We start from the raw sequence: 56,445 nt of genomic DNA, 5'->3' as shown, positions 1-56,445 counted from the left end.
GATGCATGAGGTGCCAGCAGGCCCCGGCGATGTCCTCCACGTGGATGCGACAGAACACCTGGCCGGGCTTGTCAATCAAGCGTGCACGACCTTGCTCTAGGCCGTTGAGCACCGATCGGCCCGGGCCATAAATGCCTGGCAGACGCAGAATCTGGATCGGCAGACCTGAGCGCAACCAAGTTTTTTCGCAGTTGAGGCGGCGCATGCTGCGGTTCAGCGCCGGCGCTGGGTCGTCCTGCTCCGACACCCAACGGCCCTGACGATCGCCGTAAACCCCTGTGGTGGAGAGATAGCCCGCCCAACGCAGCGGCAGGTTTCTGAGCGTTGGCAGCAGCTTCGACAAGACCGGATCGTTGCCTTCGCGATCCGGGGGGATGGTGGACAGCAGATGGGTTACGCCCTCCAGGACAGCGGGGTCGAGCTGCTCTTGACCGTTGCTGTCGAAGAGTAGATCTGCCTCGGCAGAGTCGAGGGAGCGGCGGGTGCAGAGCACCGGTGTTCCAAGTGCTCGAGCCAGGTTGGCCAGACAACGTCCGCTGTATCCGCCGCCCAGCACCAGCAGCTTCGCCTCAGCCGCCAGCGGCTGCGACCGCTTGACAAGATCGGCAAGCATCAGTACACCTGTATTAGATCAAATGTACTGTCGTGACGTCGTCGTCTCTCCATCGCTCCCGCTCCGGGGCCATTGTGCTCCGGGCCATCCTGACGGCTGCCCTGCTCGCAAGTGCTGTGGTGCTGGCGCCTGAAGACCCTGGTGTTCAGGCCTCCATTTGTCAGCGGCACCACTCCTCCGATGTCTGCCGAGTTTGGTGAGCCTCAGGCAGCCTGAGCCGCGATCGAGATGTCGTTCGGCTCGTTGATGGGCTGATCCGGTTGGGCCCACTGCAGCAGGCGAACGGCGAGTCGCAGGTCGCCATCCATCCAGGCCCGAATCGCCATGGCGCGGCGTGGGTCATAAAAGCGCTGTCGCCGGTACCAGTCGAAAACGTCGGCGTCAGATTTGCGGCCGTTGCAAGACAGACACGCCGGCACACAGTTTTCAGTAACGCTTGACCCCCCTTTGGACTGGGGGTGAATGTGATCAATTGATTCAGAAGGTTTGCCGCAGTAAATGCAACTTTGACCGGTAAAAGTGTGAAGAGACTGTCGCCATCTTCGGACGCGTAATTTGGGGCAGAGTTCGTCGAGAAAAACCGCGTCCCTGCTATGCATCCGAATGCATCGGTTGTGATAATTCTGCCTTGAACGAAAGGGCAGTCAATGTGTCGAGCGCTGCATTTTCGACAATTTTTTGTTCTGAGATGTGAATCTTGATCCCGGCGCTTGCGCGCTGATCTGAGTTCACTAAAGTGATTGTTTGTGGGGGGCTGCTGGTGCCGTCAAATCCCACATTGACTTGCTACCTGGATCTCTCTACAGCAGGACTGATCCGCGTGGTAAGCCCGTTTGATGCGGTGACCCAGTCCCAGTTGCGTCGGATCAAGCCCAGGGGGCGTTGGATCGGCCCCGGCTATGGCTGGGATTTCCCATTGGCCGCCGCTGGTGCACTTCAGCAGGCCCTCGGGCGCCGTTTCCCTGTCAGCTCTGCTTTGCAGCAGTGGCTTGATTGGTGCCAGCACCCCCTGCCCCCGCTGCCCCCGCACCGGACCCTTGTGGCCGCAGCAGATCTTGACGAAGCTCTGCAGGATGGTCGACGGCCTCTGCGTCATCAACGCTCTGGTGTCCGTTGGCTCCTGGCCCGTCGCGGCGCCGTTCTGGCCGATGAGATGGGGCTAGGAAAGACCCTTACGGCTCTGTTGGCGGCCCGTGCCCTGATGCGCTGCGCTGAGGTGCGGTTGCTTGTGGTGGCTCCCGTTGGTCTGCATCCCCACTGGCGCCGGGAATCAGAGGCCCTTGGGGTTGAGCTTGAGTTGGTGAGCTGGGCTCGCCTGCCCGACACCCTCCCGCCAGCGGGAACGCTTCTGGTGGTGGATGAAGCGCATTACGCACAGTCACTTCAGGCGCAGCGTACGGCTGCTTTGCTGCGTCTAGCCCGTCATCCCCGCCTGCGGGCGATCTGGATGCTCACGGGAACCCCAATGAAGAACGGTCGTCCGTCCCAGCTGTATCCCCTGCTTGCGGCCATGGACCATCCAATTGCGCGGGATCAACGCCAGTTCGAGGAGAGGTATTGCCAGGGGCACTGGCGGGAGGGTCGAACCGGTAAACGCTGGCAGGCTTCCGGAGCCAGTCAGCTGGAGGAGCTGCGTCGCCTGAGTCGACCGTTGATCCTGCATCGCCGCAAGCAGCAGGTGGTCGACCTTCCTCCCAAGCAGCGAAGTCTTCACCCTGTGCTGCTGTCGGAGGCTGAGCTCACAGGCTTCGATCATCGTGTTGAGCTGGTGCTGGATGACTACCGACGTCGGGCCCGTCTCGGAGAGGTGCGACGGGATGCTGAGCATCTGGCTCTCCTCACCTCCATGCGTCAGATCGCTGCGGAATTCAAATTGCCGGAGGCCCAGCAGCTGGTTGAGTCACTGCGCCGGCAAGGGGAGGCGGTGGTGCTGTTCAGTGGCTTTGTGGCCCCATTGCAGTTGTTGCAGCAAACCATCGGCGGCGAGTTGTTAACCGGTCGCCAGCGCCCTGCTGAACGTCAGGAGAGTGTGGATCGGTTTCAGCAGGGTCAGAACGATTGTCTGCTTGCCACCTTTGGTACCGGTGCTCTCGGCTTCACCCTGCACCGGGCCCGTCATGTGGTGTTGTTGGAACGCCCCTGGACGCCAGGCGACCTCGACCAAGCCGAAGACCGCTGTCATCGTTTGGGGATGGGGGATGGCTTGACTTGCCATTGGCTGCAGCTCGGCGCAGCGGATCAGCTGGTGGATGGTTTGTTGGCGAGCAAGGCGGAACGGATCGAGGTGTTGCTGGGGCCTCGGCGCTTGTCCCTGCAACGTCAATCACTCTCCGCCATGGTGCGGGATTGTTTGCAGGTGCTCTGACGCACCTGCAGTTCGTGCTGCAGCATTGGGTCGACCGGCTGGCTCGACCGCTTCAGCAGCGACTGTGCCAACGAGACGTCTTCGCAGGCTTTGGCTTGATTGCCAAGCAGGGTCAAGACAAGGGCGCGGTCCCGATGCAGATCGGCCTGATCTGGTGTCTGCTCGATGGCCTCATCACAGCGTTCAACCATCAGCTTCAGGTCATCCATGCGGAAGTTGCCGAGGCAACTGGAGACGAGTGGCGTCGGTGTGTTAGCAGGCGTCGCGGGTTGCTTGCTTTGGCAGCCAGCCATCAACACGGCAGCCAGGAGAGTCAGACCCAGAAGCCATGAAGGATCAGTAGCTGTAGCGCGTGGTGTCTTCGGTGCTCTCGATGGTGCTTTCGGTGATGGATGAGGAGTTTCCAAGGGTGGCAGCGGTGGCTGGTTGGGTGTTCCCGCCGAACAGATCACCAAGGAACTGGCCACAGTCGGGGAAATTGCCGGGGTCCTGGACGACGCCTTCCGTAATCATCACTGAGGCATGTTCCGGGGATGTTTTGAACAGGCCACTGCGCTGGCGTTTGATTACGGCGTAAGCGGCTTTCCAGCTCACCTCGTGGTCGTTGCCGCTGGACCGCAGGAAGCAATAAATCTTGGCGCCCTTCTCTTCAGTGGGTTCAGCCGCTTGTAGGGCGGGGGTAACGCCGCTGAGAGCGCTTACCAGGGCCGCGGCAGACACAACCAGCGATGACCTGATGGGACCCATGACGTCAGTTGTGGAGTGGCCCCAAGGTATCGATCAGCCCCCGGCTGTCGAGGGGACGATCAGTCGAACTACCAACGGCAGCACCAGCAGCACGGTGATCAACCGAACGGCATGGAGGGCGGCCACCGCGGCACCAACGCCGAATTCAGCACCGACAAGGCTCATGCCACTGATGCCACCCGGGGCAGCGCCCAGCAAGGCCACGATCGGATCAATGCCGAGCAAGCGGCTGGTCCACAGGCCGACGACCAGTCCTGTCAGCACCAGCGCCAGGGTGATCAGAACTGCTGGTTTCCAGAGGAGTTGCAGTTGTTCCAAGGACGTTCGCGTCAGGCCGGTTCCGATCACGGTGCCGATGCCGATCTCAAGAACGGTGCGTGTTCCCGCTGGCCATGTGGCTGGTTCCAGCTGGCCGCTCATGCTGACAATGCCAGCACCCAGCAGGGCACCTGCCAGAGGTGCAGCGGGAATGCCGCTGAACAGAGCCAGCAGTCCGATGGCGGTTCCAGCCAACAGGTAGAGCGCCAGCGTTGCCAAGGAAGGCATCGGTCTCGATCGCGTCATGTCAGCTTGATCTTGAGACAGCGGCGCTCCTGTGTTGTCATCAGCGCATCCACCAGCTTTTCGGTGATGACGTCCTCCGTGTCCTTTCGGATCACCCGCACTGCGGAAGATCTCGCTCAAACCATCACGGCTCTATCGCAGCGCTTGGTGAAACTGGAACAGCGTCAGGAAGCTCTTGAGCTCCAACTGCGCCAGCAGCAGAAGGATCTGAATGCTGTCCCTGACGAAGAGATCTCCACTCTCGAAGGCGTTGAAGCTCTGTTGCGAGAAACGCGGGAGCTGTTGGAGAGCACAGCTCCGATGCCAGAGGCTGAAATGTCTGAAGAGTCCTCCCAGAACCACGCTTGGGGTCAGGAGGACGAAACAGAAGAGAGTCGCGATGTCGCATAGGGGTGGCGCGCGGTGCCAAAATAAAAAGAAAGGCAACTATGGCGACCACCATCCCTGCCTCTAGTGCTTGTGCTTCACGCACATTGCATGGCATGACCATTTTGACCCGTTCAGGTTTCCTTGAAGGTGGGCATCAGCTCGAGAAGTTGGAGTTCGCGCTCGCCCTCGCTGAAGCCAAAGGCGATCAACCCCGCTGCTCTCAGTTAAGGGATCGGATTGCGGATCTGGGGGGCAACGCTGAAGAACCTGGTACTTGAGCTAAACCCAAGGAATTGAACAGTTGTTGTTCGGCAACTCCGCAGACGTGTGTTATGTGGTCTAAATATCAATCAGAGCTACTCTTATGTTGATAAGTGAGCTCGAACGTTGACCCTGACGTTTACGAAAACAAAAAAATCTGAGACGTCTGCTCAACAACGTCAGGATCACGAATCAGCTGCGTATGCCTTGTTCGCCAGGGCTCGCCAATATGCTGAGGATGGCCGAATCAATGAGGCAGGTTCGTTGATCTTGCAGGCCTTGAATCATGAACGACGCGCTGGATCTGCCGGCCCCCAAGTTCTTCAGCTCATCAAGCCTCGCACTTGATAAGCGATTGAAATTTTCTCAAGCGGGTGACCGGATTCGAACCGGCGACGTTCAGCTTGGGAAGCTGACATTCTACCACTGAATTACACCCGCAAAGAGGCGAGATCGCTCTCACCACTTGTGTTTTAGCCAAGAGCAGCGGAGGCTGCAGCGACCCCTGCTCCCATGCTTCCTTTGTGCAGGTCAAGGGACTGAAGGGTGGATTCAATCGCAGCGACGGCGGTCAGAACATCCCGGTCGCAGACATAGCCGAGATGGCCGATGCGGAACACCTGACCTTTCAGGTGGTCTTGTCCTCCAGCGAGAAGAATGTCGAATTTCTCCTTGACGGCTTTGCGCAACTGTTCTGCATCGATGCCTTCGGGGGCCACTGCGGTGATCGCCGGGCTGCCGTAACCCTCGGCAGCAAATAGGGGCAGGCCCATTGCCTTCATGCCCGCCTGGGCGGCGGTGCGATGGCGGGCGTGGCGGGCAAAGATCGCCTCCAGGCCTTCCTTCTGCATCATCTCCAGAGCAGCTTCCAGGCCGAAGTAGAGGTTCACTGCCGGTGTAAAGGGGTTGCTGTCTTTCGCAGCTGTTTTCCGGTAGGGGCCCAAATCCAGATAGAACTTGGGCAGATCTGAGCGCTCGTAGGCCTCCCAGGCCTGTGCGCTCATGGCCACAAAACTCAGGCCTGGGGGAAGCATGTAGCCCTTCTGAGCACCTGAAGCGACGACATCCAGTCCCCACTCGTCCATCGGCACGTTGGTGGCACCGAGGCTGGTGACGCAGTCGGCCAGGGTCAGCGCTGTGCCGTGGGCCTTCACGTGACGGGCAATGCTTTCCAGGTCATTGATCACCCCTGTCGAGGTTTCCGAGTGGGTGAGGATCACGGCCTTGATCGCTTTGGCGCTGTCGGCTTCCAACGCTGAGCGGAAGGCCTCCGGATCGAGGGGCTGGCCCCACTCCGCCTTGATCACCTCAACATCGAGTCCGTAGGCGCTGGCCACCTTGACCCAGCGTTCGCCGAACTTGCCGTTGTCACCGCAGAGCACCTTGTCGCCGCGGCTGAGGGTGTTGATGATTCCCGCTTCCATGGCGGCGGTACCGCTGCCGGTGATCACCAGCACGTCGCTCGTCGTCTGGTGCAGCCACTTCAATTGTTCGGTGGTGCGCCGCACGATGGCCTGGAATTCCCCGCTGCGGTGGCCAATGGGGTGACGACCCATGGCCTTTAACACTGTTTCCGGCACCGGGGTGGGGCCCGGAATCATCAGGGTGAGCTTGTCCTGCATGGCGCGGGGGATGCCAATCGGCGACTCTAGAAAACAGCTTGTCCGGTTCCATCGCCCCCTCCAGACCTGGATTGACCCTGCCGGTGTGGGTGGCGGCGGCGGCCAAGGCGGCCCTGCAGGTATTGCTTGGTGGGCCGTTTAACGCTGAGCAGCAGTTGAATCAGGGGTCGGATCGACCCTCTTTGCAGGTGCCTGTTAGCTCGGCAGCCCCCTTGGCGGATGGCCAAGCCCTGGGCATCAGCCGTTGTGATCCAGGGTCAGGCCTCGATCTGACGCGGGATCTTGAGGTCTGGGTTCGGGTGGCCTGGATCGTCGCATCACAGCCGGTGCTCGAGCTGCAGGCCGGAGAAGGGGTGGGCCGTTTTGGGCCTGAGGGCGACGTTTGCCTCTCAGGTTTTGCCCGTGAGCTTTTGGAGCGGAACCTGCTGCCTCTATTGCCGCCCGGTCGGGGCTTGCTGGTGCAGCCGATTCTTCCGCAGGGCCGCACCCTTGCCGAACGCACTAGCAATGCCGCCTTCGGGGTTGTGGATGGTCTGGCCTTGATCGGCACCCAGGCGGAGGTGCAGCGCAGCGCTGCACCGGATCAATTGCAACAGGTGTTGGCGGACCTGAGGGCGCTCGCCGCGGATCACGCGTTTCAGGGACGCCTCGTTCTGGTGATTGGTGAGAACGGCTTGGCTCTGGCCCGCCAGCAGGGTCTCGGGCCCGTGCTGAAGGTGGGGAACTGGTTGGGGCCGGTGTTAGTGGCCGCGGCGGAGGCTGGTGTTCATGATCTGCTGCTGCTGGGTTACCACGGCAAATTGATCAAGCTGGCCGGCGGAATCTTTCACACCCATCACCACCTGGCCGATGGCCGTCTGGAGGTGTTGGTGGCCCTGGGCCTGGATGCCGGCTTGTCGGCAGCCCAGTTGTTGCAACTGCGCGGCGCCGCCTCTATTGAGGAGGCCTTTCAGGCAATGGATGCCGATCAAGCCAGGGCCATCGGCCAGCATCTGGCCGCGATGGTGGAGCAGCGCAGTCAGTCTTATGTGGCCCGCTACGGCGCGTGGCCGATACGGATTGGTGCCGCCCTGTTCGACCGCAGCCGCACCCTGCGCTGGTGGGGACGGGAGGGGGAGAAGCGCTTCTTTACATTGAGTGATTGACGCTCGTCAGCGAGCAATACCTCCAAGGATTGATGTCCCAGCCCTCGTCCGACACTCAGCGTCAGCCGGCCATCGTCATTCTTGATTTCGGGTCCCAGTATTCGGAGCTGATTGCCCGACGCGTGCGCGAGACCGAGGTGTTTTCGGTGGTGCTCGGCTACAGCACTTCGGCGGAGGAGCTGCGACGCATGGCTCCGAAGGGAATCATCCTCAGCGGTGGCCCGAGTTCCGTATATGCCGAACATGCGCCCTTGTGCGATCCCGGCATTTGGGATCTGGGCATTCCCGTGCTGGGGGTTTGCTACGGGATGCAGCTGATGGTGCAACAGCTCGGTGGAGTTGTTGAGGCCGCCACGGGTAAGGCCGAATACGGCAAGGCGCCCCTCGAAGTGGATGACCCGACGGATCTGCTCACCAATGTCGACAACGGTTCGACGATGTGGATGAGCCATGGCGACTCGGTGAAAGCGCTGCCGGAGGGGTTTGTGCGCTTGGCTCACACCGCCAACACGCCGGAGGCGGCGGTGGCGCACCTTCAGCGCAAGCTTTATGGAGTGCAATTCCATCCCGAGGTGGTGCATTCCAGCTGCGGCATGGCTTTGATCCGCAATTTCGTCTATCACGTTTGCGGCTGTGATCCCGATTGGACCACCGCGGCGTTCATCGAGGAGGCTGTAGGCCTGGTTCGGGAGCAGGTGGGCGATAAGCGTGTCCTGTTGGCTCTATCCGGAGGAGTTGATTCCTCCACCCTCGCCTTCCTGCTCAAGAAGGCGATCGGTGATCAGCTCACCTGCATGTTCATCGACCAGGGCTTCATGCGGAAAGGTGAGCCCGAGTTCCTCATGGACTTCTTCGATCGGAAGTTCAACATCCATGTGGAGTACATCAATGCTCGCCAGCGGTTCATCGGCAAGCTGAACGGCATCACCGATCCGGAAGAGAAGCGCAAGATCATCGGCACCGAGTTCATACGGGTGTTCGAAGAGGAGAGCAAGCGGCTCGGACCCTTCGATTACCTGGCCCAGGGCACGCTCTACCCCGATGTGATCGAAAGTGCTGGCACCAATGTTGACCCCAAGACGGGCGAACGCGTTGCCGTGAAGATCAAGAGCCACCACAACGTGGGTGGTCTTCCCAAAGATCTTCAGTTCAAGCTTGTGGAGCCCCTGCGCAAGCTGTTCAAAGATGAAGTGCGCAAGGTGGGTCGCAGCCTCGGCCTGCCCGAGGAGATCGTGCGCCGCCATCCCTTCCCGGGGCCTGGTCTGGCCATCCGCATCTTGGGTGAAGTCACCGATGAGAAGCTGGATTGCCTGCGCGATGCCGACTTGATTGTTCGCCAGGAAATCAAGGAGGCAGGGCTGTATCACGACATCTGGCAGGCCTTTGCTGTGCTGCTGCCGGTGCGTTCCGTCGGTGTGATGGGGGACAAACGCACCTATGCCTGGCCGATCGTGCTGCGATGTGTGTCCAGTGAGGACGGCATGACCGCCGATTGGTCCCGCCTTCCATACGACCTGATGGAGACCATCTCCAATCGGATCGTGAATGAGGTGAAGGGGGTGAATCGGGTGGTGCTCGACATCACCAGCAAGCCCCCCGGCACGATCGAGTGGGAGTGATTCACGGCTGGCGACGGCCCTACATCACCGATACCTTGGGCCACCGGCCTTTGGGATATGACGGCGACACAACAGCAGGACGTTCAGCTGCAGCGTCGGTTGCAGCAGGACAGCATCCAGCTGGGTGGTCGCACGATCTATCTGAACCCCTTCCTCTATTGGCGGCGGTTCGACAGCAACACCGATCGCTGGCTCCGGGAGCCCGGCCAGCTGACGGAGGATCAGATCACCGCCAATCGCAGCCGGTTTTACCCCGAACTTGACTGGGGTCAGTTGGATGATCACGCCACCGCAGTCCACGATGGCGCTGTGGAGATGTTCCTCAAGAGCCTTGAGCTGATCAGCACCTTTCATCCCGAGCTGGGATCTGGGCAAATGCTCGAGGTGGAACGCAAGATGACGATCACCAAGAAGCGGGCCTTCGAACGTTGGGTTGACAAGGCGATCCGGCGGCGTCAGCGCGATGAAACCCGTGAGAATCGGCGTTTTGAGCGCAGCCGCTTCTGGAGTGCCTGGCGTGAGTGGATTTTGCTGGACACCACACAGAAAGCCTTGGTGCCTATGGCGATGTTGATAGTGCTCAGTGGGGTGATGGGCTGGTCCCTGGCGGCGGACCGTTCAGCTTGTCCAACATTGGCGCTTCCTTCGGGACAGACTGGGGTTCGTTGATCTGGCCCCATGGCCGCTGATTCCAACTCCGACAACCCGCTCGACCAGTTGCGTCTGTCGCTGATGCAGGACGTGCTTCCTGTTGGGCTGGCCGTACTTGAGAGGGCCCGGCAGGGTGGTCCCGGCAAAGTGGTGGAGGTGTTTACGGCGGGGTCGGAGGACCCCATCGCAGATTTGCGTCAGGAGGGCGAGCCCGTGGCGCGCGATGTGCGAGAACAGCTGGATACCGTGAGCCCCGGACTGGGTAATCCGGTGATGCCGGTTTCGGTCTCTGTTGACGAACCAGCAACGGTTGAACAGGACGGGCCTGACGACTTGCTGCCAACTCTGCGGCGGATTGAAGAGCGCCTTGAGGAATTGCGCCGTCGCTTGCCAGCGCAGCAGCAGGAATGACCCGTTCCGCACAGCAGCGTCAGACGGGTCTGCGTCAGCAACCTCTTGTGCTGCTGGTGTTGGTGCTGATGTTTTGCAGTGCCATGGTCAGCCGCCTGGTTTGGATGCAGCTTGTGGAGGGGTCGCGCTTTCGCGAATTAGCGGACGAAAACCGCATCCGTCTGGTGCCCCGCTCGCCGATCCGCGGTCGGTTGCTCGATCGCAAAGGCCGGGTGCTGGCCACCAGCAAACTCACCTACTCCCTTTATCTCGAGCCGCGTCTGGTCAGCGATGACGACTGGCCTGATCTGCGGGATCGCCTGGCACGACACCTCAATTTGAAGCCTGATCTGCTCGATCAGCGCCAGCAGAAGGGCCTGGATCGGGATGGTTACCGCACCACGTTGGCCCTGGATCTCAAGCCTGAACAGGTGCTGCGCTTTCGTGAACAGGCTCTCGGGTTGCGGGGAGCCCAGGTGGATGTCGACATCCTCCGCTCCTATCCCAACGGAACCCTGGCGGCCCACGCCCTCGGTTACACCCAGCCCATCACGGAAAACGAATTCGAAATTCTGGCGGAGAAGGGCTACAAGATCCGCGACCGGATTGGTCGCACGGGTGTGGAAGCCGCCTATGAGAGCTATCTGCGCGGCAAATGGGGTGGCCAGATGCTCGAGGTGAATGCCATGGGCGAAGTGCAGCGCAACCTGGGCGATCGACCTTCCCAAGCAGGAAAAGATCTGGTGCTCACGCTCGATCTGGATCTGCAGCGGGTGGCGGAGCAGGTACTGGCCGACAAGCCCGGTGGCTCTGTGGTGGCGTTGGAGGCGGCCACGGGTGCCGTGTTGGCTTTGGCCAGCCGTCCCAGCTTTGATCCGAACTTTTTCTCCAAGCTGATAACCACCCAGAAGGAGTACGACGCCCTCTTCTCCAATCCGAAGAAACCGTTGCTGTCCCGGGCCATGAATCCCTATGACCCCGGCAGCACCTGGAAGCCGGTGACGGCGATGGCCGGCATGGAGTCCGGCAAATTCCCGCCCAACACCAAGCTGCACACCAAGGCCTGCATCACCTATGGCGGCCACTGCTTCCCGGATCACAACGGAGCTGGTTTCGGTCACATCGGCTATGCCGATGCCCTGCGCTTTTCCAGCAATACCTTTTTCTACCAAGTGGGGGTGGGAGTCGGCTCCAAAGCGTTGAAACAGGCCGCTGATCAGCTGGGCTTTCAGCAGAAAACCGGCATTGAGATCGGCTGGCAAGAGAGCATTGGGCTGGTGGGGGATGAAGATTGGGCCGCCCGTGGTCGCGGCTGGACCGAACCTGGTACCAGCCCCTGGATCCCAGAGGACATGGCCAGTGCCTCCATCGGTCAGTCCGTGGTGCAGATCACCCCCCTGCAGCTGGCCCGCGCCTATGCGGTGTTCGCCAATGGCGGCTGGTTGGTGACGCCGCATCTCGCCGCCGGTGACATCGACTGGATGAGCCCCGAGCACCGCACTAAGGTGGCGATGAAGCTATCAACGTTGCAGACGATCCGGGAGGGCCTGCGCAAAGTGGTGGAGGCCGGAACCGGTGCTGGCCTGAATGGGCCTGGCATTCCTCCGGCCGCTGGCAAAACGGGAACGGCAGAGGACAGCACGGGAGGTCCGGATCACGCCTGGTTCGGTTGTTATGCCCCCTATCCGGACGGCAAGATTGTGGTGGTGGCCTTTGCCCAAAACACCCCTGGAGGTGGATCGGTGCATGCTCTGCCTATGGCCAAGAAGGTGCTGGCGGAGTGGAAGAGGACCCGGCAGCGCTAGGCGGCCGTGAGTTGAGGCGTTGACAGCACCGTGCGGTAGTAAGCCCGCAGTTGTTCGGTGGCACCTGCCCAGCCCCAGCGCTCGGCTTCGGTACGGGCTGCAGTGCGCAGACCCTGTCGTTCCAGGTCGTTCCCCAGCAGACGGCGGGTGGCTTCGATCAGGCTTGCAGCGCCGCCATCCGCGCCGTCGGGTTCATAAAGACAGCCGTTAACGCCGTCGCTGATGATGTCGGGAATGCCACCACGGTTGGCGCCGACCACGGGACAACCGGCCGCCATGGCTTCCAGGAGCACCAGCCCCAGCGTTTCTGTGCTGGAGGGGAAGAGGAAGGCATCGCCGCTGGCATAGGCTCCTGCCAGGTCTTCCCCGGCGAGATAACCGACGAAGGTGGTGGCAGTTCCTTCGAAGTGCTTCTCCAGTTGTTGGCGGTGGGGACCATCCCCCACCAGGGCCAGCCGTGCATCGGGGAGGGCCTCCAGAACGGGGCGGATCCGTTCGATCTGCTTCTCTGCGGAAAGGCGACCGACGTAGAGCAGCAGGGCACCGCGGTCGTCATGCCCCCCGAGAAGTCGCTGGCGTAGTTCCGGGCTGCGCAGTTCGGGACGGAACAATTCAGTGTCGACGCCTCTCTGCCACAGATCGGTGTGCTGAATGCCCTTGTCGCTGAGCTCCTTCACCATGGCGGTGGAGGTGCACAGATTCAGCAGGGCCTGGTTGTGGGCGGCTTTGAGCATTTCCCACAGGAGCGGCTCCAGCATGCCCAAGCCGTAATGCTCGAGGTATTTGGGCAGATGGGTGTGATAACTGGCGATCAGAGGAATGCCCTTGTTCTTCGCGAGCCAGATGCCGCCGAGACCCAGCACCGCCGGGTTTACAACGTGGATCAGATCGGGCTGAAACGAATCGATCGCCTCCGACACCGCTGGGCGTGGCAAGGCCAGTTTGAGCTCCGGATAGAGCGGCAGCGGCATTGCCGGCACGCCAATTAGGCGTGCACCCATGTACTCATCCGGACAGCCTTCCGGACAGAAGACCACCACCTCATCGCCGGCGTCCACCAGATGCGTCACCGTCTTGGTCAGACGGGTGACGATGCCATCGACCTTCGGCAGGAAGGTTTCGGTGAAGAAGGCGACTTTCAAGGATGAAGCTCGATCAGGAGGCGGTGCCGATGGCCTGGGCCTGGGTTTTGGTCCAGGCGGAGGTGCAGAGGATGCGGTTGCGGTCGCAACGGTCGGCATAGCGGGTGGCAATCTCCACCACCTCCTTCAGCAGGCCGTCATCAAGGGTCGTGGGGTTGAGGCCCAGTTCGATGAAGCAGCGATTGTCCACGATCAAATCGTTCTCAACGGCCTCGTTACGGGGGTTGGGCAGGTTGTTGACCTGAGCACCGGTAATGGCGGCCACCTTCTTGGCCAGTTCGCCCACCTGATGGCTTTCGGTCATTTGGTTGAAGATCTTCACCCGCTCTCCTTGTTCAGGAGGGTTCTCCAGCGCTAGCTGAACGCAGCGCACGGAATCGCGGATGTGGATGAAGGCGCGCGTCTGGCCTCCGGTGCCGTGAACGGTGAGCGGATAGCCGATGGCGGCTTGCATCAGGAAGCGGTTCAGCACTGTGCCGTAATCGCCGTCGTAATCGAATCGATTGGTGAGCCGCGGGTCACGGTCGGTGGCATCGGTGTTGGTTCCCCAGACGATGCCCTGGTGCAGGTCGGTGATGCGGACCTTGTCGTTCTTGTTGTAGTAAAGGAAGAGCAGCTGATCGAGCGTCTTGGTCATGTGATAGACGCTGCCGGGGCTTGCCGGGTGGAGGATTTCCTCCTCAAAGCGGCTGCCGTCGGGCTGGGGCACTTCCACCTTCAGGTAGCCCTCTGGGATGGTGGCGCCGCGGTGGGAGCCATAGCCGTAGACGCCCATGGTGCCGAGATGCACCACGTGGATGTCCTGACTGCTTTCAACGATCGCGGCTAGCAGGTTGTGGGTGCCGTTGACGTTGTTGTCGACGGTGTAGCGCTTGGTGGCGCTGCTCTTCATCGAATAGGGCGCGGCCCGCTGTTCCGCGAAGTGGACCACCGAATCCGGGCGTTCCTCCAGCAGCAGATCCAGCAACCTTTGGTACTCATGGGCGATGTCCATGTGGACAAACCGCATCGGCTTGCCGCCGGTCTCCTCCCAGGCTTTGAGGCGCTCGCCGATGCTCACGATCGGAGTCAGCGACTCAACTTCAAGGTCGATATCGATCTTGCGACGGCTGAGGTCATCCACGATCAGAACATCGTGGCCCTGATCCGCAAGGTTCACCGCACAGGGCCAGCCGCAGAAGCCGTCACCGCCGAGAACGAGAACTTTCACCCCAAACTCCTGCTGGAACGAGCGTGATGCTCACTCTTGGCAAGCTACTACAGGGATTTTCAGTGTGAACTGTTTCAGCTGATGGCGATGGTCACCGCCACCATGGAAGCCACCAGCAATCCACCGGTGACCAGCATCATCATTGAGCTGCGGTTGCGGCTTTGGCTGGAGGCGACGTCCATTACCTCCATACGTGGCTCTTTGGCGAAGGCGTTGAGACGACCGCCGTCTTCGGTGGTGACGGACATGGGTCCAATGCGACTGGTCGGACCTTATGAGTCCAAATGCTTATTGCCTGCCTTTGTGAAGCAGGCTTGACCACACTTCATTTCTCTTCACTTCATCGGGGGTGACTGCACCAGACCTGTGGTCGGTGAGCTGGCAGAGGCCTGATCCCTCCGAGGCAAGCGCCCGGAGAGGTGGGCGGTCCGCCCAGCCATCACCGCCTGGCCCATGGCCTCGGCCATGGCTGCGGGGTCGCCGGCCAGGGCGATAGCGCTGTTGACCAGGACGGCATCGGCGCCCATTTCGAGGGCCTGTGCCGCCTCGCTCGGAACACCAATGCCGGCATCCACCACCACTGGCACCTCAGCGTTTTCGATAATCAAACCGATGTTGGCGGCATTGTTGAGTCCCTGGCCTGAGCCGATTGGAGAGCCCAAAGGCATCACCGTGGCGCACCCGACTTCTTCCAGCCGTTTGGCCAGTAGGGGATCTGCATTGATGTAGGGCAGAACCGTGAACCCTTCCCTCACCAATTGTTCTGCAGCGTTCAAGGTGCCTATCGGATCGGGCAGAAGATGTCGGGAGTCCGGAATCACCTCCAGCTTCACGAAGGTGTTGTCCTCCTGCCCCGCCAGCTTGGCGAGTTCCCGTCCAAGCCTGGCGACGCGCACCGCTTCTTCGGCATCGGTGCAGCCCGCCGTGTTGGGCAGCATCCAGATCCGCTGCCAATCAATCGCTTCCATAAGGCCCTCATGGCCTGCTGCAACGGTCTGCACCCGGCGCACAGCCACGGTGACCATGTCGCAGCCGGATCGCTCGATGCTCTGCTGCATCGATTCCATTGATGGATATTTGCCTGTTCCCGTGAACAGGCGGCTGTTGAACTGACGCCCATCAATGATCAGGGGGTCGGAGTAGGGGAAGGGGAAGGGCGAATCCATGACGCGTCTGAGCAAAAGGGCCTACCGTTCCTTCATCATCCATCGTCTTCCATGCCGTTCCTGCTTGCCATGGATCTTCCGGCTGGCAGCCAGGTGCCGTTTCGGACCAATCCCCAGTTGCCCCTGGATCCGATTCAGCTGGCGGTTCCTCTGGAACTCGATGAAATCGAAGTGGAGAGTTTCGACCCGGTCGCACGCGCTCTTGAACTGGCTGCATCTCTGCCTCGTCAATGGTGCGGCACGTTTGACCCCTTTGATGGCAATCCCACCGTTGATGTCACGTTGGACATCACTCAAATGACAGCCATGGGCCAGATGGTGGATCTCCGGGGAACGATGACCCTTGGCTCCGTCACCACACCGGTTCAAGGCAATCTCCATGCCAAGTCGGATCAGCTTGATCTCATCCCATTGGCGGATCCTCTGATTGCGGGCCTTGAGCCTGGCGGTGTCTTCCTCGGCCTGCAAATGTTCAGTCCCACCAGCTGGCAGGCGCCTCGTCTCATCAACGTGGCCAACCCCAGCAGTGGAGTGGGCGGACGTTTGGCCATGACCAGCGGCTGTCAGGAGGAGCCTCCTGTTCAGCCGCTCTGGTGACCACATCTTTTATGGCACCAACTGGTTTTAAGGAACTCAGTTGTTCCGACGTTTGAGTTTCTTCAACCCTTTCTTTGCGGTGGCGTTGTCGGGTTCCAGCTGAAGTGTCTGCTCGTAGAGGGAGATCGCTTCAGCATCCTTAAGTAGCTTTTCCTGGGCAAAAGCCAGGTTGTTCAGGGCGACGGGATAGTCCGCTTTCGCCTTCAGAGCCAGCTTGTAATGCTTGGTGGCACTGGAGTAATCCTTTTGTGCGGCCAGAGCAAAGCCGAGCGCATTTTCAATCAGCGCACGGGCATCATCAGGCTCACTACTCAGGCGTTTCAGTGCCTGCTTCAAGGTGGCAGCTGCCTGCGGATACAGCCGCTTACGCAGTTGAACTGATCCAAGCTCATAGAGGTCAGACGCCTGTCGCGAAGAGGCTGTGTCGGATTTCTCGAGTTCAATCAGCCGTGCTTCGTCACGGCGCACACGAAAAAATTGACGGCCCACCACCACCGCAACGATGGCAAGCAGGCCGACCAGGCCCAGCAGGTAGGTCTGGGGCAGCAGGTTCACGGTTTGAAAATTCAGCTCTTGGCTGCAGTCACGACATTGGTGAAGCTGCCGGGGTCAACGACCGCCAGTTGAGCCAGCATCTTGCGATTCAGCCGCACATCTGCCTTTTTGAGGCCGCCCATCAGACGGCTGTAGCTCACACCATTCAGGCGGGCAGCAGCGTTGATGCGTGCAATCCAAAGGCGACGGAAATCCCGCTTGCGACGACGACGATCGCGGTACGCATTGCAGAGGGCTTTCATCACCCGCTGGTTTGCTGTACGGAACAGGGTTCCGTTGCCACCACGGAAGCCACGGGCCAGCCGCAGGATCTTGTTGCGGCGTTTACGGGCGACGTTGCCTCTCTTGACGCGGGCCATGAGGTTGGAAGGGTTGGATCAGGTCTTGTTGAACGGTCTCGTCTGAGCAGCTGTGCTCAGGCGTAGGGCATCATCAGGGTCACGCGCTCCTCATCGGTGCGGTCCACCACGGCCTTGGTGGCCAGATGACGCTTCTGCTTGGGGGTTTTGTGGTCCAGCAGGTGGTTCCGGAAAGCGCGACGACGCAGAAATTTGCCAGTGCCGGTTGCCTTGAACCGCTTTGCGGCAGCTTTGCGGGTCTTCAGCTTGGGCATTGGTCTGCTCGTTCGGACACAAACGTCAACAATACGTCCCGACGTGCCCCCTGCTGAATGATTCGGCTCCTGACGCTCACATTGCTGCTTTGCATGGGTCTGGGCTGCCGCGCCCGCGAGCCGGTTGATGCTCTGCAAAATGCTTCGACTAAGCCCGCTGTGGTGGAACCGGTTCAACGGGTGACTCACCGTTCCGTCGATGAACCACCGCCGGTTGATGGTCTTGAGCCTGAGCTCTGGGTGGCTTTGGAGGATCACCTCGGTGCCACGGAAACCGCCGCTCCCTTAAATCTCCGTGCCTTTGCTGGATCACTCAGCCTTCGCGACGCCACTGGGGAGTTAGGCAGTGGTTCGGGTTTCGTGATCACCTGGCAAAGAGTTCCTTTGGCCCGTCCGCTGAAGTTGGCTCGCCGGATCGCAGGTCCCTACGCCAGCTTTGAATCGGCCGATCGTGTCGCCTCCCGTTGGGGTGCTCTTGGGGTTGCGGCCGAGGTGGCCCATCCCAAGGAATGGGAGGTTTGGGCGCCGGAGGGTTCGCCTTTGCCGGAGGGTTTGGCCGTGCGTGATTGGCAAGGCACCCTCACTAACACCGTCGAACCGGTGTTGCAGACGCCGGAGGGTGGACGCCCCCTGCAAGGGTCTGTCTTGATTGAGGCCTCGGATGGGCTGCTCTGGGCGGGTGGACGCTTTGAGGGGCCCTTCCGCTTGCAACGCGATGCTTATGGCAGTTGGACCCTTGTGGAGCAGATGCCGGTGGAGCGCTACCTCGAGGGGGTGGTGCCCCATGAGATCGGTCCCGGTTCGCCGATGGCGGCGTTGCAGGCTCAGACCGTTCTGGCACGCACTTGGGCTTTGGCCAATAGCCATCGCTTCAGCATCGATGGCTATCACCTTTGCAGCGACACGCAGTGTCAGGTCTATAGCGATCCCCGCCATGCGGGAGCTGCTGTGCGCGAGGCGATTGCAGCCACGCAGGGCAAATTGCTCAGCCTGAACAACCAGCCAATCAGCGCGGTCTATCACGCCACCAATGGCGGGGTGATGGCCGCCGGGCCAGAAGCCTGGGCCATGCAGCCGACCATTTATTTGCGTCCGGAACCGGATGGGGACGAGGGCTGGAGCAGCCGTCATTCCTTGCCCCTGCAGAAGCGCCAGGCGGTGCAAGCGTTGCTGGCGGATCGCGACGGGGCCTATGGCCAGCGGCACCCCCGCTTCCGCTGGACGCGAACACTCTCCGCTCCGGCCTTGCGCCAAGCACTTGGAGCAGCCGCAGACCCGCTGATTTCTCCTTTGCGGTTGAAGGTGCTTGAGCGGGGCGCTAGCGGCCGGGTACTGGCTCTGCAGATTTCAGGGAACGGCGCCGCCGCTCCGGTTACTCTCAAATTGGATGCAATCCGGCGCACCTTACGCACACTTCCAAGCACTCTGTTCGTGTTGGAGCCTCAGGGGATTGAAAGCTGGCTGGTGCAGGGTGGTGGCTTCGGCCATGGAGCTGGTTTGTCACAGGCTGGGGCTATCGATCTGGCCTTGCGTGGCTGGCCCGTGGAGCGGATCCTGAGCCATTACTACCCAGGGACTGTCTACGGCCCACACTCAACACCAATGCACTCCCCTTAAAGTCCTCCCCACCTGGGCAGCTGGATGAGCTCGAACGCCACATCGGGTGATCACCGTCGGGTGAAGTCGGCAGCTTTCCTGTTCGCCTGCGGATGTGCTGGCGCTGCTCCCCACTGGCTGGACTCAGCCCGTTCGCTCTGGCCAGCCATCAGCCTTGCCTTGATGCTGGGGGGATATGGGCTGCGTTCCGTCATGCGCGGGCAGCTGGTGCGTGGGTCAGCGGATTCCGTGCCGGCGATGGATCCGGCGAAGCTTCCCAGCCTTGATGTGGTGGTGGCCGCCCGCGACGAAGAGGCGGTGGTGCCGCGTCTGGTGGAACGTCTCACTTCGCTGCGTTATCCATCCGGACAGCTCACTACCTGGGTGATCGACGACGGCAGTCTTGATCGGACCTCTGAGTTGCTGGACGATCTGGCCACCCAGCACCCTGAACTGAATGTCATCCATCGCCAGCGCAATGCTGGTGGTGGCAAGTCGGGTGCGCTCAACACCGCCTTGGATCGACTTAAGGGTGAGTGGCTGTTAGTGCTTGATGCAGATGCCCAGTTGCAGGACGACTTGCTCGAGCGTCTTGTTCCCTACGCCCTGGAGGGTGGCTGGTCGGCGGTGCAGCTGCGCAAGGCTGTGATGGATGCCGATCGCAATTGGTTGACCCGATCCCAAGCGATGGAGATGGCTCTGGATGCGGTGATCCAGTCGGGCCGACTGGCCAATGGAGGGGTGGCGGAGCTGCGGGGGAACGGACAGCTGATCAATCGCTCGGTGCTCGAGTCCAGTGGCGGTTTCAACGAAGACACCGTCACCGATGACCTAGATCTCAGCTTCCGCCTGCTGACCAATGGGGCCTTGGTGGGATTGTTGTGGGACCCTCCGGTTCAAGAAGAGGCGGTTCCTGGTTTCCAGGCCCTGTGGAAACAACGGCAGCGCTGGGCGGAAGGCGGATTGCAGCGCTTCTTTGATTACTGGTCGGTGCTGACGTCGGCCCAGCTCAGTCTTCGCCAACGTTGGGATCTGACGGTCTTTTTTCTGCTCCAGTACGCCCTGCCGGTTGTGTCCTTCGCTGATCTGAGCACGGCTCTGATCACCCGAAGCGTGCCGGTCTACTGGCCCTTGTCTGTGGTGGCCTTCAGCGTTTCGGGTCTGGCCTATTGGCGCGGCTGTCGCGGTGGCAGCGAGGGGCCGGATATCCCTTCAGCGAGCCTGGCCAATCTCCTTGTGGCGATTGCCTATCTAGGTCACTGGTTTGTGGTGATTCCCTGGGTGACGCTGCGAATGTCAATGCTCCCTAAACGTTTGGTCTGGGCCAAAACCAGTCATGGTAATGAGCATCCGGCTCAGGCCTGAGGTCGTTGCCTGTTGGATGGCATACCGGGGAGGGGTTACGTCTCAAAGTTCACTTAGTTGACGTCATCAACGTCGAGCACCTGACCGTTAAAGAAGTCCGCCAGGTTGCGGGCTTGACGATCCAGGCCTGAGGAAGGACTGGGTTGAACCCTTGATTCTGCTGTTGCAGGTGCCGGGTTGGCCTCCAACTGTTTGGCTTGGGTCTGCGGGAGTTCTGGCGCTGGCACTGGAGCTGGCGTTGGCGTTGCTGAGGGCGCCGGAGTTGGGGGCTGGACTGCAGCTGAGGCTGTTGCGACCGGGGCTGTTGCGATGGCCGGTGCGATCGGTGGGGGTGTGGTCGGTGGAGTAATTAATGGCGTTGTGACCTGGGTTGTTGCCAGCGGAGGTGGCATGGCGCTGTTGCTGGCCTCCAGCACCAGCTGCCTGGAGCCTCCAAGCGCTTTGGCCACGGCCTGTTCCAGCAGGGATGCCCGGCTCTGCACCATCCCCATCCAGTTGCCTGCCACCTGCACGACGGCGCGGTTGGCATCCAGGCGCACCAGTTGGGCCTGCTGCGACAGCAGCATCCGGGTGGAGGGCAGTTCGAGACTGCCCAGGATCTGTTGCCATAGCTCGGGCAGGTTGGTGCTGGTTGCTGGGGCAGGGGTGGAGACTGTCGGCAGTTCCGGTGATGGCGCAGGTATCGGGCTGGGGGTGGGCGCCTCGATTGCAGGGGCTGCTGCAGGGGCTGTGGCGGAAGGAGTGGGAGCAGGAGGGGCAAGTTGCGTTGTCGGTGGGCTTGCTGCTGCCGGTTGCGTTCTCGTTGGTTGTCTTGAGACTGGGGCTGCCTCTGTGGGTTGAGCCGCCACCGCTTCCGCCAGCAACCCCAAGAGCAGAACTTCCAGCCACAAGCGCGGCTGCACGCTTTGGCGCAGTTGTTGCTCGGTGCCGCGCAGCTGGGCCTGCCATTGCAGCAAGCGGGCCCTGCCGATGGCTTTCGCGAGGGCGGGCAGCTGATCGCGGAACTGGGGTGAAACGCTGGTGAGCTCCATTCGGTCTGGAGCGGCGGCCATCAACACCAGATCCCGCAGCATCCCGGCTAGACCCTGCAGTACGGCCCCGGGATCCCGACCTAGGTCCAGCAGGTTACGGGTGGCCTCCAGCAGTTGCACCGGTTCGGCGCTGCTCATCGCCCCCACCAGCTCCAGCAGCTCTTGTTCGGGCACGGCCCCCAGTAGATCCCACACCGCAGCGGCTTCGATCGGTGGTGGCAACAGACTCAGCTGATCCAGCAGGCTTTCAGCGTCCCGCAGGCCTCCCTGGGATCGCTGGGCTACCACATGAATGGCTTCAGGTTTGATGTTGATCGCTTCCTGTTCAGCGATCCAACTCAGATGAGTGTTGAGGGCATCGAGCGGAATGCGCCGGAAATCAAAGCGTTGGCAACGGCTGAGGATTGTCGGCAGCACCCGTTGCGGGTCGGTGGTGGCTAGGACGAACACCACCTGTGGTGGTGGTTCTTCGAGGGTTTTCAGAAGGGCGTTGAACGCTGCGGTGGAGAGCATGTGGCACTCGTCCACCACGTACACCTTCCAGCGGGCCTGCACCGGTGCGAAGCGCGAGCGTTCGATCAGTTCGCGAATGTTGTCGACGCCGGTGTTGGAAGCGGCGTCGATCTCGATCACATCCAGGGCTGTGCCGGCAGCAATCGTTGTGCAAAGCTCGCAAGTTCCGCAGGGTTCCGGTGTCGGCCCCTCGCTGTTCAGGCAATTGAGCGAGCGGGCCAGGATGCGGGCGCTGGAGGTTTTGCCGGTGCCACGGGGTCCACTGAACAGGTACGCCGGAGCAATCCGATTGCTGGTGAGGGCGTGGCCGAGGGTGGCGACAATCGCCTCCTGCCCCACCAGCTGATCAAAGCGCTGGGGCCTGTATTTGTGATGCAGCGGCTTGTAGGCCGAACTCATGCGCCGCGAGCGTTGAAAGGAGATTACTCAGAGGATTCCGAGCTTGGAAGGGCGGGAGGCTGTTCCAGCAGGGCATCAATCCGATGTTTCAGGTCTTCGACGGCGGCCAGTTCATCGGCCAGGCTCTGGCCCGTTAGCAACAGCCGGCGATCGGGTCCTTTTCCGGCCTGTTCCAGGAGGCCTTCCAATTTGCGCAGCAGCGAGAGGCGCAAGCGTTCCAGCTTCTCCACCCCACGCTTGGCCATCGAGCGGGCATCGTCATCGAGCAGGCCCCGTTGCACAAGGAGTTCCAGTCCCTTCATCAGGGCTGATGGCATCAACCCGCTCCAGTTGCGCGCTCGCTCCAGCACGGAGTCCACTTGGCCGCTGCGATGACGTCCGGTTTTGCACCAGGTGGCGAAGTGCTCGCAGTTGTTGAACAGCAGGTTGTAGTCCTGTTCACCCAGGCGTCCCATAGCCCGCCGCAGGGTCACACCCACTGGAGAAGCTTCGGCGTAGTTGATCACCTGTAGCGGTTGCCCCTGGCTGAATTCTTCCAAGGGGCTGCGCAGGATTTCACGTCCTTCCAGATAATGGGCAACGCTGCCGTCGCCGAGGTCGATGCCGTGGTGGTTGAACAGGCCGTGCTGACGCGGCACCTCCAGGTGTTCAGCGGCAGCCAAGGCTTCAGGCGGTCTTCTGTTGGTCCGTGCCAGGCAGGGGGAGCACCTTCCCGCCCGTGTGTTCCTCCACCATCGCTCGGGTAACGGTGAACTCCTTCACCGATGTCTGCGAGGGGAGGTCGTACATCAGATCCAGCATCAGTTCCTCAACGATGCCGCGCAGGGCGCGGGCACCGGTCTTGCGTCGGTGTGCCTCCTGGGCGATCGCTTCTATGGCGTCATCGGCGAACTGCAGTTGCACGTTGTCCATGCTCAGCAGGGTGCGGAACTGCTTCACTAGGGCATCGCGAGGCTCGGTGAGGATCGATTGCAGGGCGCTTTCGTCCAGGGGTTCCAGCACGGCACTCACTGGCATCCGGCCGATGAATTCGGGGATCAGGCCATAGCGCACCAAATCATCCGGCTCCAGGTGCCGTAGCACCTGGGCGGCCTGAAGGTCGCGGTTGGCGCGGCTGCGTCCACGGCCGTCGCTGGGCATGAAGCCGATTGCATTGCGCCCCATACGTTTCTGCACCACGTCTTCCAGGCCGACGAAGGCACCACCGCAGATGAACAGGATCTGGCTGGTGTCGATCTGGATGCAGTCCTGATAGGGGTGCTTACGGCCTCCCTGGGGTGGCACGTTGGCAACCGTGCCCTCGAGCATTTTCAGCAGTGCCTGCTGCACACCTTCGCCGGATACATCCCTTGTAATCGAAGGGTTTTCGCTCTTGCGGGCGATTTTGTCGATCTCATCGATGTAGATGATGCCCCGCTGGGCCTGGTCCACATCCATGTCGGCTTTCTGCAGCAACCGCAGCAGAATGTTTTCCACGTCCTCACCCACATAACCCGCCTCGGTGAGGGTGGTGGCATCGGCCACGGCGAAGGGCACATCCAGCATCTCCGCCAGGGTCTGTGCCAACAGCGTCTTGCCGCAGCCGGTGGGTCCAATCAGCAGGATGTTGCTCTTGTGCAGGCGGGTGGCGGTTTCTTCGGTCTCACCGTTGCCATCTCCCTGCCAGGCCAGACGTTTGTAGTGGTTGTAGACCGCCACCGACATCACCTTCTTTGCGGAGTCCTGGCCGACCACTTGCTGATCCAGGAAGCTTTTGATGTCCTGGGGCCGGGGAATGGAGGCCAGGGTCGGGGCCGGTTTGCTGCTCTTGCGAGCAGCCGGTGTCGCCTTGCGGCTCGGTTCATGGCTGTGGCGTGGGTTGCCCTGGCCATCCACCAGCTCCTCATCCAGGATCTCGTTGCAGAGATCGATGCATTCGTCGCAGATGTAAACGCCGGGTCCGGCTATCAACTTGCGCACTTGATCCTGGGATTTCCCACAGAACGAGCACTTCAGATGGGCGTCGAACTTGGCCATCGAACGCTGGGCACCACACAGGAGAAAAACTCAGGAATCAACCGATGGGGTCTCCCTGAACACACAGGATCGAGAACGGAAGGGCGTCTGTCAGCCTTCCGTAATGATTCCTCCGTCCTCGGAACTGTCCACCACTCGATCGATCAGGCCATATTCAACCGCTTCTGCCGGAGAAAGGAAGTAGTCGCGGTCGGTGTCTTCCGAGATCTTGTCGAGCGGCTGGCCGGTGTGGTCCGCCATCAGCCCGTTCAGGGTTTCCTTGAGATAAAGGATCTCCTTCGCCTGAATCTCGATGTCCACTGCCTGGCCCTGGGCACCACCGAGGGGTTGGTGGATCATGATCCGGGCATTGGGCAAGGCGAGACGCTTGCCCTTGGTGCCCCCGGAGAGCAGAAAGGCACCCATGCTGGCGGCGAGGCCATAGCAGATGGTCACCACGTCAGGGGCGACCTGCTGCATCGTGTCGTAGATCGCTAGGCCAGCGGTGACGGACCCTCCCGGTGAGTTGATGTAAATCTGAATGTCCTTTTCAGGATCCTCGGCTTCGAGGAACAGCATCTGCGCCACAAGGGCATCGGCAACGGCGTCATCCACACCTGTACCCAGGAAGATGATTCGCTCTCGTAGCAGGCGGGAGTAGATGTCGAAGGCACGGTCTCCGCGACCGGACTGTTCAACAACCGTGGGCAGTGGCCCCGGTGCCGAGACCGGCATGGCGGCCCGCCAGCGGTTCTGGATGGGGTGGTGACTACGGGCGTCGATCACGCGATCGGTATGCGGTGAAGTTCGGTCAATCTATGGGCGTTGCTCAGTCCTTGGCGTCCGCCTTGGACTTGCTCTCGGCGGAGGTCTCCTTGGTGGCGGGCTTTTTCTTGGCTTCAGCCTTGCTGTCGTCAGCTGCCGGAGCCTTTTCGGTGAGGGTGCTGTTCTCCTCGAGCCAGCCCATCAGATGATCCTGCATGAGGTCATCCATCACGGCTTGACGCAGGCGCTCGGGATCGATCTTGGCGTCGGCGGAGAGCTCTTTCTTCACCTCCTTGATCTTGGCGTCCACGTCCTTGTCGTCGAGCTTGATGTCCTCCGCTTCGGCCAGGGCGGTGAGGGCAAAACTGCGGCGCAGACGCTCTTCCGCCTCGGGACGTGAGTTCTGCATCAGGTTGCGCACCAGATCGGGGGTGAAGAGTGACTTCACATCCATGCCCTGCTGGGCGAACTGGGCTGCGGTCTGTTCCAGCAGGTTGCGGCTTTCCTGTTGGATCAGGGCTTCTGGCAATTCCACCTCGAGCTGCTCCACCAGTGCGGCGACGAGGGCATCGCGGCGGTTGCTGGTCTGATGGCGCTCCGCGTCGTCTTTGAGCCGCTGCTCCAAGTCCTTGCGCAGGTCCGCCAGTGTTTCCTGCTCGCTGGCCTGCTTGGCGAAGGCGTCGTCCAGCTCGGGCAGTTCGCGGGTTTTGAGGTCTTTCAGTTCGATCTCAAAGGCGGCCTTGCGTCCGCGGGCGTCCTCCTTTGGGTAGTCGTCGGGGAACTGGCAATCCACGGCTTTGGTCTCGCCGACCTTCATGCCGATGACCCCTTCGATGAAGCCAGGGATCATCCGGCCGTTCTCCAGGTCGACATCCATGGAATCGGCACTGCCTCCCTCGATTTCGCTGCCGTCATCGCTGTAGGTGCCTTTGAAGCCCAGCACCGCGATGTCGCCGTTCTTGGCAGCGCGACCTTCCACGGGAACTACCGTGGCCATCTGCTTGCGGGAGTCCTCGAGCATCGCATCGACCCGGGAGGCGTCATAGGAGACGGTTTCGAATTCCGCCTTCAGCCCCTTGGTGCTCTTCAGTTTCGGCGTCGGAGCGACATCGGCTTCCAGGGTGAAAGTGAGCTCTTTACCAGGCTCAAAGCTCTCCAGCAGGCCGTCGAAACCACTGCTCAGCTCGGGCTGGCTGATCGGTTCCAGTGATTCCTGCTTGATGGCGTCGCGCCAGGCGTTGTCGATCAGCTTTTCCAGCGCCGTGGCCTTGATCCGCACGCCACCCAGCTGCTGTACCAGCACTGTGCGCGGCACTTTCCCCTTGCGGAAGCCCGGCAGGTTGATGTTGCGGCTGAGGCTGGTGATCGCGTCTTCATAACTTGTCTTGCAGCGCTCCCCAGGAACGGTGACCGTCACCGACAGGCGGCTGCTGGGGCGGGCTTCGGTGGTCACCTTCAGGGCTGCAGCGCTCATGGGGGAAGGGAAAGGGCAGCCCAGCACTTTATGCAATGGGTGAATCGAGGCTGGATCGGTAAGCTGAGCTCGTCGCATCGCGGCATCACGATCTCTGCGCAGTGATGTCGGTTTCAAGAAACGACAGCTTTTCGTTTAGATCGTCCACTCCACCGCTTGTCTTCGACCCTTCCCAACCGTCCTCTCAACGTTGCCGTTCTGGGTGCCAGCGGTGCTGTTGGCCAGGAACTGCTGCTGCTGCTTGAGGAGCGCCATTTCCCCGTTGGTGAGTTGAAGCTGTTGGCGTCGGCCCGTTCGGCCGGTCAGACCCAAGCCTGGAACGGCCGCACCCTCACGGTGGAAGAGGTCTCGGCCCAATCTTTTGAAGGGGTCGATCTGGTGCTGGCGTCGGCAGGTGGTTCTGTTTCGAAGCAATGGCTCGAGGCAATCACCGCTGCAGGTGCGGTGATGGTGGATAACTCCAGTGCCTTCCGGATGGAGGATGGTGTGCCGCTGGTGGTGCCAGAGGTCAATCCCGATGCAGCCTTCGCCCACAACGGAGTGATTGCGAATCCGAATTGCACCACGATCCTGCTCACCCTGGCTTTGGCTCCTCTGGCAGCGAAGCGGGCGATACGTCGGGTGGTTGTGAGCACGTACCAATCCGCCAGTGGTGCTGGTGCCCGGGCCATGGAAGAGCTGAAAAGTCTTTCGCAGACGGTGCTGGACGGCGGAACTCCCAAGGGAGAGGTGCTGCCTTACTCCCTGGCTTTCAACCTCTTTCTCCACAACTCTCCCTTGCAGAACAACAGCTATTGCGAAGAGGAGATGAAGATGGTGAACGAGACCCGCAAAATCATGGGTCTTCCGGATCTGCGCTTCACCGCCACTTGCGTGCGGGTGCCCGTGTTACGGGCTCATTCCGAAGCGGTAAACATCGAGTTCGAGACCCCCTTCCCAGTCGCTGAAGCGCGCGAGCTGCTTTCGGCTGCACCCGGTGTTGAGTTGATTGACGACCCGGCTGCGAACCGTTTCCCGATGCCGACGGATGTGACCGGTCGTGACCCGGTGGCGATCGGACGGATCCGTCAGGACATCAGTGATCCCAATGCCATGGAGCTCTGGCTGTGTGGTGATCAGATTCGCAAGGGAGCGGCGCTTAACGCTGTTCAGATCGCTGAATTGTTGATTCAAAAGTGATGACAGAGGCCGCCACCCTTTCGCCAACGCCCTTCGGCCGTGTCGTCACCGCGATGGTGACTCCTTTTGATGCCAGCGGTGCTGTGGATCTCACCCTCGCCGCACAGCTTGCCCGGCATCTGGTGGATCAGGGCTCTGATGGGCTGCTGGTGTGCGGCACCACCGGCGAATCGCCAACCCTCAGCTGGGACGAGCAGCTGCAACTGCTTCACGCAGTTCGAGAGGCGGTGGGCAGCGACGCCAAGGTGCTGGCGGGTACCGGCAGCAATTCCACAGCCGAAGCGGTGGAGGCCACCAAGAAGGCTGCAGCCGCCGGCGCGGATGGTGCTCTTGTGGTCGTGCCCTATTACAACAAGCCTCCTCAGGAGGGACTGGAGGCCCATTTTCGGGCCATCGCTGAGGCCACTCCTGATCTGCCCCTGATGCTCTACAACATTCCTGGGCGCACCGGCTGCAGCATCGCTCCGGCCACGGTGGTGCGGCTAATGGACTGCCCCAATGTGGTGAGTTTCAAGGCTGCAAGTGGCACTACCGAAGAGGTCACGGCGCTGCGGCTGGCCTGCGGTCAGCAGTTGGCGATTTACAGCGGTGACGACGGCCTCACCTTGCCAATGCTTTCGGTGGGAGCCGTTGGCGTGGTGAGTGTGGGCAGCCATGTCGCGGGCCCTGAGATCCGCGCCATGATCGAGGCCTATCTGAACGGCGATCGTGCATTAGCACTCGCCTTGCATGACGCGTTGATCCCCCTGTTCAAGGCCCTGTTCGCCACCACCAATCCGATTCCCGTCAAGGCTGCCCTGGAACTCAATGGCTGGTCTGTCGGTGCGCCCCGTCCACCTTTGTGCCCCTTATCTGATGACATGAAACGTTCGCTTTCCAACGCCATGGCCGCCCTCCGTCAGACCTAGCCCGGTCCGGCTTATCGGCTTACGCAACCCGTTCTTTACACATCGTTTTCATGGCCAACAACGCGCGATCCAGCAAGGGTCAGGAGCCCTGTCTTCGGGTGATTCCCCTGGGTGGTCTGCACGAGATCGGCAAGAACACCTGTGTGTTCGAGTACGGCGATGACCTGATGTTGGTGGATGCCGGTCTGGCCTTCCCCAGCGACGGCATGCACGGAGTGAATGTGGTGCTGCCCGACACCAGCTTCCTGCGCGAGAACCAGAAGCGGATCCGCGGCATGATCGTCACCCATGGTCATGAAGACCACATCGGTGGCATCGCCCACCACCTCAAGCACTTCAATATTCCGGTGATCTACGGGCCGCGGCTGGCCCTTTCGATGCTCACCGGCAAGATGGATGAGGCCGGGGTCCGCGACCGCACCACCCTGCAGACCGTCGGTCCGCGTGATGTGGTGAAGGTGGGTCAGCACTTCTCTGTGGAGTTCATCCGCAACACCCACTCGATGGCTGACAGCTTTTCGCTGGCCATCTCTACACCGGTGGGAACCGTCATTTTTACCGGAGATTTCAAGTTCGACCACACCCCGGTCGATGGCGAAAACTTCGACATGGCCCGTCTCGCCCACCACGGTGACAAGGGCGTCTTGTGCTTGTTCAGCGATTCCACGAACTCTGAGGTTCCTGGCTTCTGTCCGCCTGAGAGATCTGTGTTCCCTAACCTAGATCGCCACATCGCCAATGCCGAAGGGCGGGTCATCGTGACCACCTTCGCAAGTTCGATTCATCGGGTATCGATGATTCTGGAGCTGGCCCTGAAGAACGGCCGCAAGGTGGGGTTGCTTGGCCGCTCCATGCTCAACGTGATCGCCAAGGCCCGGGAACTGGGCTACATGCGCGCGCCGGATGAACTGTTTGTGCCGATCAAGCAGATCAACGATGTGTCAGATCGCGAAACGCTGCTGCTGATGACCGGCAGCCAGGGAGAGCCGCTGGCCGCCCTAAGCCGTATCTCCCGCGGTGAGCATCCCCAGGTGAAGGTCAAGACCACCGACACGATCATTTTCTCGGCCAGCCCAATCCCTGGAAACACGATTTCCGTGGTCAACACCATCGACAAGCTGATGATGCTTGGCGCCAAGGTGGTCTATGGCAAGGGCGAAGGCATTCACGTCTCCGGCCATGGCTTCCAGGAAGATCAGAAATTGATGCTCGCCCTCACCCGGCCCAAGTTTTTCGTGCCGGTGCATGGCGAACACCGGATGCTGGTCCAGCACTCCCGCACCGGCCATTCGATGGGTGTTCCGGTCGACAACACCCTGATCATCGACAACGGTGATGTGGTGGAGCTCACCCCGGATTCGCTCCGCAAAGGCAGTGCGGTGAAGGCGGGCATTGAGTTGCTGGATCAATCCCGCAACGGCATCGTCGATGCCCGGGTGCTCAAGGAACGCCAGCAATTGGCGGAAGACGGCGTAGTGACGATCCTGGCCGCCATCAGTACCGATGGCGCCATGGTGGCTCCTCCGCGGGTGAATCTTCGCGGTGTGGTCACCACAGCCGATGCTCGCAAGATGTCGTTGTGGGTGGAGCGTGAAATCAAGTGGGTGCTCGAAAACCGCTGGAAGCAGCTCTGCCGAAATACCGGTGATAAGGCACCGGAGGTGGACTGGATGGGTGTGCAGCGTGAAGTGGAGGTCGGCCTTGGCCGCCGGATGCGTCGTGAACTGCAGGTGGAGCCGCTGATCCTCTGTCTGGTGCAGCCGGCTCCTGGCGGTACACCGGTTTATAAGGGCCGTGCTGATGCAGAGCCAGATGACCGTCCGGCTCCCCGCGGTCGCGGTGGTCGTGGCGGTGGCTCTCCCTATGGCCGTCGCAACGGTGGCGGCGGTGGAACCCCCGCTCCGGTGCGGAACGCTCAGGGAAATGGCCGTTCTGGCTCGGCAACCCCTGCCCCCGTTCGTGCAGCCGCAGCAACGGCAGTGGTGGAGAAAGTGGCTCCCCAGCCGGTTGCTGAGAAAGTTGCTGCCCCGGCTTCTCAGGAGCCGGAGATGCCTGCAGGCCGTACCCGTCGTCGTCGTTCAGCGGCCAGCTGAGCGGCCCATAACTCCTTTGATCCTGTTGATCAGCCCCATCGGCACAATCGAGTCGGTGGGGCTTTTGATTGCAGGTTGAAGTTGTCTGCGGAGCCATGAATTCTCCAGGAGATCCTTGGCTGCAGGCTCCTGGGGTGTGGGCTCGACAGCGTCTTGGGTGGTTTTTCTTCTCTGAGTACGGTTTTCTTGTTCGCCATCTCCACGCCTGAATGGGCTTCAGAGCTGAGCGTTGGCTCTGGGCTTGGAAAAGGGGCCGAATAGGGAGATGTATCGGAAGTTGGCATGGCCCGGGGTTCAACGGCACTGGACAACCACGGCATTGCGGTGCCTAAATCAGCCAGTGCTGGCTTTGCTTGAGCGGAATCCGTGCTCAGGAAGGGATCTTTCAGCAGGTCCGGGATGGCGCCTTGGTTGCGGGCGTCATACCTGCTTCGCTGGAGATGTCTTCTGATTTCTGATTGGCAGCGCTCTAGCCCCTGTCCCGCCAGGGCAGCGATGGTGGCGTCCACGTCACCCTCCAGCACCCTTTCTTAGGAGATGGCGGCTTGCTTCGGTTGCTGGAGACCATGCAGCTGGATGTGACCCAGAAGCGACGACACCACCCCCAGCCAGGCCATGATCAGGCTTGGGTCGCGCTCGTTTGATGCGCTTTGCAGTTGATCCCAAAACGCCGAGGCGAGGGCATGGGCCTTGTCACACCTGCTCGAAATCGGCATCCACGCTTCGAAGGGCCAGTCCTCCCGTTGTAGACCTAGTCGGGGTCGTGCGGTGAAGCGGTGCCTTGGGCGGTGTGACGCTCTTCACCTCCCAGTGCGAACCCAGCGTGCACCACCTGGAGTGCCTGAACGCCAGCATCTTCGGCCACCACACAGCTGGTTCTGATTTCGCTGGTGGCGATCAGGCCGATGTTGATGCCTGCATCCGCCAGCGCGCGGAACATGCGCCCCGCCGTCCCTGGCGTTGCTGGCATCCCCGCGCCCACAGCACTCACACGGGCAATGGCCTCACCATCCTCTAGAGCTGCACCGGGCCACTGGGCCAGCAGGGGAGCCAGGGCCACATCGGCGAGAGCGCGGTCGTCCTTGCGCAGGATGAAGGTGATGTCGCGCGATCCGTCGCTGTGCTGACGTTCCGATTGAACGATCGCATCGAGGCTGATGCTGTTGTCCGCCAGGGCTGAACACAGCGCCGCTGCGGTGCCGGGTCGATCGGGCACGTGGCGAACACTTAGTTGCACCTGGTCGCGGTCGAGGGCGACGCCGCGCACTTCCGGTTCCCCGCTCCCGTTGTCGGTGGGATTGATGCGGATTTGCGAGTCCTCCAGGTCGAAGGCCTCCTGCACGGCTTGCACCGCCTTGCTGCCGACGCCGGAGTCAATCACGCAGCTCACCTTCACCTCACTCGTGGCGATCAGGCGGAGGTTGATGCCCTGCTGACACAGGCAGTTGAACAGGCCGGCGGCAATCCCAGGGCGCCCCATGATTCCGGCACCGCTGATGCTGAGCTTCGTCAGCCCTGCTTCGGACGCCAGATCGCCGCCCAGTTGATCCAGAACCTTCTGGCTCACAGCGCGGGCCAGCTCGAGATCCGCTTCCGTCACCGTGAAGGTGATGTCGTTGCTGCTGCCCTCGTGGGTGGCCTGAATGATCAGGTCCACATTGATTCCCGCCTCGGAGAGGGTTTCAAACAGGCGTGCGGCAATCCCAGGCTGATCGGGAATGTGCGAGAGGGCGAGCACGGCCTGTCCGTCCACTTCCTCCATCCCATCCACAGGACTGCCGAGCTCCAGGCCGCTGCTACTGATCGGACGGGCTGAACGGCTGGTGATCCGGGTGCCGGGGGCATCGCTCCAACTGGAGCGCACCACAAGGTTCACGCCGTAGTTGCGGGCGATCTCAACGGCCCTGGGATGCAGCACGGAGGCCCCAAGGCTGGCGAGTTCCAGCATTTCGTCGCAGCTGATCGTTTCCATCAGCTGGGCATCGCACACCTTGCGCGGATCGGTGCTGAGGACACCCGGAACGTCGGTGTAGATCTCGCAGGCATCGGCACCCAGTGCTGCCCCCAGGGCGACAGCGGAGGTGTCGGAGCCCCCACGCCCGAGGGTGGTGATTTCGTTGAGGCCATCGCTGCTGGTGCTGGTGCCCTGGAAACCGGCAACCACCACCACCTGGCCAGCCGCGAGGCGGTTGCGGATTCGGTCGGTGCGGATCCCGAGGATCCTGGCCCGGCCATGGGTGGATTCCGTGGCGATGCCCACCTGTGGACCGGTCATCGACGTCGCACTGACCCCCTGGGCGTTCAAGGCCATCGCCAGCAAGGCGATCGACACCTGTTCGCCACTGGCCAGCAGCATGTCCATCTCCCGCTGGGTGGGGGCAGAGGTGATGGCGTTGGCCAGACCCGTCAATTCATCGGTGGTGTGGCCCATGGCGGAGACCACAACGACTAAGTCGTGCCCCTCCTCCCGGCAACGTCCGATCCGATCAGCCACCGCCTTGATGCGTTCCACGCTGCCGACGGAGGTGCCCCCGAATTTCTGCACCAGGAGGGCCATGGACCGGGCTTCAGCAACGCTGGATTTTCTCACCTGGTGGGCAGCGTTCAGCCCAGCAGGCCGTCGCGGAAGGCATCGCCAGGCTGAGCGCCACGTTTCAGCCGGGCTTCCACCTCCAGTAGACGGCCCAGGAGTGAGAGAAAGCGCTTGGGCGGGCGACCCTGCAGCTGCTTGCGCATCACGTAGATGCGTTTGGGGTTGCCGATCCCAGCGGCCTTGGCGATCACCGCCACATCCCTTTCCCCCTGCTGTTCCAGCAGGCTCACCCAGAGCCAGCCGCGGATCTGACCGGTGAGGGTGGCCACGATGCGCAGGGATGGTTCCCCTGCTTCGATAAGGGCATCCCAGCGGGCGATCGCTTCGCCGGGGTTGCCCTCAAGCAGCGCGTCGCCCACGGCCAGGGCGTTGGTGGAGCGTCCCCCCACCAGCTCCTGCACCCGTGCAGCGGAAATGCTTATGTCCCGCAGGGAGAGCTTGCGCAGTTCCGATTCGAGCCGGGCGCTGTCGGTGCCGATGGCCTCCACCAGGGCATCGATGGCATCCGGCTCAACCTTCAGGCCCAGGGCCTCGGCCGTGCGTTGCACCAGCTGGCGCTGGCCATTGCTATCCCAGGCCGCTGGCAGCGGAAAGCTCTGCTCCTGATCGAGCCCGTTTTTGATCCGCTTGTGCAGGGCTTTGGTGGTGCGCAGGCGACCATCGGGTTTGGCCGGGTTCACCAGCACCAGGTTGCTGCTGTCGGGGATGAGCTCAAGGGCAGCCTCAAACCGGTCGGCCAACTCACTGGGACAGCCATTGCAGAAGGGACTGCGCTGCAGCAGCACCAGCCGTTCGCCCGTGGCGAAGGGAGGGGTACGGGCCTCCTCGAGGGCCTGCAGGGCCTGACTAATGTCAGCTCCATCTAGGCGGCTGAGGTTGAGGCTGCTCCAGCTGGGGTCGACCACCTGGCCGATCAGAGCCTCGATGGCCCGGTCCCGCGCGGCGGCGTCATCACCCCAGAGCAGATGGATCGGCATGGGTTGATGATGGCGTGGATGGCCCAGGACCACCCGATCTTCACCGAAAGCATCCGGCGGATCCAGGCGGCTCTGGGCGACACCGGCTTGCCTCCGCTGCAACAGCAGGTGCTGGAACGGCTGGTGCACAGCAGTGGTGATCTCTCCCTGGGGCCCCTGCTGCAGTTCAGCGAGGGGGCCTGTGAGCAGGGGGTTGAGGCGCTGCGGCGGGGCGCGCCGATCCTGACGGATACCGCGATGGCAGCGGCAGCGGTGGCCCCGATGGCCCAACGCACCCTCGGCAGCGCGGTGCACACGGTGCTGGAGTGGGCTCCAGAGCTGGCACCGCAGGGTTCGACGCGCACGGCTGCTGGCATGGAGCAGGCCTGGACGACGCTCGCGGTGGCATCACCCGCTCCAGTGGTGCTGATCGGCAGTGCACCGACAGCTCTGGAGGTGCTGTTGCAGCGGGTGGCCGCCGGGGCCCCGGCCCCCAGCCTGGTGATCGGCATGCCGGTGGGTTTTGTAGGGGTGGCGGAAAGCAAGAGGCATCTGGCGGCCAGCGGTCTGGCTCAGATCCGCTTGGAGGGCAGTCGTGGGGGCGCGGGTCTGGTGGCGGCGGCGGTCAATGCCCTGCTTCGCGCTGCTGCAGCATCAGCTCCGCCCCCTTCCAGCTGAGCTGCCAGCCCCCCGGACAATCGGCTGAACCTCCGGGTGCGCCCTGTTGCAGGCGACGGCTGAGTTGCTCCAGTTGAGGGGCCGGAAGTGGTGGCACCCCCTGCTGCTGCAGCCATTGCGCTAGCAGCAGGCGGCGAGTGGCTGGGTTCAACGCTCCCAGGCCGCGGCGGTCCAGTCCGGCTGGGGTTTGCAGGAGCTCCAGGGCCATCCTGCTGAGTTCTGTCTGACTGTCCCGCACGTGGGACACCCGTTCGGCCAGATCGCTCATCCGCAGACTGCAGCCCGGATGCAGGTCCTCGAGCACGGGCAGAACCTCCTGACGGATCCGGTTGCGGGCGAAATCAGCGGATTGGTTGCTCGGGTCGTCCCAGATCGGCAGGGCCAGGTCTTGGCAGATCTGCAGGGTGTCGTGGCGTTGCAGGTGCAGCAGTGGTCTGCGCAGGTGGGGTCCTTCTGGGCTCAGGAGGCGGATGCTCGGCAGCGCCGCCAGGCCAGCCAGGTCGCTGCCGCGGGCCAGCTGCAGCAGCACCGTTTCAGCCCGGTCGCTGGCGGTGTGGCCCGTCACCACATCGGCGCCTGCTTCGCGGGCTCGCTGCGCCAGCCGTTCATAACGCCACTGCCGGGCCGTGGCTTCGCTGGGCACTTGCCCCGGCACCGCCTGATCCACCTGCAGGGGCAGCTGGCGCTGTTGGCACCAGGCCCTTAGTTCGGCGGCGATCCGGCTGGAGCCGTCGTGCCAGCCGTGATCGCCATGCCACAGACTCAGGCTCCAGCCATGCAAGGGCGCCAGATCCTGCAGCAGAGCCAGTAGGGCTATGGAGTCCTGTCCGCCGGAGACTGCCAGCAGCAGGGCGCTCTCCTGCGGAAGCAGCTGCGGCTGCTGAAGCAGGCGCCGGTGCAGGCGGTCATGCCAGGACGTCCAGCCCAAGGAAGAGGGTGCGTTTCCCCCACGGTGTGAGAATTGGGGCATTGCTGTCCAGTCCCCCATGACCCGTCTTCAGCAGCTGCCCGCTTCTCTGCAGCGCAGCCTCGAGCAGTGCTCTGCGCTCAAGGTGATCGCTGGCCTGATGAATTTTGATGCCGCCAGCGTGGAGCGGGTTGCCCGTGCAGCAGGCCGTGGCGGTGCTGATCTGATCGATGTGGCCTGCGACCCCGCCCTGGTGCGCCTGGCGATCGAGGCCTCCGGTGGCGTGCCGGTGTGTGTGTCGTCGGTGGAGCCCGAGCAGTTCCCCGCGGCCGTGGCGGCCGGTGCGTTGATGGTGGAGATCGGCAATTACGACGCCTTTTATCCCCAGGGTCGGATTTTTGATGCCGCTGAGGTGCTGGAGCTCACCCTCCGCACCCGCCAACTGCTGCCCAACGTGGTGTTGAGCGTCACGGTGCCCCACGTGTTGCCGATGGATGAGCAGGAACAGCTGGCCATCGATCTGGTGGCGGCCGGTGCCGATCTGATCCAGACCGAGGGCGGCACCAGTGCCAAGCCCTTCAGCGCTGGTCACCTCGGCCTGATCGAGAAGGCTGCTCCCACTCTCGCGGCGGCCCACAGCATCAGCCGTGCTGTCGACGTGCCCGTGCTTTGCGCCTCGGGTCTCTCGGCGGTGACGCTGCCGATGGCGATTGCCGCCGGTGCGGCTGGTGTGGGCGTCGGTTCAGCGGTGAACCGCCTCCAGGATGAGCTGGCGATGCTGGCTGTGGTGCGGGGTCTGCGCGACGCCTTGGGCAGCGCTGTCGCGACCCGCGTCTGAGCCTGAATCACCGCTGAGCGGAGCGCTCTTCCCCTTCATGGTGTGAAGAGTGCTCAGCTCGCTCTCGGGAGCAGCGGCTCTCGTGTGAAAATCGAACCCTGACTTCCAGTTCCATGCAGTTCATCAACACGCTGACCGTTCTGGCCCTGGTGGTGGCGTCTTTTGCCTTGATCGTTGCGGTGCCGGTGCTGTATGCCTCCAGTGAGGACAGCGGCCGTTCCAACCGACTGATCCTTTTGGGCAGTGCTGTTTGGGTCGCCCTGGTGCTGCTGAACTGGGGTGTGAGCTTCTTCGTCGTCTGATTTCGTCTATCAGCCGCAACCGGCGGGTGCCACGATGGCTGAGATTCAGTCGGCACCTTCCCAATGGCCACGTTCGAAGGACGTTTCTCTGACGCAGCTGGTCTGCGCGTCGGCATCGTCGTGGCTCGTTTCAACGATCTCGTCACCGCCAAGCTGCTGAGCGGCTGTCTCGACTGCCTCAAGCGCCATGGCGTGGATGTGTCGGAGACCAGTTCACAGCTCGATGTCGCCTGGGTGCCGGGTTCATTTGAACTGCCGATCGTGGCCCAGCAGATGGCCCGCTCCGGTCAGTACCAGGTGCTGGTCACCCTGGGTGCCGTGATCCGTGGCGATACCCCCCATTTCGATGTGGTGGTCGCAGAAGCCAGCAAGGGCATTGCAGCAGTGGCCCGCGACACCTCCGTGCCCGTGATCTTCGGGGTGTTGACCACCGACACGATGCAACAGGCGCTGGAGCGGGCTGGCATCAAGAGCAACCTGGGCTGGAGCTACGGCCTGGAAGCCCTGGAGATGGGCAGCCTGATGCGCGCGTTGCCTTCGGCTTGATGCTTCAGGCCGCCAGCTGATCCAGCACCTGACGGGCCCGTTGTACCACCGGCTTGGGAACGCCGGCTAACCGCGCCGCTTCGATGCCGTAACTGCGGCTGGCACCGCCGGATTGCACCTGGTGGAGGAAGACCAGGTCGTCACCGGTTTCCTCCACCAGCACCTGGAAGTTGGCCACGTTGTCGCGTTCGGAGGCCAGGTTGTTGAGCTCGTGATAGTGGGTGGCGAACACCGTGCGGCTGCCCAGATCCCCGGCCAGGTGCTCGCTCACGGCCCAGGCAATCGAGAGGCCATCGAAGGTGGCGGTGCCGCGCCCGATCTCATCGAGCAGCACCAGGGAACGATCGCTGGCGTGGTGCAGGATGTTGGCGGTTTCGGCCATCTCCACCATGAAGGTGGACTGGCCGGCGGCCAGATCATCCACGGCACCCACCCGGGTGAAGATCCGATCGGCGATGCCCACGCTGGCGGATCGGGCCGGCACCCAGCTGCCGATCTGAGCCATCAATTGGATCAGGCCGATCTGGCGCAGATAGCAGCTCTTGCCACTGGCGTTGGGGCCCGTGAGAACCACCAGGTCGGTGCCGTTACCGAGTTGCACATCATTGGGGGTGAAGGCGGTTTCCACCAGCCGTTGCTCCACCACCGGATGGCGGCTGGCCTCCAGCTGCAGCCCACGGCTGTCGGTGATGTTGGGGGCGCAGTAGCCACCGCTGGCGGCCACGTCGGCCAGGCCCGTGAGGGCATCAAGGGCGGCAACGGCGCGGGCCGCCTGGCGGATCGGGGCGGCCATGGCGCCCACCTTCTCCCGCAAGTGGCAGAACAGCTCGTATTCCCGCTGGCAGGCGCGGGCCCGCAGCTGGAAGATGCGGCCCTCCCGCTCCTTGAGGTCGGGGGTGATGAAGCGTTCCTCGTTGGCCAGGGTCTGGCGTCGGATCCAGTGGTCCGGCACCGAGCTGGCCTTGGCTTTGCTCACCGCCAGGAAGTAGCCGAAGGTGCGGTGGTGCTGCAGTTTCAGGGTGCTGATGGCACTGCGTTGGCGCTCCTGCTGCTCTTGATGGCTGAGCCAGGCGTCCTGATCGTCCAGCTGGTTGCGCAATCCATCCAGCAGCGGGTCGACCCCGTCATGGATCAGATCGCCTTCCGAGAGCGATAGGGGCGGTGCCTCCACCAAGTTGTGGCGAATGGTCTGGGCCAGTTCGGCCAGGGCCGGATCGGGGGTCAGCAGCTGCTGCAACCAGTCGGGGCCCTCGCTGATGGCAGCCTCCAGCCGTGCCGTGAGTTGGGGCAACCGCTCAAGACCATCGGCGATGGCGACCAGATCGCGAGCACCGGCATGGCCCGCGCCGGCCCGGCCGGCCAGCCGTTCCAGGTCGCCCATCGGTCGCAGCAGCTGGCGGATCGTCAGCCGTAGGCTGCGTTCACCCACCAGGCTGCTGACCAGATCCTGGCGCTGCTGAATGGCCTGGAGGTCCATCAAGGGTGCTTCCAGCCAGCGGCGCAGGCAACGGCCGCCCATGGCGGTAAGGGTGCGATCGATGGCCCAGAGCAACGACCCCTGCAGCTGGTTGTCGCGTTGGGTGGCGGTGAGTTCGAGGTTGCGGCGGGTCTGGGCATCCAGCACTAGGGCATCGCCGCGGTGCACGATCGCCGGCACCTCCAGGGGAATGCGGCTGTCGTCCTCCAGGGGCTGGGTCTCCTGCAGGTAGCGCAGCAGGCCGCCGAGGGCCTGCAGGGCCAGGGGATGTTCCGGCAGGCCAAGGCCATCGAGGCTGCTGAGGCGGTAGTGCTGCTGCAGGGTGCGCTCCGCCTCGGCGGGGCTGAAGGGGGTGCTGGCCATCGGCGTCAGCCGCAGCCGTTCCGGACACCAGGCCGGCCGGCCCGCGTCGTGGCCGGCGGCCCAGAGCAGTTCGGAGGCCTCCTGCTGGGCCAATTGCTGGTGTAGGGCGCTGCTCTCCTCCCGCTGCATCACCTGCACCTCGCCGGTGCTCACATCGGCGCTGGCCAGGCCCCAGCGCAGCGGTTGCTTGCCCTGGGCTGGCTCCACCACCACCGCCGCCAGCCAGTTGTTACGGCGGGCGCTGAGCATGCCCTCCTCCAGCACGGTGCCGGGGGTCAGCACCCGGGTGATGTCCCGTTTGAGCAGGGCGCCCTTGGTGGGGGTGGTTTCGAGTTGATCGCAGAGGGCCACGCTGTAGCCCTGCTTGATTAGTTCGGCGCAGTAGCGCTCGGCGGCATGGTGGGGGATGCCCGCCATCGGCACTCGGCCGATCGCCTTGCCGCCCTCCTTGCCGGTGAGGGTGAGTTCCAGTACCCGGGAGAGTTCGATCGCGTCTTCGAAAAAGCACTCGAAGAAGTCGCCGAGGCGATACAGCAGAACCCGTGCGGGATGGGCCGCTTTGAGCTCCACGTAGTGGCGCAGCATCGGTGTGAGCTGCAGTGGGTCCAGCTGGCTGTGGTGGGCCCAGGTCGGTGCATCGCCCCTGGGTTCTGGACCGCCTGCAGCCGGGCATTCGCTGTTGGCCTTTGTTGACGTGGCCTGGCGTGTTCGGGGCCGGGTGGCGGCATCGGCCCCAAGTTCGTCGTCGCTGAGATCGTGGCTGGTCGCCTCAGGTTCGCTGGCGGGCGCAGCCGGTGCGGCCGGTTCGGGCGCTCCGAACAGATTGCCCTGCAGGGCGTCGTCAGGTGGCTGGGACGCGGACCGGGGCATCGGCTGATCTGACGGATCCGGATCGTACCGGGCTTGACTGGATTGAGATGCCTCAGCGGCGCAGCACCATCAGTTGTTGCGGGTTCGCATCCTGGAAGCCCAGTTGCCGGTAGAAGCCGGCACTTTTGGTGGTCATCAGATATACCCGCTCCACGCCCACCACCGGCGGGGTGTGGAGGAGTTCTTCAATCACCCGGCGGCCCAGGCCATGGCCTTGCAGATCGCCGGCCACGACGATGTCCCAGAGCACGGCGCGGCTGAAGCCATCGGAGGTGGCCCGGCCGAAGCCCACCAGCCGCTTGCCCCGCCAAAGGCTCACCACAGCGTCGCTCCCGGCCAGCAAACGCCGCAACTGGGAAAAGCTGCGGCCGCGGGCCCAGAAAGCGTGGCGATCGAACAGCCGTTGCAGCTTGATCAGCGCCCGGCTGGGGCGCAGATCCGGCCCAAGGCCGAGCCAGCGCAGGCCAGGGGCTCCGGGGGCATGGTGAACCAGCCGGATCGGGGTCACGGGTCGGGGAGCCGCAGCACTTCATCTTGCTCCCCGGTGATAATTGACGGCCGCCGTTTGGCACAGCACCCATGCCCGCCTACGACCTCACGGCGCCCTACACCCCTAAAGGTGACCAGCCGACAGCGATTAAGCAGCTGGTGAAGGGCGTGAACGGCGGTGAGCGCTATCAGACCCTGCTGGGGGCGACGGGCACGGGCAAGACGTTCACGATGGCCAACGTCATCGCCCAGACCGGCCGACCGGCCTTGGTGTTGGCCCACAACAAAACTCTGGCAGCCCAGCTCTGCAATGAGCTGCGGGAGTTCTTCCCCGAGAACGCCGTTGAGTACTTCATCTCCTATTACGACTACTACCAGCCGGAGGCCTACGTTCCGGTCAGCGACACCTACATCGCCAAGACGGCGTCGATCAACGAGGAGATCGACATGCTGCGCCACTCGGCGACGCGTTCGTTGTTCGAGCGGCGCGATGTGATCGTTGTGGCCTCGATCAGCTGCATCTACGGCCTGGGCATTCCGAGTGAATACCTCAAGGCGGCGGTGAAGTTCGAGGTGGGGGAGACCCTCAACATCCGCGGCCAGCTGCGGGAGCTGGTGAACAACCAGTACAGCCGCAACGACACCGAAATCGCCCGCGGCCGTTTTCGGATGAAAGGGGATGTGCTGGAGATCGGCCCCGCCTATGAAGACCGGCTGGTGCGGATCGAACTGTTCGGTGACGAGGTGGAGGCGATCCGCTACGTCGACCCCACCACCGGCGAGATCCTGCAGAGCATGGATGCGGTGAACATTTACCCGGCCAAGCACTTCGTCACCCCTAAAGATCGGCTCGACACCGCCATTCGTGAGATCCGCCAGGAATTGCGGGATCGGCTGGATGTGCTCAACGGCGAAGGCAAGTTGCTGGAGGCCCAGCGGCTGGAGCAGCGCACCAAGTACGACCTGGAGATGCTGGGCCAGGTGGGCTATTGCAACGGGGTGGAGAATTACGCCCGCCACCTGGCCGGCCGTGAGGAGGGCACCCCGCCGGAGTGCCTGATTGATTACTTCCCCGATGATTGGCTGTTGATCGTGGACGAGAGCCACGTCACCTGCTCCCAATTGCAGGCGATGTACAACGGCGACCAGGCCCGCAAGAAGGTGCTGATCGAGCACGGCTTCCGCTTGCCCAGTGCCGCCGACAACAGGCCGCTCAAGGGCGAAGAGTTCTGGCAGAAGGCGCGGCAGACGGTGTTCGTCTCAGCCACGCCTGGCAACTGGGAGATGGAGGTGAGCGGCGGCGAGGTGGCCGAGCAGGTGATCCGCCCGACGGGGGTGCTGGATCCGGTGGTGGAGGTGCGGCCCACCACGGGCCAGGTGGATGATTTGTTGGGGGAGATCCGCGATCGGGCTGCCAAGAACCAGCGGGTGTTGGTCACCACGCTGACCAAGCGGATGGCGGAAGACCTCACCGATTACATGGCGGAGAACGAGGTGCGGGTGCGCTACCTGCACTCCGAGATCCACTCGATCGAGCGGATCGAGATCATCCAGGATCTGCGCCTGGGGGAATACGACGTGTTGGTGGGGGTGAACCTGCTGCGGGAGGGCCTGGACCTGCCGGAGGTGAGCCTGGTGGCCATCCTCGATGCCGACAAGGAGGGTTTCCTGCGGGCTGAGCGCTCCTTGATCCAGACCATCGGCCGGGCTGCTCGGCATGTGGAGGGGGTGGCGCTGCTCTATGCCGACAACATGACCGACTCGATGGCCAAGGCCATCTCTGAAACCGAGCGACGCCGGGCGATCCAGCAGACCCACAACGAGAAAAACGGCATCGTGCCGACGGCGGCGGGCAAGAAGGCCAGCAACTCGATCCTCAGCTTCCTGGAGTTGAGCCGCAAGCTCAAGCAAGACGGGCCTGATGCCGATCTGGTGGAGGTGGTGGGCAAAGCCGCCCAGGCTCTGGAGAACGATCCCGATGCCGGCCTGGCGCTGGAGGCGTTGCCGGAATTGATCGATCAATTGGAGGCCAAGATGAAGGAGGCGGCTAAGAAGCTTGATTTCGAAGAAGCCGCGAACCTGCGCGATCGTGTGAAGCAGCTGCGCCAAAAGATGGCTGGGTCGCACTGAGTTTCTTATTTTTGTTTTCATCCCTTGAGCCAGTTCCTCACCAGATCTTCAGGGGTTGAGGTGGATTGACCGAGGGACCCTCCGTAGTGCATGCTGACCTGGTCATAAGGGTCATTTCCCGAGGGACGATTTGCGGATGTAGCTCAGTGGTAGAGCATCTCCTTGCCAAGGAGAGGGTCGAGAGTTCGAATCTCTTCATCCGCTTGATAAAACGACAAATCGTTAGACCTTTTGGATCGGACTTTTTAAGCCCAGGGTTTTTGGGGCTTGACACCATTGTCAAATCAGTGTGCTTAGGGCCAATAGACGCATCGATGCAAGGAAGTTTGGACTAGAGACATTGCGATCAATTCAGTTTTGAGTGTGATTCGTGATGAAATATCTCTGTGATGATCTACTGAATTGATGTGGTCTAAGGATCCCAGAAGCCTAATGTTTCTGGCCGCGGGTCTTGATTTGGCAGGTCAGATGATCCTGCTCGCTCTTTTCGCGGTCGCTACGAACTGGCTTCCTTTATCGATTGCGATCCAAACGTTGGTATGGCCTTGGGGTTGGACGTTCTTTTGTTTGTTGCTTTATCCGACCCTGGGCTGGCTGTTTGGCAGTTACTCGGTTCTGCGTTGGCGACATCTCCCGCACCTGGCGCTGTTGCAACGTGTCTTGCTGACGTGCATGGCCACGCTCGTTGTTGTCGCAATCGCCCGCTGGGTGACCAATCCGGCCGAAAGTATTTGGCTGTTGCATCGCCGGGTGCAGCTGCTCTGGTTGAGCGGTGTTTGCCTATGGTCGTTATCGGTGCGGATCTGTTTGCGAAGAGGTTTGGTGCTTCCGGATCTACCTCAGTTGTTGTTAGTGGCCGATAGTCAAGAAGCGCAGGTTATTCAGCAGGCTTGGAGCCGTGTTCCGCAACGGCAGAATTTGCAGTTGCTTGAGTCTGATCAGCTTCAAGAGCACGTCCAGGCGACGAATGAGCGTTGTCTGATCACGTTGGGCTCTCAATGGCGGGAGCGAACTCAGCACTTGTGGCTGGGTGAGCAGTTGGATGCTTTGGATCCACGCCAGATTCAGGTGATCTCACCAGCGGGTTTATTTGAGCGCCAGCAGGAGCGGTTGCCTCCTGTTCTCCTGGGTGAAGGTTGGATTACCTATGACGAAATGCCATGGGCAGCACCGTTCAGCATCCAGACGCAGCTGAAGCGTGCATCTGATCTGATTCTCGCCACGGGTTTGCTGCTGATCACCTCACCGCTGCTGCTGTTGGCAATGGCTTGGATTTGGCTGGATGATCAAGGTCCAGTGTTTTATCACCAAAGGCGCTCGGGCTGGATGGGTGTTCCCTTCACGGTGTTGAAACTGCGCACGATGCGCGTGCAGCCGGCCCATGCAGCTGCGCGCTGGACGCAAGAGGGTGATCCGCGCATCACGCGTGCTGGCAAGATCTTGCGCCGGCTCAGGATTGATGAATTGCCGCAGCTGCTCAATGTGTTGACAGGAGATATGAGCCTGATCGGGCCACGGCCAGAGCGTCCGGAGTTAGAAGACGAGTTGGAGCACAACATTCCCCATTACCGCATGCGCCATTGGATGCGACCAGGCTTAAGTGGATGGGCACAGGTTTGCGCTCCATATGCGAGCAGTATTGAGGATTCTGATCTCAAATTGTCTTACGACTTATTTTATCTCAAGCGATTCAGTGTTTGGCTGGATCTGATGATTTTGTTTCGTACAATTAAAACTATTTTAAAGGCTTCAGGCCGTTAGCCCTTCTAGCAATTTGTGTGCCTTTATTGAAGTTCTTCGTCGCAAATTAATTTGGTTTTAATTTTCATTAAATTTTTGATTTCAGCCTTGCCAGTAAGGATTTTGTGTAAATACATATCTAGCTCATGTTGGCTAATAAATGTCTAGGTGCTTCAGTAATTATTGGCATTTTTTGAGAAAATCTTAGAGCTATTGTGACCAATGGAAGAAGTTATAAAAGCTATTTTTATTCGAATTTATTTCAAGATTTTTAAGTCTAAAGATGTGATCGCATGATTTGGGTTGTAGTGGTGGATCTAGTAATCAGCAGCTACCCAATTTCTACTAAGCCGAAGCGAATAAAAGGGTTCACATTTAACAGCTGAGAAAAAAATATCAAGACCTATTTTCAATGTTTTGTGGTGCCGATCATCCAGAAGCTGCCAGTCTGCGTGTCGTAATGGTCGGGCTCATTTTTTGTTCTGTTGTGATCACTCCTAATCGACTCTCGATGGACTCATATATTAAGTTTCATGCTCAGGGTCTACTCTGACGCCAGAGATATTTTGATCTCGGAAAACCTGAGCTGTGCTTGTGCCGACAGTCTTGGTAGGTTGATCTAGATGATTTCTTCGCTTGTAGTTAAGATACTTCTTAAAATTCTCGTAAGGAGTCAACTTTTTCCTGGAAAGTTCCAAGCAGAAGTTGTAGGTAGCTTACCTTTCTTAGCTTGATGTTAGAAGTCAAGCTCATGCCAACTTTCAGAGGCAGTTCTTGGCCATTTTTAAGTTTGAGTTGTTGGCTGTTGAGTTGAATCATGGCAGGGTAGCGATACTCTGGGCGATTATCGATTTGGCTAGGCGGTAGTGCATCGGAGCCAATACTCTTGACTTTCCCTGCCAGAACTCCGAAATCAGTCGCGGGGAAAGAATCAATACTAAGATCTGCAGGCATGCCCACTTTTACGAAGCCGCGATCACTGCTTGGAATCTCAACACGTGCTTCAAGAGTGTCATAAGGAACGATTTTCATTACCGTTTCAGTACTTTGTGCTACATAGCCCTCGCCTCGTGCTTTGAGATCAAACACAATTCCGTCGACGGGTGAGCGTAAGGCTTGATAGCGAATGTTCACCGACGCTTCGGTGATTTGAGCTTGAAGTTCCTGAAGTTCTGCTTTGAGTTGTTGGATTTGCTGATTTTGAGCTGCTTGTTGACGCATGCGATCGACTCGAACTTGATTGAGAGTTCCAATTGTCTCTTCTACTCGGTAGAGTTGTTGTAAATACTGTAATTCCGAGGCTGCACCTTGTTCATTCAGGATTTCATAGCGAGATAAAATTTCTTTCTGTAACGCCAAATTATTCTTCAGCGTTTTAGTTTCTTCGTCATTTAGGAGCAGATATTGTTTTAATTCTAGTTGCTTGAGTTCAAGTTGTTGATTTTTTAGTTTTTTGCTTTCTTGTAGTGAGTTTAATCGCTGTTCTGTTGCTTCTCCATCGAGGCGCATGACAACGTCGCCTGCATTTACTTCGTCGCCATCTTGCACCAGGATTTTTGAAGCAATTCCACCGGTTGGCATTTGAACTTCTTGAACGGAACCAAGAGGTTCGAGCTTGCCGGTGACCGAGACTATTTCATCTGTCTTGGCAATCGCTAGCCATGCCACCGCAAATGTTGCTGTTCCCATAAGTCCCCACGTGGTAGCGCGCATCCAAATGGGTGATTGTTGGATAACCTCACCTTCACCTTCTTGCTCGTGAAAGACCTGTTCTATTAAGTCTTGAGCTTTTTTGATCAGCTTAGATGGAGTTTTCATTAGTTCATTAGTGCGGGACATTTAGCCAGCCTCCTGTTGACGGTAAAGAGCGTAATAACGTCCTTGCAGTGCAATAAGTTCTTCGTGGGTTCCTGTTTCAACGATTGCACCTTGATGCATCATTACGATTAGGTCTGCATTGCGAACTGTTGATAACCTGTGGGTAACGAAGAAAACACTGCTGCCAACGAGAGCTTCACGTAGGTTTTGACATACTCGGCGTTCAGTGTCGTAATCTAGAGCGCTGGTGGCTTCATCCATCACCAAGAGTTTTGGATTTGCAAGTAGTGTTCTCGCGATGGCGAGTCGTTGACGTTGCCCACCAGATAGGTTTGCCCCGCGTTCTCCCAACTCAGTGCTGTATCCGGAGGGTAATTCCATGATGAACTCGTGGGCACAAGCAACATGTGCAGCTTTTGCAATCTCTTCGCTACTTGCATTAGGGTCAGTTAAGGCAATGTTATCACTTACGCTGCCAGTAAAAAGAAGAGGCTCTTGAGGAACAATTCCAATTTGCCGGCGTAGCGAATAAAGCTCAACTTTGTCGATGTCGTAATTATCAATTAGAATATTACCTTCTGTGGGCGAATACAATCTTGGCAATAATTTCATTAATGTGCTCTTGCCGCTGCCGCTTTGGCCAACTACACCTACAAAAGTTCCTGGGGTAATGGATAGATTGATGTTTTTAAGAACTGGTGGAGAGCCTGCATTGAAACGGAATTGAAGATCTTTGAATTCCACCTTCCCGTCAATTGGTGGTAGAGGAATTTTCCCCTTGTCAAGCTCAGTTGATTCTTCTCGAGTGTCCACGATGTCGGCAAGTCGTTCAAAACTTACCCCTAGTTCTTGGATGCGTTGCCAAATTGTTGACAGTCGCAGGAGGGGTTGTGTGACATATCCACTAATGATGCGGAAGGCAATTAGCTGGCCTAGGGTCAGTTGTCCATCAAGTACTAGACTTGCTCCAACCCAAAGAACCATCAGTTGTGAGAGCTTTTGCAACACCTGGCCAAGTTGTCCAAGTGCGGTACCTGTAATTGTTTTTTCGAAGGTTCGGCTGATATATCTTCCGTAGCGTTCTTGCCATTTCCATCGGCTCACGATCTCTACATTTTGAGCTTTCACGGTCTGGATGCCCGTCAGCACCTCAACCAAATGTGATTGTGTTTTCGCATTTTCCTCGGCTGCCTGGCGGTATTGGCGTCTGAATAAAGGCGCTCCGATGAGTGTAATTGCAACCTGTAGAGGTACCACAAGTAGTGCTACGAGAGTAAGTATCCAGCTATAAAGTGCCATTACAAGGATATAAATTACTGAAAATGCAGCATCAATAATGGTTGTAAGAGCTTCGCCTGTGAGGAAGTTTCGTATTTTCTCGAGTTCTGCTACTCGGGTTCCGAGTTCGCCTACTGGTCGCCGATCGAAATATCCCACTGGCAACCGTAGCAAGTGATCAATCACTTCGGAGCCCAGTCGCATGTCGATCCTATTAGTGGTGTCTGCAAACAAAAAAGTTCGCAGGCTTCCCAGAACACCTTCGAAAATTGTTACCCCTACCAGTGCAATTCCAAGCACTTGAAGCGTATCAAGACTCCGTTGCGAAATCACCTTATCGATGATCACCTGAATTAGCAGCGGGTTCGCCAGAGTGAAGAGTTGCACCACAAAGGATGAGCCCAGCACTAACAGGAGGCTGGATCGGTGGCGGCGGATGGCTGGTATAAACCAACCGAAATTAAATTTCGCGTCGGGTGTTGTGCTGGTCCGATTAACCAGGATCACTTCAAAGCCATCTGGTGCAGATTCCTGTATTTGCTCTGGTGACAGCTCCACCCACCCAAGACTTGGGTGTGCCATCAACATTCCATTGGCATTGCTCTGAACCACCACACCGAATCCGTCGCCCCAGGCCATTAGACAGGGCACGTTCATTCGGGTGCATAGTGCTGGAGGAACTTTGGCGCCTAAAGCATGAAGTCCCATGCCTGAGACGAGTTGCCCGAGCACAGGCAAGCTTGGATGTTTGCCTCGACGTAGGGCATCGCGGATTGTTTTCTCCAGTGCATCTCGTCTGAACGGCAATCCCATGATTTGCGCCAACATGCGGAAGCAGGCCAGGATTTCGTGCAGGACACCATTGGCGCGAATCAGCTGAATCCTGCTGCGAGGATCCTGACCACTCAAATTGAGACTTGATCGGGAGGTCGCAGTCGCAGGTTGTTCTTCAGATTTCTGATTTGTTTCAGCTGCTGCAAGGTGATTCCTCTCCTGCGGCGAGGGCCCTGCCTTGAGGTCATCCACCACCGATTTTGGAAGTGTGATCAATCGCAGTGCAAAAGAGGCTTCCTTGTTGGCATTTACTGCTGAAAACTGTTCTCGCTGAAGTTCTTTATTGAGCTTCAAACTTCCATTTCCGCTTCCAATGAATGCCAGGCGCTCTTCGTCAATTTGATTCACAGCTTCATTGCTGGCGTTCAACGTCTTGGCGAGGGGAATGACCTTGCCGAGCACATCAGAGACAAAGAAGGTAGTGCGTTCACTTTGATGCAGAAGTGCCTCCAATAAGGAGGCGAGTTCTGCAGGGAAAAGTGTTGACTGGCACCATTTTTGAAAGCTTGCTTCGTTGCGATAGAGCTTTGCAATTAGATCGTCGGGGATACTCCAGGCTTCGAGCGGCTCCATTGCGCTCACCTCTTCGCATGACTCTGCTCTGAGCAGGGAGGCAAGACCAATGAAACTCCCTGGACCCATAAGTCCGAGGGTGACAGGCAGGCCATTCTTTTCTCCGAGTAGTCGGGCGCGTCCGCTAAGAACCACCAGAACGCGATCTGGGATCAGTGCATTCGTGCTGAGTGAACGACCGGTGGCGAAACTGATCCGTGAGCCGTTTGCCTGAATGGTCTGCAGAGCGTCCTCACTACAGTCTCTAAAAGCTTCGAGTTGTTTAAGCGAGCTGGCCGGGTCGTAAACGGTCATTCAAAGAGGCGCGTTGGCGGAGAAGTTGCCAGTCGGTAGATCAATCTAGACTGCGTACCTTACTGAGAAGTTCCTGGTTGAGCCATTCTTGAAAAAGTTCTTGGGCCATGCGTTGTCTAGTGTTGTCGTCAAATTGGGCGGCCTCATAACGCTCAAGACGCACGATCAGCCACCATTTGTCGACTTGAAATGGTTGCAGCAACTGTCCGGGTTGACTGGTGCGAAGTCGTTCGCTCAGAGCGGGATGTGATTGCGTCATGGAAACGGGCCCAACAACGCCTTTGGTTTTGGCTTCAGGGCCTTGGCTGTAGTTGGCAGCGAGATCAGCGAAATTCGCTTCACCACCGGAGATCCGTAGATAGAGCTCTCGCGCCAGATGCCTATCTTGAAGCCGCAATAGGCTGTAGAAGACTTGGTCGAGCTGCTCTTTTCGTGCGAGGAACCGAGCTTCTGCTTTGTGTTGAAAATGCTCTTGGCTGTAAATTTGAATGCGGGTTGGTAGTTCCAGCTGCCAGCGTAAATCGTTTTCTTTTAGACCATTATTTTTCAGATAGGTTTCGAATAACTCTGTAGTATCTAACTTATTTTTCGCTTTGAAATTGTTCCAAATTTGATCGCGTTGTTCTGTGCTCAGCTCGATGCTCTCAACTGTCTTGCCTAGGATCTCAGCTCTGACTAAGGGCTGTAGCAAGTTGTGCCGCCGTAGTAGGGCCAGCGTTTCAGGGCTCAGGTTCTGCACAGAGATGAACGGCACCAGACACAATGATGAAATCCAATCTACTTCTAGAGCGCGGCTCAGTAGGCTTCTCTCACTCAAACGATCGGTTCCATGCTCAAGCTGCTGCTGGGTGATCCAAATGCCCGCAAGCTGAAGCGCTACCAGCCGATAGTGTCTGACATCAATTTGCTTGAGGAGGAGATAGTGCCTCTCTCCGACGATGAGCTGCGCGGCAGAACATCGTCGTTTCAGGAGCGTTTGGCCAACGCCGGTAGCCTTGAGAATCAGCGGCCGATCCTCGACGAGATTCTCCCCGAGGCCTTTGCTGTGGTTAGGGAGGCTGGAAAGCGCGTGCTGGGCATGCGTCATTTCGATGTGCAGCTCATCGGCGGCATGGTCCTCCACGAGGGCCAGATCGCTGAGATGAAAACCGGTGAAGGCAAAACCCTTGTGGCAACCCTGCCGAGCTATCTCAACGCCCTTACCGGCCGGGGTGTTCATGTGGTGACGGTGAACGACTACCTGGCGCGCCGTGATGCCGAATGGATGGGCCAAGTGCATCGCTTTCTTGGCCTGTCTGTGGGTTTGATTCAGCAGGACATGCGTCCTGAGGAGCGCCGGCGCAACTACGAGTGCGACATCACCTACGCCACCAACTCAGAGCTGGGCTTCGATTACTTGCGCGACAACATGGCGGCCGACATTTCGGAGGTGGTGCAGCGGGAGTTCCAGTACTCCGTGATTGACGAGGTGGATTCGATCCTGATCGACGAAGCCCGCACCCCCCTCATCATTTCTGGCCAGGTGGAACGGCCCCAGCAGAAATACCAGCAGGCGGCCCAGGTGGCTAATGCTCTCGCCCGCGCTGCCGAGCTGGGCAAAGACGGTATTGATCCGGAAGGGGATTACGAAGTGGATGAGAAGCAGCGCAGCTGCACCCTCACCGATCAGGGATTTACCAAGGCCGAGCAGATGCTGGGTGTAGAGGATCTGTTCAACCCCCAGGATCCCTGGGCCCACTACATCACCAATGCCCTCAAGGCCAAGGAGCTGTTCGTGAAGGATGTGAACTACATCGTCCGCGATGGCGAGGCGGTAATCGTGGATGAGTTCACCGGCCGGGTGATGCCCGGTCGACGTTGGAGTGACGGCCAGCATCAGGCGATTGAGGCCAAGGAGATCCTGCCGATCCAACCGGAAACTCAGACTCTCGCTTCGATCACTTACCAGAATTTCTTCCTGCTTTATCCCCGCCTTGCCGGAATGACCGGTACGGCCAAAACAGAAGAGGTGGAATTCGAAAAGACCTACAAACTCGAAACCACCATCGTTCCCACCAACCGGGTGCGGGCCCGCCAGGATTGGGCGGATCAGGTGTACAAAACCGAAGCCGCCAAGTGGCGGGCCGTGGCTAACGAAACCGCTCAAATCCACAAGAGCGGCCGCCCGGTACTTGTGGGCACCACTTCGGTTGAGAAGAGTGAGCTGCTGAGTTCTTTGCTGGCGGAGCAGGAGATTCCCCACAATCTGCTAAATGCCAAGCCCGAAAACGTGGAGCGCGAATCGGAGATCGTCGCTCAAGCCGGTCGTGCTGGAGCCGTGACCATCGCCACCAATATGGCGGGACGGGGTACCGACATCATTCTTGGTGGCAATAGTGACTATATGGCTCGTTTGAAGTTGCGGGAGGTGCTGTTGGGCCGTTTGGTGAAGCCGGAAGAGGATCACAAGCCGCCTGTGCCTGTGCAGCGCAGTACTCCCGCTGGCTTTACGGATGCTCCAGTTCTTGTCTCAACCCTCAGCCGTGACAGCCTTTATCCCTGTGCACTCACTGACGACACCGATCAAGCCCTCGGCCAGCTTGCGCGTGACCTGGTTAAGGCTTGGGGCGATCGTGTATTGACTGTGATTGAGCTGGAGGAGAGGATTGCGACTGCGGCTGAGAAAGCTCCTACCGACGACCTTCAGATTCAGGCTTTGCGCGTAGCAATCTCCAGAGTGAAGGGCGAATACGACGCGGTGGTGAAACAGGAGGATGCTCGCGTGCGCGACGCCGGTGGCTTGCATGTGATCGGCACTGAGCGGCACGAATCCCGGCGGGTGGATAACCAGCTGAGGGGCCGCGCTGGTCGCCAGGGAGACCCTGGCTCCACTCGTTTTTTCCTATCGCTCGGCGACAACCTGCTGCGAATCTTTGGTGGCGATCGTGTGGCTGGGCTTATGAATGCCTTCCGTGTGGAGGAAGATATGCCGATTGAATCCGGCATGCTCACCCGTTCTTTGGAAGGGGCGCAGAAGAAGGTGGAGACCTATTATTACGATATTCGTAAGCAGGTTTTTGAGTACGACGAGGTGATGAACAACCAGCGCCGGGCGGTTTATTCCGAGCGGCGTCGCGTGTTGGATGGTCGTGCACTCAAGAAGCAGGTGATCGGATACGGCGAACGCACGATGGATGAGATTGTTGAGGCTTATGTAAATCCCGACTTGCCGCCGGAAGAATGGGATCTCAACCAATTGGTGGGCAAGGTGAAAGAGTTTATTTACCTGTTGGAGGACCTTACCCCTGACCAAGTGCAGGGCCTTGTTATGGACGAACTCAAGGCCTTCTTCCAGGAGCAACTACGTAATGCTTATGACCTCAAGGAAGTCCAGATCGAGCAGCAACGCCCGGGTCTGATGAGAGAAGCTGAGCGCTTTTTCATCCTGCAACAGATTGATACTCTTTGGCGTGAGCATCTCCAGGCTATGGACGCTCTGCGCGAATCAGTGGGTTTGCGCGGCTATGGGCAGAAAGATCCCTTGATCGAATACAAGAATGAGGGTTATGACATGTTCCTCGAAATGATGACCAACATGCGCCGTAATGTGATCTATTCGATGTTCATGTTCCAGCCTGCTTCGGGCTCTTCCGAGCAATAGGGTTAAGCCTGGTCACTTCTTAGCTGTTTTAACATTGTTTAATCAACCAACCCGGCGATTCATTCTGTCTTGTAGTTTCTTCTCCTCTATCTGACTATCTCCATGTGTTGTGCACGTAATGTTGTGAGGATTGTTTTGAATTTATTAAGCCAAAATTACCTTTCCAGTTAACATGGATATAGAACGTGAATTGCTTCTTCTTTTTGTTGCTTACCACCCTTCGGAGGATGAAGTACTGAATTTGCAAAATTGCCTTTCAAAATTGCCCTTTACTATCGGGTATGCAGTTGTAGTAAATAGTTATTCTCCAAATGAGCCAGTTGATTATCTTGCAGCTAAAGCTGACTTATTTGTTACCTCACCATTTAACTTGGGTTATGGTCGAGCCATAAATCTACTCGTATCCAGATTAGATAGACTTCCAAAGTATATTGCTATAATGAACACAGACTTAACCTGGCTGCCGGGATCATTCAATAAACTTTTGGGGTGGATGCATCACCATCCTGACGTAAGCTTAGCTGTGCCTCAAATTTGTGATCAAGATGGTTTACCTCAGTTGTTGTGTAAAAGAGATCCTACTTTATTAGCATTAATCAGTCGGAGATTTATCCCAGATAACTTAAAGCCTAATTGGTTAGACCGTTATGATAAATGGTACAATATGTCATCATTTAATTATAATGATATTTTCGAGTCTACGTATTTGAGTGGTTGTTGTATGATAGTGTTGACTGATAATTTCCTTAAAATTGGAGGCTTTGATGAACGCTACTTCTTGTATTTAGAAGATGCTGACCTCACAAGATCTCTTTCGCAAATTGGAAAATGTGTGCACTTGCCAATTGCCTCTGTAACCCACAATTGGGGTCGAGGAAATTATAAAAGCTTCCGACTAATGTTCGTAAATCTAGTCAGCGCTTGGCATTATTTCTGTAAATGGGGTTGGCAATTATGGTAAGTTCTCATTCGATTGAAGTCGTAATGCCAACTTACAATGGCATTGATTTTATAGAGCCACAAATCGCATCAATATATAATCAGACTCTGAGGCCTTCTAAATTAATTATTCGTGATGATTTCTCGACAGATGGCACCGCCCAGCTTTTAGCTAAATTAGCTAAAAAATATCAAAATTGGATAAAAATTTTGCCGAGCAATGAGAATATTGGTTGTACATCGTCAGTTGATTTATTGTTAAGTTCAAGTTGTGCCCCTTATGTTGCATTAGCGGACCAAGATGACGTTTGGTTGCCACATAAGCTTGAGCTCTCTTTAAATCATATCGTTGATTTAGAGGCTCGGGTTGGCACGTCTATTCCCTTACTTATACATTCTGACCTACAGCTTGTTGGCGAAGATTTAAATGATCTTGGAGAGACATACTTTCAAAGACAGTGCTTGAAACCATGCCTTGATTCTCCATCGATGATAAGTCTTACCAATGTTGTTACTGGTTGCACTATTATGTGTAATCGTGCGCTCTTGGAAGTAGCGCTACCACTTCCAGTCGATGCGGTTGTTCACGATTGGTGGCTTGCCTTAGTTTCTAGTGTATTTGGGAGAATATCTTACATATCTGACACACCAATTCTTTATCGACAGCATGATAAAAACTCCATTGGCGCTCGAGGATTAGGATTGAATTATTGGTTATCACGTCTTTACTCATGGTTGCACGATCCAAGTTCTGGAGGTCATACACTTGATGTTATTCACCAGATGGAATGTTTTTATAGCCGCTATGATATCAAGGTGTCGTGCTTGCCTGATTTAATAAGATTAAGTCGATTCCATAGATTAACATCGTTATTAAAGACTCCATTTTCTTCGTGGCCTTGCAAACATGGCATTCTGAGAACACTAGCTTTTTATTTCTGGTTCTTTAGGTTCTGAGCTTTATTATGGTTTTATCTGAGGCCTCTTACATTCTTCATCCCTTTTATGCAGGTTGTTGTTACGGGTGCCAGTGGCTTCATAGGCAGCCATCTAGTAGATTCGCTTTTAGACGCGGGTTTCAACGTTCGAGCTGTAGCACGCCGGTTACCTGGCCTCATAAGTACTAGCGCACTCTCTAATCCAGGACTTTCGCTCCATAGTATTGATATTAAAAATCGACTTGATTTAGAATCTGTTATTAGTGGATGTGAACTTGTTGTTCATTTAGCAAGTGGGAGCCTGCCTCTATCCTCTAACCACAACCCTTCTGATGATATAGCAGTCAATTTACTGGGCACTATAAATCTTCTTGACGCATCTCGTTTGTCCAATGTCAAGCGTGTTGTTGTTGTTTCTTCTGGTGGCACTGTTTATGGTCTTCCAAAAAGTCTTCCAATTAAGGAAGATCACCCAACTGACCCCATTTGTTCTTATGGCATTACTAAGTTAGCAATTGAGAAATATGTTTATCTCTATAGAGCACTATATGGTCTTGACGGTCTGGTATTACGTGTTGCCAACCCGTATGGACCACGTCAACGATTAGACTCTAATCAAGGCGTAATTCCAGTATTTTTAGGTCGTGCAATCAGAAATGAAAATGTTGAAATATGGGGAAGTGGCGAGGTTGTGCGTGATTTTATATATATTTCTGATCTCATATCTGCTATAAATCTTGCTTGTTCTTATACAGGTTCAGAACATTTGTTTAATATAGGCTCAGGACAGGGGCTAAGTTTGCAAGATCTCCTGCATAAATTAGAACTATTATTTAATAGACCTATCAATGTTATCTATAAGGCAGGCAGAGGATTTGATGTCCCAGTAAATGTTTTGTCTATCGATAGGGCTATATCTAAATTAAGTTGGCGACCTGATGTATCTATTGATGATGGACTCAACTTTTTTTACCAGAGTCTGATTAATGCTTAACGTGTGATCTTCGGTATATTTGTCATTGAATAGCTAAACCCCTGAGACTCCGCGACAAATGGTATCAACCTTTCTATACTGTGTAATAGTGTACCGTCATACCCAATTGGCTCTGAAGGATAATCATCCCAACCAAGATTTAAGCTATACAGTGGACTGAGTGCATTCTTTCTTGCCCAAAACATTGTACCTATTGGAAAATCAAATTCATTTGTTAGAGATTTAATATTTAGCTTTTCTGCCAAAATCTCTGCCTGTCTGTAGTTTGCATCCCAACCTGGACAATGTGGATCACTAGGAAATACCAGCCCAAGTGTCTTATCTTCAATCATTGCACTTATTATGCAGTCCATCATATGATTTTCTTCGTTCCCAATTAAATTTTCGATCAAGAAGGTTCTCCATGAGTGTGATTGATGCTTTGCTATGTGCACACTTTTTTTAGTATGGATATGTCCGTATATATTATATGTTTTCTCTAATTCTTTCCCAAGAC

Annotated in this window: 53 protein-coding genes and 2 tRNA genes (1 of these 55 only partly in view); 26 read left to right on the top strand and 29 right to left on the bottom strand. The window is 58.8% G+C overall.

Annotated elements, in window-relative coordinates; all coding sequences use genetic code 11:
- A protein-coding gene (locus FZX09_RS04500; protein ID WP_226400522.1) for an SDR family oxidoreductase crosses the window boundary here: on the bottom strand, positions 1-613 show its 5' portion. The gene continues 356 nt to the left of window position 1, outside the view; only the first 613 of its 969 coding nucleotides appear in the window; its start codon is at positions 611-613; the stop codon falls past the left edge of the window.
- 32 nt (positions 614-645) lie between these two features.
- On the opposite strand from FZX09_RS04500, the gene FZX09_RS04495 reads away from it, so the two are divergent.
- On the top strand, positions 646-813 hold the full coding sequence (locus FZX09_RS04495; RefSeq protein ID WP_226400520.1) for a serine protease inhibitor: 168 nt from the start codon (positions 646-648) through the stop codon (positions 811-813).
- A gap of 3 nt (positions 814-816) precedes the next feature.
- On the opposite strand, the gene FZX09_RS04490 is transcribed toward FZX09_RS04495, so the two are convergent.
- Positions 817-1,212 carry an HNH endonuclease gene (locus FZX09_RS04490; RefSeq protein ID WP_226400518.1) on the bottom strand — a complete coding sequence of 132 codons (396 nt, stop codon included), beginning with the start codon at positions 1,210-1,212 and terminating at the stop codon, positions 817-819.
- Between the two features lie 161 nt (positions 1,213-1,373).
- Here FZX09_RS04490 and FZX09_RS04485 point away from each other — a divergent pair, with 161 nt between their 5' ends.
- Entirely contained in the window at positions 1,374-2,978 is a 1,605-nt protein-coding gene (locus tag FZX09_RS04485) for a DEAD/DEAH box helicase (protein ID WP_226400516.1), read from the top strand.
- Here FZX09_RS04485 and FZX09_RS04480 read toward each other — a convergent pair.
- The 3 genes from FZX09_RS04480 to FZX09_RS04470 are packed head-to-tail and all read right to left on the bottom strand — an operon-like array spanning position 2,933 to position 4,271.
- On the bottom strand, positions 2,933-3,271 hold the full coding sequence (locus tag FZX09_RS04480; protein WP_226400514.1) for a hypothetical protein: 339 nt from the start codon (positions 3,269-3,271) through the stop codon (positions 2,933-2,935). The two genes, FZX09_RS04485 and FZX09_RS04480, sit on opposite strands and share 46 nt — an antisense overlap.
- Positions 3,272-3,314: 43 nt before the next feature.
- Positions 3,315-3,725 (bottom strand): DUF6554 family protein, encoded by a 411-nt coding sequence (locus tag FZX09_RS04475; RefSeq protein WP_226400512.1) that lies wholly within the window; start codon positions 3,723-3,725, stop codon positions 3,315-3,317.
- Between the two features lie 33 nt (positions 3,726-3,758).
- Positions 3,759-4,271, bottom strand: a complete 513-nt coding sequence (locus FZX09_RS04470; protein WP_226400510.1) for an AbrB family transcriptional regulator — start codon at positions 4,269-4,271, stop codon at positions 3,759-3,761.
- A gap of 84 nt (positions 4,272-4,355) precedes the next feature.
- Between FZX09_RS04470 and FZX09_RS04465 the strand changes: the two genes are divergently transcribed.
- Both FZX09_RS04465 and FZX09_RS04460 read left to right on the top strand, forming a co-directional pair.
- Entirely contained in the window at positions 4,356-4,679 is a 324-nt protein-coding gene (locus FZX09_RS04465) for a chemotaxis protein (protein WP_226400508.1), read from the top strand.
- A gap of 38 nt (positions 4,680-4,717) precedes the next feature.
- Positions 4,718-4,936 (top strand): hypothetical protein, encoded by a 219-nt coding sequence (locus FZX09_RS04460; RefSeq protein WP_226400507.1) that lies wholly within the window; start codon positions 4,718-4,720, stop codon positions 4,934-4,936.
- Positions 4,937-5,288: 352 nt separating this feature from the next.
- On the opposite strand, the gene FZX09_RS04450 is transcribed toward FZX09_RS04460, so the two are convergent.
- Together FZX09_RS04450 and FZX09_RS04445 are read right to left on the bottom strand one after the other, a co-directional pair.
- Positions 5,289-5,360: transfer RNA gene (locus FZX09_RS04450), tRNA-Gly, on the bottom strand.
- A 32-nt stretch (positions 5,361-5,392) separates the two neighbouring features.
- Positions 5,393-6,541, bottom strand: coding sequence for an alanine--glyoxylate aminotransferase family protein (locus tag FZX09_RS04445; RefSeq protein WP_226400505.1), 1,149 nt, complete (start codon positions 6,539-6,541; stop codon positions 5,393-5,395).
- 38 nt (positions 6,542-6,579) lie between these two features.
- Between FZX09_RS04445 and cbiD the strand changes: the two genes are divergently transcribed.
- From cbiD to mrdA, 5 genes are read left to right on the top strand one after another with little or no spacing between them, the layout of a single operon-like run.
- On the top strand, positions 6,580-7,686 hold the full coding sequence (gene cbiD / locus FZX09_RS04440) for a cobalt-precorrin-5B (C(1))-methyltransferase CbiD (protein ID WP_226400501.1): 1,107 nt from the start codon (positions 6,580-6,582) through the stop codon (positions 7,684-7,686).
- A gap of 32 nt (positions 7,687-7,718) precedes the next feature.
- Positions 7,719-9,305: a glutamine-hydrolyzing GMP synthase gene (guaA, locus tag FZX09_RS04435; protein ID WP_226400499.1), complete on the top strand. Its 1,587-nt coding sequence runs from the start codon at positions 7,719-7,721 to the stop codon at positions 9,303-9,305.
- Between the two features lie 57 nt (positions 9,306-9,362).
- Positions 9,363-9,974: a hypothetical protein gene (locus FZX09_RS04430; protein WP_226400496.1), complete on the top strand. Its 612-nt coding sequence runs from the start codon at positions 9,363-9,365 to the stop codon at positions 9,972-9,974.
- Positions 9,975-9,983: 9 nt separating this feature from the next.
- Positions 9,984-10,367 (top strand): hypothetical protein, encoded by a 384-nt coding sequence (locus FZX09_RS04425; protein WP_226400494.1) that lies wholly within the window; start codon positions 9,984-9,986, stop codon positions 10,365-10,367.
- Positions 10,364-12,151, top strand: coding sequence for a penicillin-binding protein 2 (mrdA, locus tag FZX09_RS04420; RefSeq protein WP_226400492.1), 1,788 nt, complete (start codon positions 10,364-10,366; stop codon positions 12,149-12,151). Before FZX09_RS04425 ends, mrdA begins: the two co-directional genes overlap by 4 nt.
- On the opposite strand, the gene FZX09_RS04415 is transcribed toward mrdA, so the two are convergent.
- From FZX09_RS04415 to FZX09_RS04400, 4 genes are all read right to left on the bottom strand, one after another.
- Positions 12,148-13,293 (bottom strand): glycosyltransferase family 1 protein, encoded by a 1,146-nt coding sequence (locus tag FZX09_RS04415; protein ID WP_226400490.1) that lies wholly within the window; start codon positions 13,291-13,293, stop codon positions 12,148-12,150. The two genes, mrdA and FZX09_RS04415, sit on opposite strands and share 4 nt — an antisense overlap.
- Before the next feature lie 13 nt (positions 13,294-13,306).
- Positions 13,307-14,503, bottom strand: coding sequence for an NAD-dependent epimerase/dehydratase family protein (locus FZX09_RS04410; RefSeq protein ID WP_226400488.1), 1,197 nt, complete (start codon positions 14,501-14,503; stop codon positions 13,307-13,309).
- Positions 14,504-14,577: 74 nt separating this feature from the next.
- Positions 14,578-14,751 carry a photosystem II assembly protein Psb34 gene (gene psb34, locus FZX09_RS04405; RefSeq protein WP_226400486.1) on the bottom strand — a complete coding sequence of 58 codons (174 nt, stop codon included), beginning with the start codon at positions 14,749-14,751 and terminating at the stop codon, positions 14,578-14,580.
- A gap of 87 nt (positions 14,752-14,838) precedes the next feature.
- Positions 14,839-15,669 (bottom strand): thiazole synthase, encoded by an 831-nt coding sequence (locus tag FZX09_RS04400; protein ID WP_226400484.1) that lies wholly within the window; start codon positions 15,667-15,669, stop codon positions 14,839-14,841.
- 51 nt (positions 15,670-15,720) lie between these two features.
- Here FZX09_RS04400 and FZX09_RS04395 point away from each other — a divergent pair, with 51 nt between their 5' ends.
- Positions 15,721-16,266 (top strand): hypothetical protein, encoded by a 546-nt coding sequence (locus FZX09_RS04395; protein WP_226400482.1) that lies wholly within the window; start codon positions 15,721-15,723, stop codon positions 16,264-16,266.
- A gap of 36 nt (positions 16,267-16,302) precedes the next feature.
- Here the strand turns inward: FZX09_RS04395 and FZX09_RS04390 are convergent, their stop codons facing one another.
- The 3 genes from FZX09_RS04390 to rpmI are packed head-to-tail and all read right to left on the bottom strand — an operon-like array spanning position 16,303 to position 17,434.
- Positions 16,303-16,821: a hypothetical protein gene (locus FZX09_RS04390; protein WP_226400480.1), complete on the bottom strand. Its 519-nt coding sequence runs from the start codon at positions 16,819-16,821 to the stop codon at positions 16,303-16,305.
- A gap of 11 nt (positions 16,822-16,832) precedes the next feature.
- Positions 16,833-17,180 (bottom strand): 50S ribosomal protein L20, encoded by a 348-nt coding sequence (rplT, locus tag FZX09_RS04385; RefSeq protein ID WP_226400478.1) that lies wholly within the window; start codon positions 17,178-17,180, stop codon positions 16,833-16,835.
- Positions 17,181-17,236: 56 nt separating this feature from the next.
- Positions 17,237-17,434 (bottom strand): 50S ribosomal protein L35, encoded by a 198-nt coding sequence (gene rpmI / locus FZX09_RS04380; RefSeq protein ID WP_006852081.1) that lies wholly within the window; start codon positions 17,432-17,434, stop codon positions 17,237-17,239.
- 57 nt (positions 17,435-17,491) lie between these two features.
- Between rpmI and FZX09_RS04375 the strand changes: the two genes are divergently transcribed.
- Positions 17,492-19,051, top strand: coding sequence for a SpoIID/LytB domain-containing protein (locus FZX09_RS04375; protein ID WP_226400476.1), 1,560 nt, complete (start codon positions 17,492-17,494; stop codon positions 19,049-19,051).
- Positions 19,052-19,075: 24 nt separating this feature from the next.
- The gene (locus FZX09_RS04370; protein WP_226400474.1) at positions 19,076-20,395 is read left to right on the top strand and encodes a glycosyltransferase family 2 protein; all 1,320 of its coding nucleotides are present in this window, start codon (positions 19,076-19,078) and stop codon (positions 20,393-20,395) included.
- A 53-nt stretch (positions 20,396-20,448) separates the two neighbouring features.
- On the opposite strand, the gene FZX09_RS04365 is transcribed toward FZX09_RS04370, so the two are convergent.
- The 5 genes from FZX09_RS04365 to tig all read right to left on the bottom strand — a co-directional run bounded on the left by FZX09_RS04365 (position 20,449) and on the right by tig (position 26,572).
- Entirely contained in the window at positions 20,449-22,338 is a 1,890-nt protein-coding gene (locus FZX09_RS04365; protein ID WP_226400472.1) for a DNA polymerase III subunit gamma/tau, read from the bottom strand.
- A 23-nt stretch (positions 22,339-22,361) separates the two neighbouring features.
- Positions 22,362-23,000, bottom strand: a complete 639-nt coding sequence (locus FZX09_RS04360) for a lecithin retinol acyltransferase family protein (RefSeq protein ID WP_226400470.1) — start codon at positions 22,998-23,000, stop codon at positions 22,362-22,364.
- 4 nt (positions 23,001-23,004) lie between these two features.
- A complete protein-coding gene (gene clpX / locus FZX09_RS04355) occupies positions 23,005-24,354 on the bottom strand; it encodes an ATP-dependent protease ATP-binding subunit ClpX (RefSeq protein WP_226400468.1) in 1,350 nt (449 codons plus the stop codon).
- A gap of 90 nt (positions 24,355-24,444) precedes the next feature.
- Positions 24,445-25,119, bottom strand: a complete 675-nt coding sequence (clpP, locus tag FZX09_RS04350; RefSeq protein WP_226400466.1) for an ATP-dependent Clp endopeptidase proteolytic subunit ClpP — start codon at positions 25,117-25,119, stop codon at positions 24,445-24,447.
- Positions 25,120-25,162: 43 nt separating this feature from the next.
- Positions 25,163-26,572: a trigger factor gene (tig, locus tag FZX09_RS04345; RefSeq protein ID WP_226400464.1), complete on the bottom strand. Its 1,410-nt coding sequence runs from the start codon at positions 26,570-26,572 to the stop codon at positions 25,163-25,165.
- 156 nt (positions 26,573-26,728) lie between these two features.
- On the opposite strand from tig, the gene FZX09_RS04340 reads away from it, so the two are divergent.
- From FZX09_RS04340 to FZX09_RS04330, 3 genes are read left to right on the top strand one after another with little or no spacing between them, the layout of a single operon-like run.
- Positions 26,729-27,751: an aspartate-semialdehyde dehydrogenase gene (locus FZX09_RS04340; protein ID WP_226400462.1), complete on the top strand. Its 1,023-nt coding sequence runs from the start codon at positions 26,729-26,731 to the stop codon at positions 27,749-27,751.
- Entirely contained in the window at positions 27,751-28,659 is a 909-nt protein-coding gene (gene dapA / locus FZX09_RS04335; protein ID WP_226400459.1) for a 4-hydroxy-tetrahydrodipicolinate synthase, read from the top strand. The genes FZX09_RS04340 and dapA overlap by 1 nt, the downstream gene beginning before the upstream one ends.
- 50 nt (positions 28,660-28,709) lie before the next feature.
- Positions 28,710-30,752 carry a ribonuclease J gene (locus tag FZX09_RS04330; protein WP_226400457.1) on the top strand — a complete coding sequence of 681 codons (2,043 nt, stop codon included), beginning with the start codon at positions 28,710-28,712 and terminating at the stop codon, positions 30,750-30,752.
- 530 nt (positions 30,753-31,282) lie between these two features.
- On the opposite strand, the gene FZX09_RS04325 is transcribed toward FZX09_RS04330, so the two are convergent.
- From FZX09_RS04325 to holA, 3 genes are read right to left on the bottom strand one after another with little or no spacing between them, the layout of a single operon-like run.
- Complete coding sequence (locus tag FZX09_RS04325) at positions 31,283-31,468, bottom strand: hypothetical protein (protein WP_226400455.1); 186 nt, start codon at positions 31,466-31,468, stop codon at positions 31,283-31,285.
- A 35-nt stretch (positions 31,469-31,503) separates the two neighbouring features.
- Positions 31,504-33,309 carry an aspartate kinase gene (locus tag FZX09_RS04320; RefSeq protein WP_226400453.1) on the bottom strand — a complete coding sequence of 602 codons (1,806 nt, stop codon included), beginning with the start codon at positions 33,307-33,309 and terminating at the stop codon, positions 31,504-31,506.
- Positions 33,310-33,356: 47 nt separating this feature from the next.
- On the bottom strand, positions 33,357-34,322 hold the full coding sequence (gene holA, locus FZX09_RS04315) for a DNA polymerase III subunit delta (RefSeq protein WP_226400426.1): 966 nt from the start codon (positions 34,320-34,322) through the stop codon (positions 33,357-33,359).
- Here holA and FZX09_RS04310 point away from each other — a divergent pair.
- Complete coding sequence (locus FZX09_RS04310) at positions 34,311-34,979, top strand: precorrin-8X methylmutase (protein WP_226400424.1); 669 nt, start codon at positions 34,311-34,313, stop codon at positions 34,977-34,979. The genes holA and FZX09_RS04310 overlap by 12 nt on opposite strands.
- On the opposite strand, the gene tilS is transcribed toward FZX09_RS04310, so the two are convergent.
- Positions 34,927-35,949, bottom strand: coding sequence for a tRNA lysidine(34) synthetase TilS (gene tilS, locus FZX09_RS04305; protein WP_226400421.1), 1,023 nt, complete (start codon positions 35,947-35,949; stop codon positions 34,927-34,929). The two genes, FZX09_RS04310 and tilS, sit on opposite strands and share 53 nt — an antisense overlap.
- Positions 35,950-35,965: 16 nt before the next feature.
- Here tilS and FZX09_RS04300 point away from each other — a divergent pair, with 16 nt between their 5' ends.
- The 3 genes from FZX09_RS04300 (at position 35,966) to ribH (ending at position 37,572) form a co-directional block, all read left to right on the top strand.
- On the top strand, positions 35,966-36,724 hold the full coding sequence (locus tag FZX09_RS04300) for a DUF561 domain-containing protein (RefSeq protein ID WP_226400419.1): 759 nt from the start codon (positions 35,966-35,968) through the stop codon (positions 36,722-36,724).
- A 113-nt stretch (positions 36,725-36,837) separates the two neighbouring features.
- Positions 36,838-37,026 (top strand): photosystem II reaction center protein PsbZ, encoded by a 189-nt coding sequence (gene psbZ / locus FZX09_RS04295; protein WP_006850156.1) that lies wholly within the window; start codon positions 36,838-36,840, stop codon positions 37,024-37,026.
- Positions 37,027-37,089: 63 nt separating this feature from the next.
- Positions 37,090-37,572: a 6,7-dimethyl-8-ribityllumazine synthase gene (gene ribH / locus FZX09_RS04290; RefSeq protein ID WP_115024771.1), complete on the top strand. Its 483-nt coding sequence runs from the start codon at positions 37,090-37,092 to the stop codon at positions 37,570-37,572.
- A 4-nt stretch (positions 37,573-37,576) separates the two neighbouring features.
- Here the strand turns inward: ribH and mutS are convergent, their stop codons facing one another.
- On the bottom strand, positions 37,577-40,282 hold the full coding sequence (mutS, locus tag FZX09_RS04285) for a DNA mismatch repair protein MutS (protein WP_226400417.1): 2,706 nt from the start codon (positions 40,280-40,282) through the stop codon (positions 37,577-37,579).
- A gap of 52 nt (positions 40,283-40,334) precedes the next feature.
- The gene (locus FZX09_RS04280) at positions 40,335-40,790 is read right to left on the bottom strand and encodes a GNAT family N-acetyltransferase (RefSeq protein WP_226398901.1); all 456 of its coding nucleotides are present in this window, start codon (positions 40,788-40,790) and stop codon (positions 40,335-40,337) included.
- A 71-nt stretch (positions 40,791-40,861) separates the two neighbouring features.
- Here FZX09_RS04280 and uvrB point away from each other — a divergent pair, with 71 nt between their 5' ends.
- The 3 genes from uvrB to FZX09_RS04265 all read left to right on the top strand — a co-directional run bounded on the left by uvrB (position 40,862) and on the right by FZX09_RS04265 (position 44,662).
- Positions 40,862-42,901, top strand: coding sequence for an excinuclease ABC subunit UvrB (gene uvrB, locus FZX09_RS04275; RefSeq protein ID WP_226400415.1), 2,040 nt, complete (start codon positions 40,862-40,864; stop codon positions 42,899-42,901).
- Positions 42,902-43,033: 132 nt separating this feature from the next.
- Positions 43,034-43,105: transfer RNA gene (locus FZX09_RS04270), tRNA-Gly, on the top strand.
- A 648-nt stretch (positions 43,106-43,753) separates the two neighbouring features.
- The gene (locus FZX09_RS04265) at positions 43,754-44,662 is read left to right on the top strand and encodes a sugar transferase (RefSeq protein WP_226401082.1); all 909 of its coding nucleotides are present in this window, start codon (positions 43,754-43,756) and stop codon (positions 44,660-44,662) included.
- A gap of 633 nt (positions 44,663-45,295) precedes the next feature.
- Here the strand turns inward: FZX09_RS04265 and FZX09_RS04260 are convergent.
- The 3 genes from FZX09_RS04260 to FZX09_RS04250 are packed head-to-tail and all read right to left on the bottom strand — an operon-like array spanning position 45,296 to position 50,192.
- Positions 45,296-46,480, bottom strand: a complete 1,185-nt coding sequence (locus tag FZX09_RS04260; RefSeq protein ID WP_226400413.1) for an HlyD family secretion protein — start codon at positions 46,478-46,480, stop codon at positions 45,296-45,298.
- Positions 46,481-49,438: an ABC transporter transmembrane domain-containing protein gene (locus FZX09_RS04255; RefSeq protein ID WP_226400411.1), complete on the bottom strand. Its 2,958-nt coding sequence runs from the start codon at positions 49,436-49,438 to the stop codon at positions 46,481-46,483.
- Between the two features lie 40 nt (positions 49,439-49,478).
- On the bottom strand, positions 49,479-50,192 hold the full coding sequence (locus FZX09_RS04250) for a peptidylprolyl isomerase (protein WP_226400409.1): 714 nt from the start codon (positions 50,190-50,192) through the stop codon (positions 49,479-49,481).
- A gap of 75 nt (positions 50,193-50,267) precedes the next feature.
- Between FZX09_RS04250 and secA the strand changes: the two genes are divergently transcribed.
- From secA to FZX09_RS04230, 4 genes are all read left to right on the top strand, one after another.
- The gene (gene secA, locus FZX09_RS04245) at positions 50,268-53,078 is read left to right on the top strand and encodes a preprotein translocase subunit SecA (protein WP_226400407.1); all 2,811 of its coding nucleotides are present in this window, start codon (positions 50,268-50,270) and stop codon (positions 53,076-53,078) included.
- 172 nt (positions 53,079-53,250) lie between these two features.
- A complete protein-coding gene (locus FZX09_RS04240) occupies positions 53,251-54,039 on the top strand; it encodes a glycosyltransferase family 2 protein (RefSeq protein WP_226400405.1) in 789 nt (262 codons plus the stop codon).
- A complete protein-coding gene (locus FZX09_RS04235) occupies positions 54,018-54,974 on the top strand; it encodes a glycosyltransferase family 2 protein (RefSeq protein WP_226400404.1) in 957 nt (318 codons plus the stop codon). The genes FZX09_RS04240 and FZX09_RS04235 overlap by 22 nt, the downstream gene beginning before the upstream one ends.
- Positions 54,975-55,022: 48 nt before the next feature.
- Complete coding sequence (locus tag FZX09_RS04230) at positions 55,023-55,949, top strand: NAD-dependent epimerase/dehydratase family protein (RefSeq protein ID WP_226400403.1); 927 nt, start codon at positions 55,023-55,025, stop codon at positions 55,947-55,949.
- Here FZX09_RS04230 and FZX09_RS04225 read toward each other — a convergent pair.
- On the bottom strand, positions 55,946-56,445 hold a 500-nt coding region (locus FZX09_RS04225; protein WP_226400402.1), incomplete at its 5' end, for a rhamnan synthesis F family protein. The genes FZX09_RS04230 and FZX09_RS04225 overlap by 4 nt on opposite strands.

This window comes from Synechococcus sp. MU1643, assembly GCF_020514095.1.
In the GTDB taxonomy this organism is placed as follows: Bacteria; Cyanobacteriota; Cyanobacteriia; order PCC-6307; family Cyanobiaceae; genus Parasynechococcus.
Note: the sequence above shows the minus strand (reverse complement) of the source record. Positions and strands in the feature narration are given on the sequence as shown.

Bases quoted from the DNA above. Each gene is read 5' to 3' on its own strand.
- FZX09_RS04490 (WP_226400518.1), bottom strand. From the start codon at position 1,212: ATGCATAGCAGGGACGCGGTTTTTCTCGACGAACTCTGCCCCAAATTA.
- FZX09_RS04480 (WP_226400514.1), bottom strand. From the start codon at position 3,271: ATGGCTGGCTGCCAAAGCAAGCAACCCGCGACGCCTGCTAACACACCG.
- FZX09_RS04475 (WP_226400512.1), bottom strand. From the start codon at position 3,725: ATGGGTCCCATCAGGTCATCGCTGGTTGTGTCTGCCGCGGCCCTGGTA.
- FZX09_RS04470 (WP_226400510.1), bottom strand. From the start codon at position 4,271: ATGCCTTCCTTGGCAACGCTGGCGCTCTACCTGTTGGCTGGAACCGCC.
- FZX09_RS04465 (WP_226400508.1), top strand. From the start codon at position 4,356: ATGACGTCCTCCGTGTCCTTTCGGATCACCCGCACTGCGGAAGATCTC.
- FZX09_RS04460 (WP_226400507.1), top strand. From the start codon at position 4,718: ATGGCGACCACCATCCCTGCCTCTAGTGCTTGTGCTTCACGCACATTG.
- FZX09_RS04445 (WP_226400505.1), bottom strand. From the start codon at position 6,541: ATGCAGGACAAGCTCACCCTGATGATTCCGGGCCCCACCCCGGTGCCG.
- guaA (WP_226400499.1), top strand. From the start codon at position 7,719: ATGTCCCAGCCCTCGTCCGACACTCAGCGTCAGCCGGCCATCGTCATT.
- FZX09_RS04430 (WP_226400496.1), top strand. From the start codon at position 9,363: ATGACGGCGACACAACAGCAGGACGTTCAGCTGCAGCGTCGGTTGCAG.
- FZX09_RS04425 (WP_226400494.1), top strand. From the start codon at position 9,984: ATGGCCGCTGATTCCAACTCCGACAACCCGCTCGACCAGTTGCGTCTG.
- mrdA (WP_226400492.1), top strand. From the start codon at position 10,364: ATGACCCGTTCCGCACAGCAGCGTCAGACGGGTCTGCGTCAGCAACCT.
- psb34 (WP_226400486.1), bottom strand. From the start codon at position 14,751: ATGTCCGTCACCACCGAAGACGGCGGTCGTCTCAACGCCTTCGCCAAA.
- FZX09_RS04400 (WP_226400484.1), bottom strand. From the start codon at position 15,669: ATGGATTCGCCCTTCCCCTTCCCCTACTCCGACCCCCTGATCATTGAT.
- FZX09_RS04395 (WP_226400482.1), top strand. From the start codon at position 15,721: ATGCCGTTCCTGCTTGCCATGGATCTTCCGGCTGGCAGCCAGGTGCCG.
- rplT (WP_226400478.1), bottom strand. From the start codon at position 17,180: ATGGCCCGCGTCAAGAGAGGCAACGTCGCCCGTAAACGCCGCAACAAG.
- rpmI (WP_006852081.1), bottom strand. From the start codon at position 17,434: ATGCCCAAGCTGAAGACCCGCAAAGCTGCCGCAAAGCGGTTCAAGGCA.
- FZX09_RS04375 (WP_226400476.1), top strand. From the start codon at position 17,492: ATGATTCGGCTCCTGACGCTCACATTGCTGCTTTGCATGGGTCTGGGC.
- FZX09_RS04370 (WP_226400474.1), top strand. From the start codon at position 19,076: ATGAGCTCGAACGCCACATCGGGTGATCACCGTCGGGTGAAGTCGGCA.
- FZX09_RS04365 (WP_226400472.1), bottom strand. From the start codon at position 22,338: ATGAGTTCGGCCTACAAGCCGCTGCATCACAAATACAGGCCCCAGCGC.
- clpX (WP_226400468.1), bottom strand. From the start codon at position 24,354: ATGGCCAAGTTCGACGCCCATCTGAAGTGCTCGTTCTGTGGGAAATCC.
- tig (WP_226400464.1), bottom strand. From the start codon at position 26,572: ATGAGCGCTGCAGCCCTGAAGGTGACCACCGAAGCCCGCCCCAGCAGC.
- dapA (WP_226400459.1), top strand. From the start codon at position 27,751: ATGACAGAGGCCGCCACCCTTTCGCCAACGCCCTTCGGCCGTGTCGTC.
- FZX09_RS04330 (WP_226400457.1), top strand. From the start codon at position 28,710: ATGGCCAACAACGCGCGATCCAGCAAGGGTCAGGAGCCCTGTCTTCGG.
- FZX09_RS04325 (WP_226400455.1), bottom strand. From the start codon at position 31,468: ATGCCGATTTCGAGCAGGTGTGACAAGGCCCATGCCCTCGCCTCGGCG.
- FZX09_RS04320 (WP_226400453.1), bottom strand. From the start codon at position 33,309: ATGGCCCTCCTGGTGCAGAAATTCGGGGGCACCTCCGTCGGCAGCGTG.
- FZX09_RS04310 (WP_226400424.1), top strand. From the start codon at position 34,311: ATGGATCGGCATGGGTTGATGATGGCGTGGATGGCCCAGGACCACCCG.
- holA (WP_226400426.1), bottom strand. From the start codon at position 34,322: ATGCCGATCCATCTGCTCTGGGGTGATGACGCCGCCGCGCGGGACCGG.
- tilS (WP_226400421.1), bottom strand. From the start codon at position 35,949: ATGCCCCAATTCTCACACCGTGGGGGAAACGCACCCTCTTCCTTGGGC.
- FZX09_RS04300 (WP_226400419.1), top strand. From the start codon at position 35,966: ATGACCCGTCTTCAGCAGCTGCCCGCTTCTCTGCAGCGCAGCCTCGAG.
- psbZ (WP_006850156.1), top strand. From the start codon at position 36,838: ATGCAGTTCATCAACACGCTGACCGTTCTGGCCCTGGTGGTGGCGTCT.
- ribH (WP_115024771.1), top strand. From the start codon at position 37,090: ATGGCCACGTTCGAAGGACGTTTCTCTGACGCAGCTGGTCTGCGCGTC.
- mutS (WP_226400417.1), bottom strand. From the start codon at position 40,282: ATGCCCCGGTCCGCGTCCCAGCCACCTGACGACGCCCTGCAGGGCAAT.
- uvrB (WP_226400415.1), top strand. From the start codon at position 40,862: ATGCCCGCCTACGACCTCACGGCGCCCTACACCCCTAAAGGTGACCAG.
- FZX09_RS04260 (WP_226400413.1), bottom strand. From the start codon at position 46,480: ATGTCCCGCACTAATGAACTAATGAAAACTCCATCTAAGCTGATCAAA.
- FZX09_RS04255 (WP_226400411.1), bottom strand. From the start codon at position 49,438: ATGACCGTTTACGACCCGGCCAGCTCGCTTAAACAACTCGAAGCTTTT.
- secA (WP_226400407.1), top strand. From the start codon at position 50,268: ATGCTCAAGCTGCTGCTGGGTGATCCAAATGCCCGCAAGCTGAAGCGC.
- FZX09_RS04240 (WP_226400405.1), top strand. From the start codon at position 53,251: ATGGATATAGAACGTGAATTGCTTCTTCTTTTTGTTGCTTACCACCCT.
- FZX09_RS04235 (WP_226400404.1), top strand. From the start codon at position 54,018: ATGGGGTTGGCAATTATGGTAAGTTCTCATTCGATTGAAGTCGTAATG.
- FZX09_RS04230 (WP_226400403.1), top strand. From the start codon at position 55,023: ATGCAGGTTGTTGTTACGGGTGCCAGTGGCTTCATAGGCAGCCATCTA.